The organism is Bradyrhizobium sp. Kon10 (assembly GCF_055807395.1).
This window is the reverse complement of the sequence record NZ_JBVVOZ010000006.1, coordinates 221,746-278,495: the sequence shown is the minus strand read 5'-3', so window position 1 is coordinate 278,495 and position 56,750 is coordinate 221,746. Positions and strand designations below refer to the sequence as shown.

Genomic DNA, 56,750 nt, shown 5'->3' with positions numbered 1-56,750 from the left:
AGCTCGCGCCCGAGTACTGGGCCGCCGGTGTCGGGTCGGAAAAGCCGCAGCCCCAGGCCGGTCCCCGCCGCAACGCCCGAGAGGCAAAGCGATGAATGAAGACGACCGCCGCCGAGGCGGAAATCGTGATGAACAGCATCACGAGCAATCCGTTGTATGAACTGCGGCTCTCGGCAATCGGCGCGATCGAAAGCCAGGATTCGTTGGACTGAATCGGCATGTGGCCACCGAGAATCTGTACCGAGATCGGCGCCAGCGCATCGATCACTGGTCCCGGCAGAATTCCAGCCAGCAAGCAGAGTGCGGCGAGGATGACCATCGCTGAAAGCGAGTAGCGGTCGACTTCCCCGGAGGTTTCCGCGGCCACGCTGCGCGGGCGCCCGAGAAAGGTCACGCCGTATGCCTTGACGAAGCACGCCGCGGCCAAGGCGGCAGCGAGGGCCAACAGCGCGCCGACCGCAGGCACCGTGATCTTCAGCCCCCATTGCGGCAATTCCGGACTCTGCAGCACGGCCTGAAATATGAGCCATTCCGAGACGAAGCCATTGAACGGCGGAAGTGCCGAGATCGCGACACAGCCGACCAGAACGGCGAAGCTCGTAACGGGCATGCGGTGAATGAGGCCACCCAGCTTCTCCATGTTCCGTTCGCCCGTCGTTGTCAGAACGGCGCCGGCGCCGAAGAAAAGCAGGCTCTTGAAGAAGGAATGATTGAGGACGTGGAACAACGCTGCGGTGAAGGCGAGCGCTGCCAGCAGCTTCAGCCCATTGGCCTGGAAGGCCAATGCAAGGCCGAGGCTCGCGAATATGACGCCGATATTTTCGATCGTGCTGTAGGCGAGCAAGCGCTTGAGATCGTTCTCCATCATGGCGTACAAAATCCCCATGACAGCGGTGATGCCGCCAAGAATGAGGACGATCACGCTTGCGGACCACGACGGCTCTCCCAACAGATCGAACACGACGCGGATGAAGCCATAGATCGCAACCTTGGTCATGACCCCGCTCATCAATGCCGAAATGTGGCTCGGAGCGGCCGGATGGGCGAGCGGAAGCCAGACGTGCAACGGCACCAGGCCGGCCTTTGAGCCCGCTCCGAGCAGCATCAGGATCAACACCAACATAGCGTACGGCGTATGGTGGGCCGCGCGGATGGCTGCAAACCCGTAATCGCCCGCCGGTCCCGCGAGCAGGCCAAAGGCCAGCAGAAGTGATAGCGTACCGAAGCTCGCCATCACGAGATAGACATAGCCGGCCTTTGTGTTACCCGCCTCACGATGGTGTGCCATCACCAGCGCCCAGGACGCCAGCGACATGAATTCCCAGCACAGGAGATAGGAAAACGCATCATCCGCCAGCACCACGAGATTCATGCCGGCCAGAAAAGCGGGGAAGAAGGGGAGCACGCGGGTCGGCACCGGCTCATGGTGGCCGTAGCCGAGACCATAGAGGCTTGCCGCGGCTCCCCCGAGATTGATGACAACAAGGAAAAACGAGGCGAGCGGGTCGAGGCAGAAATGGGCACCAAGCCACGGCAATCCGATCGGCAGCACCAGACTGGCGGCGGTTGTCGTGTCACCAAGTAGCCACCGGAGCGATCCGATCAATGCGACCGTGGAGACGGCCAACGTCGTGCCGTAAATGACGGCCGTATTGAACTTCGAGCGGCTCATACATATGGCCAGCACCGCCAGTCCAAGCAATCCGGCAGCACACGCCATTTGCAAACTGACGCCGGACATCATGTGCGCGCCCTTGTTCTGCCTGATGCCTTGTTTTCCGATCGGACGCCGGGGGCGAACCTGACCGAACCCGCATCCGATTTCAGTCGAACGCCACGGCCCTGTGAATTGCTGACCGCGCCTTCGTCGATCAACTCGATGCCGGCGGCGTCAAGCGCTGCGATCAGCTTCACCAGCGAATCGACATTGCCGCGAATCATCGCCTCACTCGCTTCCATACGCTGGATCGTCGGCACCGAAAGGCCGGCCAGTTCTGCGAGCCGGCGCTGATCGATGCCGAGGAGCACCCTGGCCGCCCGCAATTGAGCCGCTGTGATCATTGAATGGCCCCACTCCCCGGACCGCACGAACACCAAACATCACCATTCCATCCTAACTTGTCATGTTAAAATGTCAATTAGTGATATATAAAACATCTAATCTAAATATTCCCATTTCTCCCGCGAACGACCGGCATCCGATCTTCATGCGTCCAGAGCCAATTTGTTCTCCAGCTGGCAGCTGGCAGCTGGCAGCTGGCCGCCGGAGCCGGGAGCTACGACAAGCGCGCTTTCAGCCGGTACCGCAAGGAAATGGCCCGCCTCGAGCGGGCCACTGTTGTCTCGGAAAGGCGTGCCGCTCAGAATCTGCGCAATCGACTTCCGTTCCGCCCGACCAGGGTCGACGGCGCGTCGCTGAACCCCAGCCCGTCCGGCCGAAAGTTGATCGTTGTTCCGCCCTCGACGAACTCGGCGAACATTGCGCGGGATCGCCGAGTGCAGGCCGTTGGCCAGCCAGCGCATTGCTGCGAGTCCAAACCGACTAGTCATGCTCATACCGTTCCGAGAGAAACTGGTTGATCGCGTCGAATGCCTGCCACCGGTTCTTCTCCAGCAGAACCATGTGCGTGCCTTCGCCGATTTCGACCCATCGCCGATATGGCGCGTGTTTCAACGAGAGGAACAAATCCTGCGCCGAGCTGATGGGCACGTCCCGGTCCCATTCGGCGTGGACCAGGAGCACCGGCGTGCGAATCTCGCCGGCATCGTAAAGGGCTTTGCCGGCCGCCCAATATTCGCGGATGTCGAGGATCGGGCCGTTCACCGCACGCATGAGCGGAGGGGTTCCGGCGCTGGCTTTCGGATCCGTTGCGAGCGAGATGTTCGCCCATAGTTCGAATCCGCCTGCTGGAATCAGACTTGGCCGCGCTGCTTCCGGCGCTGCCGAAAGCCAACGCTCTCTAAAGTCCAGAACAGGGACGTTTCGATACGCCCCGAGGCGGCCGCCTGTATCGATCGGAGCTGGGGCCTTCAGCAACCACAATGGCGCGAGCAGCGCGAGCTTCGCGACCTTGTCGTTATTGCTTGCGGTGTAAGCACCGGCCACAGAGCCGCCCCAGGACATGGCAACCAGATTGAGCCGCGTGATGTCGCGGGACTTCAGGATGTATTGGACTGCGCTGCCGAGGTCACGCACACCGACCTCGGTGCGCACAAGCGGTTCAGAATCTTCCGGCGGCGCGTCCATCTGCGGCGGGCGGGTCGATCCGCCGTAGCCGCGCACGTCGAGTGCAAAGACATCGTAGCCATGCCCGGCGAGATAATCCATGAAGGAGACGCCGCCGAGCGGCGCGTCGAAAAGGCTTCCCGACGAATAGGTCGCGCCATGCATCATCAGGATGGTTTGCTCGGCGGAGAAGGTCTTGAGCGTAGCTTTTCGCTTGTTGCGCAAGTGAAGGGAAATTCCGGCCGTGTCGCTCGGGATCATGAGGTCTTCGACCACAAGCCCTTGTCTGTCTGCGCGTGCGTAGGCGTGCTGGTTCATGATCGGTTTCCCCTTTCGTCAGAGGAAATGCCAGGCGAAGCCATCGCCGCGACGGTCGATGCGTCCGACGGACGATTGTGCGAAATGGGTGGTAAAGACCGTTGCGCCACGCTCGGCTGCGTCCTCCAGGACGAACGCGCGAGAGCGCAAGGCTGCATCAGGGAATTCGCAGAAGCAGGAATTGAGCGAAGGCTCATACACCTGCAGCGGATGGTGCATCACGTCGCCGGCAAAAAGCGCCTGCTCGCCCCGTGATACGAAGCGGATGGACGCGTGATCGACGCTGTGGCCGGGCGTCGGAACAAAGGAGATGCCCTCGAGGACCTCGTCCCCATTCACGGCGATGAGCTTGGCAAGACCGGCCTCGATCACCGGCCTCACACTGTCGTCGTAGACGCGGTCGGCCGGCTTGCGCACGGCCGCGCCGAGGGCCGGGTCCGGCCGGGCTGCTCCGATCGGCTCCGTGCCCACTGCAAGGCTCGCGCCATAGGCGTGCTCGATCCGGGAGAAGACGTAGGTCGCATTCGGGAAGGTCGGAATCCAGCGGCCGTCGACGAGGCGCGTGTTCCAGCCGACGTGATCGGCATGGACGTGGGTGAGCAGCACATAGTCCACCTGTTCCGGGATAACGCCGGCCGCCGCCAGCCGTGCCAGGAAGGGCTCGTTCAGACGATGGAGCGGCGGGATGTCGGGCCGGTTCTTGTCGTTTCCGGTCGCCGTGTCGATCAGGATGGTGTGGTGCGGGGTTTTGACCAACCAGCTGTGAATGCTTTGAATGAAAGTCCCGGTCGCAGGATCGAAAGAGCCGGCGTCGAGCCGGTCGCGATGGTGCTCCAGCGCCTGCGGGTCGGCTCCCGGATAGAGTGCGTCGAGCTGAAATGCTGCAAGCCTCAGCTCGTCGATCCGTATGATGGATGCATCGCCGATGCGATAGGTTTTCGTCGCTTGCGTCACCATGATGTCCTCCGCTCCAGGCACTGGCTGAGCCGGCCTCATTGCCGGCGCCGCCCTGACCGTGACGTACGAAGCGCGACAGGCCGCCGGGAGGGCCGTGGGCTCGATAGGTCCCATCGACGCCATCGATGTCGAAGGGCTGTCAGCCTGGCTTTTCAGACCGCCATTTTGGCTTTACCTCTCTCATCGCGGCTCGTCCGGCCGCGATCATGTGCCTTGAACGGAGGAGGACCGATGCTGGATGCGGAACACGGTCCAGGTCGGCTGGCCGATGACACCGATCTCGCGGACATCGACCTTGGCCTATTGCTCGCCCTGGAGGCCCTGCTGCGCGAGCGGAATGTTACACGCGCGGCGTTGCGCCTCAGTATCGGCCAGCCAGCGCTATCGGCACGGCTGAACCGATTGCGACAGGTCTTTGCCGACCCGCTTTTCGTACCTGCGGCGGCCGGGCGCGGGGTGGTGCCGACGACGAGGGCGGTGGAGCTGCAGGCCGAACTGGTGGACGTGCTCGGCAAGCTACGTCGCATGGTCGAGGGACCGGCCGTATTCGACCCCGCCCGGAGCCAGCGCACCTTCGTCATTGCCATCCATGAGAATCCAGCCGTGACGCTGGCGCCGGGTTTTGTCGCGCGATTGACCGCCACCGCCGCGCGGGCGAGGCTCGCCTTGGTCCATCCCACGCGCGACGTCGTCGATCGGCTCGAACGGGGTGAGATCGACATCCTTGTGACGGGGGCTGATGGGGCACACGGTGACCTGATGCAGCGCCCGCTGTTCGACGACAGCTTTCTCTCCGCACAGCGCAAGGGTCATCCGCGCGGCAACGGGGCGCTTGACCTCGATCGCTTTTGCGCGCTCGACCATCTGCTGATCTCCGCTGACGGCGGCGGCTTCTCAGGCCTCGTCGACGACGCCCTGGCCGCGCTCGGCCGCTCGCGGCGCGTCGCCGTCTCGATTCAAACCTATGCGCTGGCACCGGTCATCCTTGCGCACAGTGATTGCATCTGCACCCTCCCGCGACGCTTTCTGATGCGATTTTCCCACGAGCTCGATCTCACGCCGCCGCCGCTCGATCTGCCGCCGGCGCGCATCGTCGCGCTGTGGCATCCGCGCAATCAGGAGGACGGAGGTCATGCTTGGCTACGCGAGTGTTTATACCAGGCGGCAGCCGCGTGATCTCGATTTGCACTCAAACCGGTTGACAACCGCCTCGTTCTTGGCGGGGAACGGAACGCTTGCCGGCGCGACACGATCTTCCGAAAATCGGTTGTCACAGGCGTACGACGTCGCCGCTGCGAATGCTGGCGTCGGCGGCAAAGACGATGCCCAGCGAGTTGATGGCGGCGTCGTGATGCTCGGACAGGTCGATCTCGCCACGGATGGCGCTGAGAAATAGCCGCTGCTCGCGCTCGCAGAGCTCCTGGTGGCTCGGTTCGTCCTCGGTCGAGAGGAGTTCGTCCGGCCTTGCGAAGCGGCCCTCCACGTCGCGGGCTGCGTGATGGATCCGCAGTGCGTTGGTTCGCGTATGCGTGTCATGGTCCGCAGAGCTCGCAGTCGCATCGCTGCTTTCCCTCGCAACCATCGATACGCTGCCGTTCGGCCCGATCATGTCCTTCACGAAATGAGCAGTCTCGCTCATCATCGGTCCCCAACCAACCTCGTACCAGCCAATTGATCCGTCCTCGAACACGATGTGAAGATGGCCGTAATTGTACATGCCAGGCGCGATCTCGTCCGTGAGCCTCGCCCCGACGGCGTGCACAGCGATCGGACGCGAGCGCGTCACCTGGCACATGATATCGACATAGTGCACGCCGCAGTCGACGATCGGTGAGGTCGACACCATGAGCTTCTTGTGAACCTCCCAGAACGAGCCGGCCGATTGCTGGTTGAGATTCATGCGCATCACGAGCGGCTTGCCGAGCGTGCGGCCGATCTCGACGAAGCGCGACCATGACGGATGGACACGAAGGATATAGCCGATCAGCAGCGCCTTTCGGCTCAAGCGCGCTGCGTCGACAATGTGCCGGGCTGCCTCCAGCGTCTCGGCCAGGGGCTTTTCGCAGAACACGTGCGCACCTGCCGCGAAAGCCTGCAGGGCCATGGCGGCATGATGTTCGGTATAGGTGCAAATCGCGACGGCATCGGGACGCAGTGTCGCGAGTGCCTCGTCGTATCGCTCGAAGCGCGGCAGACCGGGAAACTCCGCGTCGAGGTCATGGCGAGCGGCCGCGCGAGAGGTGCAGAGGCCAACGAGCTTGAACCCTTCGATCGCGCCGTAGGCGCGGGCGTGGCTGGTTCCCATGGTGCCGAGCCCAACCACGAGAACGCGGATGGGCTGCGTCGTCGACGATGATGAGGAAGACATGCCCAATCGCGTCCTTCAATCCAAACAACACCCGCCAACCTCGTGCATCAGGAGCCGCTAGACGAGCGGCCCTCGATCCAGGTTTCGAGCACGTGCAAATCGTCGTCAAGATGCACCAGGCTCGCCAGATATCCTGGCGCAATGCGGCCAAGCTCGGTCTCGCGTCGCAGAAACGTTGCCGGAACGCGCGAAGCCATCGCGAGTGCGTGGCCGAGCTCGATCTCCGTCACCTCGACGGCAAACCGTACGGCTTCGTCCATGGTCAGAACCGAGCCCGCGAGCGTTCCGTCCTCGAGCCGCAGGCTGCCTTCTGCGCGGGTCACCCGGCGGCCCTGTAGATCGAACTGATCGGGACCGCCGGCGGCTGGCGGCATCGCGTCGGTGATCAGCATGAAGCGGTCATGCCGCTTGGCGGCGAAGGCGATACGAAGGTTCGCCTCGTGCACATGATGACCATCCGCGATGATTCCGACGAAAGCCTCGTCGAGATCGAGCGCTGCGCCGACCATGCCTGGCTCGCGCCCGGCGGGCGCGCTCATCGCATTGAACAGATGGGTGAATGCGTGTGCGCCGGCTTTGACGGCCGCGCGTGCCTCCGCGTAGCTTGCATTGGAGTGGCCGAGCGAAATGAGCACGCCATGCCGCGCGAGTTCGGCAATGCTCGCCCCATCGACCCGATTGGGCGCGAGCGTCAGCATGACGGCGCCGCAATTCGCCTCGGCGATCGTCGCAATGTCGTCCGGCTTGAGGTCGCGGATGTATCGGAGCTCATGCGCGCCCTTGCGAGCCGGATCCAGGAAGGGTCCTTCCAGATGGACGCCGAGCGTTGCCGGGTTCAGTTGCCGTGCTTCGCGTGTCCCGGCGATTGCTGCCGCCATCACTTGCGGGGCATCGGTGACCAGCGTCGGCAGCAGTCCGACGGTGCCGTGCTTGCGATGCGCTGCGGCGATGCGGGCGATGCCTTCGGGCGTCGGATCCTCGTTGAACAAGACGCCGCCACCGCCATTGACCTGCACATCAATGTAGCCGGGCGCAAGCAAACCGCCACCGAGATCGCGTGTCGCGTCATGCGGCCTCCCGGAGTAAGGAAGGACCGCGGCGACGCGGTCGCCTTCGACGACGACTATGTGGTCGTCAAGGAAACGCTCGCCATCGAAAATCCGTGCGCCGGTCAAAACGATCATCAAAGGGTCTCCGTCACCTTGCGCAGGTTGCGCGGGCGGTCGGGATCTCGCCCGAGCTGGAGCGCAAGTGCCTCGGCAAGGCGATAGAACCGGTGGATCATGACGATGGGCTCCAGCAGCGTCGCCTCGACTTTTGCCGTGGCGAGACGATCCGTCTCGTCGGCGCCTCCGGCCTCGATTGTAATCACCCTCGCGCCGGCAGTGGCCAGCGCCGCAAGTGTCGTCATCATGCCTTCGCGTGCTGCGTCGGATGGCAGGAAGGCGATGACGGGAAAGCCCGAGGTCACGAGTTCGGCCGGGCCATGCAGGACCTCGGCTGCGGAATAGGCTTCGGCGTGAATGGCGCAGGTTTCCTTGAGCTTCAGTGCCGCCTCCGCGGCGATCGCAAGCGTGACACCGCGACCAAGAACGAAAGCGCTGCGGGCATTCGCAAGCTGCCCGAGCAACGCCGCGGGCGGCGGCGCCGTTTGTCCCCGCAGGATCTCGGGCAGGCCGGTGAGGGCGTCCGCTAGCTGCCGATCTTCGCACCAGGCCGCGACGAAGCTCGCGCCCGCGACGAGACCTGCGACCATCGATTTGGTCGCCGCGACTGAGCGTTCAGCGCCGGCGCACAATGGCAGCAGCACTTCGGCCTCCTGCGCGAGCGGTGAGGCCACATCGTTGACAAGCGCGATGGCCAGCGCACCGCCGCGTCGTGCGGCGCGCTGCATTTCGACGATGTCCGGGCTGCGTCCCGATTGCGAGATCGCGACGGAAACACCGCCTTCGAGCCGCATCGGCGTGCGATAGAGCGTCGCGATGGAGGGACCGATGGAGGCACAGGGCACCCCCGAAACAATCTCGACAAGGTATTTCAGATAGAGCGCGCAGCAATCCGACGAGCCGCGGGCGATGGTCGCGACGAGCGGCGGATCGAGGCCGCGCAGGCGTGTGCCAAGTTCAGCGAGCCGCTCCGCGTTGTGGCCAAGCTGGCGCGCGGCCACTTCGGCAGATTCGCCAATCTCCTGAAGCATGCAGGTCGTCATCGGTGCGCCTTTCGGGCCGGTGGCGACAGCGTGAGTTCGGAGACGAAGTCATAGGCGTCCGCCCGGTACCAGGACTTCGTGAATTCGACGCAGGATCCGTCGGCAAGATAGGCGATGCGCTGGATATAGAGCGCCGGGCTGTCCGGTGCGACGCCGAGCAGTTCCGCATCCGCATGATCGACGAGGGTCGCACGCAGGCGCTGCAAGCCCCGGGCAGGCCTAAAGCCTCGCGCGGAGAGCGCTTCGTAAAGCGAGCCGGCGACCGAATCCTGTTCAGGAAGAAAGCGTATAGGCACGGCGGCGCGCTCGATCGCCATGGGCGAACCGTCGGCCAGGCGCAGGCGGCCGAGCCGGAACACGCGTTCGTTCGGCCGCACGCCAAGCATCATGGACTCTTCCGGCGTCGGCAGGAATACGCCGCGCTCGAGTTCGCGCGAGCTCGCCTCCAATCCGCGGAGCCGCATATCTTCCGTGAAGCTCGTCAGGCGCGACGAGGGCTGTTCGACGCGCGGCGTTGCGCGATGAATGAAGGTACCGGCGCCATGGCGGTGAAACAGCACTCCCTCGGCGATCAGATCGGCAATCGCCTTGCGCAGCGTGGTGCGCGATACCTCGAGCAGCTCGCACAAGACCCGCTCGGCCGGAAGCAATTGCGTCTCCGCGAAGCGACCGGTTTCGATCTCGCGCCGAAGCGCGTCGACCACGGCACGATAGAGCTTCTGGCCGGGCGCGGTTTCGACCGTCAGGGACATGCAGCGTCCTCCGCGAGCGTTCCGCCGGCGAGCAGGATTGCGCCGTCGACTGCGTCGCGCTGTGGCAGGGCGAGGCGCTTGGCCACATCAGGGGGCAAAAATGGGCGCAAGGGCTCACCGAAGCCGCCGGCAAGTGCAATGCGCTCGGCGCCGAGTGCATTCAGCGCGTTCGCAAGTGCCGCTATCGCCCCGGCTGCTTCGCCGACAATTTCGCGCGCGCGCATATCTCCGGACCTGGCGACGTCCAGGATCTGGGGTGCGAAGGCGCCGTAGTCGCTGGGCCTCGCGTCCGCTGCCCAGCGGCTCATCCGCAAGGGATCGCCATCGAAATGTCGCCCGAGCGCTTGCGCCAGGCCGCTCATCGGCTCGAGGCCATCGATCGCACGCAGCGTCGCGCGCAACGCCGACTCGCCAAGGCGTGCAGCAGATCCGTCGTCGCCAAGCCAGAACCCGCGTCCGCCGATGATAGTCGTTCGAGCTCCCACGCGAGCGATGCCCGCCGAGCCGGTGCCCGCGATGATCAGGCCGCCGTCGCCGAGGCCATTGGCACCGACGCAGGCGGCGACGGCATCATTGACGGCGACGATGCGCGCAAAGCCGGGCAGGGCGGCGGAGACGCGCGCTGCTTCTTCGTCGTCCGAAAGCCCGGCAAGGCTGAGGCCGACTGCGATCTCCTGCCGTGCTGCGCCGGCCGCGATGGCGGACTCGATCGTTTCACGGACGACCCGCATGGCTTCGTCGAAATCGAGATAGATGTTGGAAGCCGGCCCGACGCCGCGCCCGAGCTCGCGGCCTGAGGAATCCCGCAGTCTCGCGCGACACCGGGTCGCGCCGCCGTCCACACCGAGGAAGAATTGGGCCGTCGCCAAGGAGCCTCCTAAAAAATTCCTTAACGCATCTAGACAAGTGGTATGTCACGCGGCTAAAACAAATACAAGAGGTCTGTACCATTGGTATTCACGATGTCAGGACTGCCGAACTCGGGGACGGACGGAGAGAGGTGGCGTGGCACCGGCGTCGGAATGGGCGGCGAGGCGATGTTCGTGAAGGCATTGCTCGCGTCCTACGGCCGAGCGATCGCGTCGGTCGCGGCTGCCTCCGGAGACATCCGCGCCGCCGCGCTTCGCCTCGCTGTGATTTGGCGAGCAGGCGGACGGCTGATCTATGCGGGCGCGGGCTCTTCCGGTCTTACAGCGGCTGAAGATGCAGCCGAGCTTCCCGGCACGTTCGGCCTTGATGAGAACCGCATCGCGATTGTTCTGCCCGGCGGGACCACCGAGCCGTTCCGCATCGATGGTGCCGCGGAGGACGATGCCGCAGCCGGCGAGCACGCGATAACCGGGCTCGGTGATCTCTCTCGTGATGCCGTGATCGCCGTATCGGCGAGCGGCTCGACGCCGTTCACGGTGGCCGCGGCCGCAGAGGCGCGCCGCCGCGGCGCCTACGTGATCGGCATCGCGCACCGTCCGGGCTCGCCCTTGCTCGTCGGTGCCGACGCCTCGATCTTGCTCGAGAGCGGAGAGGAGGCGTTGCGCGGTTCGACACGGCTCGCGGCCGGAGCTGCGCAAAAGGCCGCGCTAGGCATGCTCTCGTCATTGATGGGGTTCGAGCTTGGTCACATCCATCAGGGCCTGATGGTCAATCTGAAGTCCGACAATGCGAAATTGCGCGAGCGGGCGCGCGGGATCGTCGCAACAATCGCCGGCATCAGCGATGCCGAAGCGGAAGCGGCGCTGCGCGAAGCCCACGGCGAGGTCAAGCCGGCCATCCTGATTGCCTGCGGTATCGGCAGCATGAGCGAAGCCGTCGCGTGGCTCGCTGCTGCAGAAGGCCGGATAGACGACGCGTTGAGCCGCGCACGCGCAACAGCCAACGGGATCAAGGGCGAAGGCCCGAACAAGGGAGCGTAGCATGAGACGGACATTCAAGGCTGCAACGGGAGCTGAGCTTGCCGCGTTGGCGTTGCTTGCGGGGCTTGCGTCGGCCCAGGCAGGCTCGTTGAAGATCGAGAGCTGGCGCAATGACGATGCTGACATCTGGAACTCGAAGATCATCCCCGCCTTCAACAAGCATTATCCCGACATCAAGATCGAATTCGCGCCTTCGGCGCCCAAGGAATACAACGCCGCCCTGAACGCGCGACTTGACGGCGGTACCGCCGGCGACCTCATTACGTGCCGTCCGTTCGACGCCTCGCTCGCGCTCTATCAAAAGCATCAGCTCGACGCAGTCGACGGCCTCAAGGGTATGGACAATTTCTCTGATGTCGCGAAGGCGGCGTGGCAAACCGACGACGGCAAGACCACCTTCTGTGTTCCGATGGCTTCGGTCATCGCTGGATTTATCTACAACAAGGAAGCGTTCGCCAAACTCGGCGTGTCCGAGCCAAAGACGCTCGATGAATTCCACGCCGTGCTTGAGAAATTCAAGAAGGACGGGACCTATGTCCCGCTGGTGATGGGCACGGCTGACCAGTGGGAGGCCGCAACCATGGGATTCCAGAACGTCGGCCCCGACTATTGGAAGGGCGAAGTCGGCCGCGCCAATCTGATTGCGGGCAAGGAAAAACTCACTGATCCGCAATATGTCGCGGCGTTCAAGGAGATCGCAAGCTGGGCGCCGTATCTCGGGTCAGGCTTTCAGGCGCAGACCTACGCCGATAGCCAGAACCTGTTTTCTCTCGGCAAGGGCGCGATCTATGCGGCTGGCTCGTGGGATATCTCGACCTTCCGCGGCCAGGCGAAATTCGCCATGGGTGCATTCCCGCCGCCGCAGCCGGCCGGCACGACGGAGTGCTACATTTCCGATCACACCGACATCGCGATGGGCGTCAACGCAGCGTCGAAGAACAAGGAAGACGCAAAGAAGTTCCTGGAATGGCTGACGACGCCGGAATTCGCAACGATCTATGCCAACGCGCTTCCCGGCTTCTTCCCGCTCGCCAAGACTGCGGTGAAGGTCGACGACGACGTCGCCGCAACGATGGTCGGATGGCGCCAGACCTGCAAGTCCACGATCCGCAACTCGTATCAAATCCTGTCGCGCGGTACGCCGAATCTGGAAAACGAGCTCTGGAACGTGTCCGCGCAGGTCGTCAACGGCAAGCTGACGCCCGATGCTGCCGGCAAGCAGCTCCAGGACGGCCTCGACAAGTGGTACAAGCCCGCCAAGTGACGTCGCTCCCTCTTCCCGCTTTCGCGGGGAGAGGGACTGTCCTTGTTTCATTCGACAGTCGCTGCACACTCCGCTAACAAGACGGCAGCAGCCGCAAGCGCGGAGAGGGACGACAACGCACGGCAGGTTTAACCTCTTTCCGTCATGGCTGAATCGGTCTCGAACATCACGGCCCAGATGCCTCGCGCCAAACTGGCGGGCCTTCTGCTGTTCTTTCTCGGGCCGGCGGTCGTGATCTACACCCTGTTCTCGATCTATCCTCTCGTCGCGACGATGGCGCTCTCCACCTACACGAGCGACCCGTCTGGAGCCCGGTTTTTCGTCGGGCTTGCCAATTTCGAGACGCTGCTCGGTGATGCGCTCTGGTCGAAGCCGTTCTGGAATGCCCTCGGCAACAATCTGATATTCTTTGCCGTGCATATGTGTATGCAGAATCCGATCGGTATCGCGCTCGCGGGATTACTCAGCCTGCCGGGCTTGAGGCTCAAGGGCCTTTATCGCACCGTCATGTTCTTGCCGACGATGCTCTCGGTTGTCATCGTCGGCTTCTCCTGGAACCTGATCCTGTCTCCGCTCTGGGGCGTGGCTGCCGGCGCCTTGAAGTCCGTGGGGTTGGGCTCACTGTTCGCGCCCTGGCTGGGGCTCGAATCGAGCGCGCTCGTAACCCTGTCGCTCATTTCGGTCTGGCAATTCGTCGGCATTCCGATGATGTTGATCTATGCCGCGCTGCTCAACATCCCCGAAGAGCTGATCGACGCGGCACGCGTCGACGGGCTCGGACAATTCCGCATCTTCTTTCACATCAAGCTTCCGCTCGTCCTGCCGACGATCAGCCTGGTCTCGGTCTTGACCTTCGTTGCCAACTTCAACGCTTTCGATCTGATCTATTCGGTCAAGGGCGCGCTTGCGGGGCCGAATTTCGCAACCGACATTCTCGGCACGTTTTTCTACCGGACCTTCTTCGGTAACCAGCTCCAGCTCGGCAATCCGACGATGGGCTCCGCGGTCGCGACCGTCATGTTCTTCATCATCCTGGTCGGCCTCTGCCTCTATCTCTTCCTCGTGCAGCGGCGCATCCGCCGTTACGTTTGAGGGGGAGCGGTATGACGGCGGAGCAGCGCGCAAGGAGCCTCGGTGTCCATCTCGTCCTGATCGCCTACAGCCTGCTGGCGGTCGGTCCAATCCTGCTGGTCGTGATGAATTCGTTCAAGGTGCGCAGCGCCATCTTCGGCAGCCCGCTCGCGCCGCCCGACGCTTCGACCTTCAGCCTTGTCGGTTATGAGAAAGTTTTTCGCTCCTCTCATATCCTGACCTACTATTCGAATTCGCTGATCGTGACCATCGTCAGCATGGCGCTCGTGCTGCTGTTTGGCGCGATGGCAGCCTGGGCCCTGACCGAATACCGCTTTCGCGGTTCGACGGCGCTCGCACTGTTCCTGTCCATCGGCATCATGGTGCCGATCCGGCTTGGCTCTGTCGCGATCCTCAACATGATGCGGTCTGCGGGCCTGAACGACACGCTGACCGCCTTGATCCTTGTCTACGTTGCGCAAGGCCTGCCGATGTCGATTTTCATATTGAGCGAGTTTATCCAGCAGATCCCCAGGGACTTGCGCGACGCCGCGCGTTGCGACGGCGTGCCGGAAACCCGCATCTTCTTCGAAGTGGTCGCGCCTCTGCTGCGCCCCGCGATCGCGACCGTCGCCGTCTTCACCATCGTGCCGATCTGGAACGATCTCTGGTTTCCGCTGATCCTGACCTCGAGCGACTCGACGCATACGGTCACGCTTGGCGTGCAGCAGTTTCTTGGCCAATACATCACCGACTGGAATTCCGTGCTGGCGGCGCTGTCAATGGCGATCCTGCCGGTCGTCATCATCTACGTGATCCTCTCGCGCCAACTCATCGCAGGCCTCACCTCAGGTGCAGTCAAATAGGTTTTTGAATGGCCAATCTGCGCATCGAGCATCTCAACAAGCGCTATGGCGCGGCGACGGTGCTCAACGACATCAACCTGGGCATCGAGGACGGTGAGTTCGTCGTGCTCGTCGGCCCATCGGGCTGTGGCAAGTCGACGCTTCTGCGCATGATCGCCGGGCTGGATGGAGTCTCGAGCGGCGACATCTATATCGCAGAGAGGCCCGTCAATACGCTCGCACCTGCGGCGCGCGGCATCGCGATGGTGTTCCAGTCCTACGCACTCTATCCGCACATGAACGTGCGCAAGAACATGACGTTCGGTCTGAAATTTACCGGCGTGGCGCCGGCCGAACGCGAGCGGCGCGTCACGGAAGCCGCCCGCATGCTGCGGCTCGTAGACCTGCTCGATCGCTATCCGCGCGATCTCTCTGGCGGCCAGCGTCAGCGCGTCGCGATCGGACGCGCGATCGTCCGCGAACCCGCCGTCTTCCTGTTCGACGAACCGCTCTCCAATCTGGATGCGGCGCTGCGCGTCTCCACCCGCGTCGAGATTGCCAACCTGCACAGAGTGTTGAAAGCCACCATCGTCTATGTGACGCACGATCAGGTCGAGGCGATGACGCTCGCCGACCGTATCGTCGTGATGAACAAGGGTCGCATCGAGCAGGTAGGCAAGCCGCTCGACCTCTACTATGAACCCGCTAACCTGTTCGTCGCCGGCTTTATCGGCTCGCCCGCAATGAATTTCTTCGATGCAAAGGTCGAAAGCATCGAGGACGGACGCGCGCGTGTCGCCGGTGCCGGGTTTGCCGACCTCGAACTGCCGGCGGCATCGCTGAAGGCCGGCGATGCGCTGACGCTCGGAGTTCGTCCGGAGCATCTTGTCCGAGGCGTGGACGGCCCCTTCGCCGCGGAAGGCATCGTCGAGCTCGTCGAACGGCTTGGCGAGGCGTCGTTCGCCTATTTGCGCCGCGCCGACGGCAGGATGTTCGTTGCAGAGGTCCGCGGCCGACTGACGCCGTCGCGAGGCGAGACGGTGACGCTGGTTGCGGCGGCTCCCGACATACACGTCTTCGACGCCTCCGGCATGCGGGTTGCGGCGCAAACCGTTGATGGGAGCGATACAATGCCGATTGCAAGTTGCTCTGACGGTGTCATCATTCAATCATGACGAATGTCGTACGCTATCTGACCCATCCTCAGGTGAGTATCGATCCCTCGATTCCCGTTCCGTGCTGGGGACTTAGCGAGGTCGGGAAAGCGCGTACGAAAGCCCTCACGGTCGCGGGAGGGCTGTCAGGTACCACGCAGGTCGTCTCCAGCGCAGAGCGAAAGGCGATCGAGACCGCTGAGATCATTGCCGCAAAGCTGGGCGTCGAGGTAGAAGTGCGCGAGGCGATGCACGAGAACGACCGATCGGCCACAGGCTTCCTCGTCCCTGACCAGTTCGAGGCGATGGCCAATCAGTTCTTCGCGCAACCCCACATCAGCGTTCGTGGCTGGGAACGAGCGGTTGACGCCCAGTTGCGTATTGTCGGCGAGGTCGAGCACGTGTTGGCGCGTAACACGCCCGGCGACGTGCTCTTTGTCGGCCACGGTGGCGTTGGGACTCTCTTATACTGCCATTATTCCGGTTTGGCGATTGATCGCGCGCATGACCAGCCCGCTGGCGGCGGTTGCTTCTTCGCGTTCGGCTCGCATGGCCGTCGCGTGCTGCATGCGTGGCGTCGCCTCGAAGAACTGTGACTTTGGCGAAGATCAATCCCGCTTGCACGATCTTAAGCCAATACCACTTCTCGAGTAATCCGCCGCGTGGTCGGTGCTTCGATCCCACTCTGCAGCTTGACAAGCGTGACGAATGTTCTCGATGCTGCACCTCGCGGTGACGTATCCTTCGCACGGCTGGTGCGAACGCAAGGGCTTGTTCGGTGAGGATTCTGATTGTCGAGGACGATGCCGCCATGGCGCGGGGTCTTGCCGAGCGGCTCAAGCTGTCCGGCTTCGCAGTCGATATCGAGTCTGACGGGGCTTCGGCGGCGCAGACTGCGTTGCTGGAGCCCTATAGCCTCGTCATCCTGGACATCAACTTACCGAACGTGTCGGGATTCGGAGTCCTGCACGAGATACGGCAAGCCGGCTCAACCGTTCCGGTCATGCTCCTGACTGCCCGTTATGCGGTCGGCGACAAGGTCAGCGGCCTCGATCTCGGCGCCGACGATTATCTCTCCAAGCCGTTTGATATCGCCGAATTCGATGCCCGCGTCCGTGCGCTCGTGAGAAGGGGGCAGGGACTTCCTAATCCGACCTTGATCTGTGGCCCGCTGGCGTTCGACCGCGCCGCGGGCACGATTACGTTGAGCGGCCGGCCGCTTGAATTGCGACGGCGCGAGTTTGCCGTGCTGGAAGTGCTGATGACCCGGGCCGGCAAAGTCGTATCCAAGGAGCGCCTGATCGCGGAGGTGTTTGGCTTCGACGAGGCGGTAGCGCCGAACGCGGCGGAACTCTATGTTGGTCGCGTTCGCCAGAAACTCGGTCCCGCCGGGCCGCGGATCCGAACCGTCCGCGGGCTGGGCTATCTGCTGGAGGTATAGTGATCGCCACCTGGCGGCCGTCGTTGAGGCGAACGCTCCTCACCAATCTCGTGGCGCCCGCCATCGTGCTGGCGATGGTGCTTGGAATCGGCGGCATGTTGCTGATCCAGCGGGTTGTCCAGACAGTCCATGACCGGTTGCTCGATGGGTCGGTTCTCGCGATCGCCGAGCGCGTCGGCGTGGAAGATGGCGAACTGACCGTCGATTTGCCGCAGGTTGCGCTCGGCATGCTGGAAAGCCAGTCGCATGACAGCATCTATTATAGCGTGACTTACCTTGGCGAATTGATCACTGGCTATAAGGATCTTCCGCTGTCCGGCTTCGATCGATTGAAGGCCGGCGAAACCGGCCATCACGACGGCGCGTACCGCGGCAAGACGGTTCGTATCGGTGCGCAGGCGCGGCAGGTTTACGGCAGGCCAGGGCTTGTCCTCGTCGCAGTCGCCGAAACGCTGCAGGCGCGCCGCGTCGTGGAACGTGAAATGCTGATCGGACTGGCGGTGCTCGAGATCGGATTGATTGGACTGATCGGTTGCCTCGGCTGGTATGCGGTCGATCGAGGCCTGAGGCCGCTTGGCGAACTCAAGCAACAAATCGACGCGCGCGGTATTCAGGGCGGTCCAAACCTCAGTCCGCTCGACCTTTCCCGGGTGCCGCAGGAAGCTTTTGCACCGGCGTCCGCGGTAAATTCGCTGCTGCAGCGGCTGGATCTGGCGATTGAGCTGGTGCGCCGATTTACCGCCGATGCTTCGCATCAGATGCGCACGCCATTGGCGATATTGAGGACGCATCTCGATCTGGTGCGACGCCTTGGGTCGGAGACGCCGGCGGGCCAATCTGCCCTTAACGAGGTCGATAGCGCGATCAACCGCCTTGAACGGCTGCTCAGGCAACTGGTGACACTGGCTCGGGCCGACGAGCAGAACATTGCGCAACCGGCCCCGGAGGACGTTGACCTGAACGAGGTCGCCTTCAATGTCCTGTCGGAGCGTACGCCACAAGCTTTCGCACGCGATATCGACGTCCAGTTCGATCGATTTGACGGTCCCGCGGTCATCGCCGGCAATAGCGTCCTGATCGGCGAATTGCTGGCGAACCTGATCGACAATGCCATCCGCTACAACCGCCCGGGGGGGATGATCCTCGTTCGCGTGGTTGTTGATGCTGCTGCCGCGCGAATTGAAGTCGAGGATACCGGTCCGGGAATACCGGAGGCCCATCTGGCCCGCGTCTTCGAGCGCTTTTATCGGATTCCCACGGCGAACGGCCCCGAGGGCAGCGGCCTTGGACTGGCTATCGTGAAAGCGTTGTCGGATCGTCTCGGGGCTCAAATCGTGCTTGCGCCCGGCCCGGAAGGTCGGGGCCTGCGGGTCTCCGTCAGCTTTCCTCTTGCCAACCGCGATAGTGAAAGCCCAAGCTGAGGCCGGATTTCGCACCGCCGTAGCAGAGGGTTGCAATCCTGACAAACTGAAGCCGTACCGCGGCGCCTGGATGAGGAAACGTGTCGATGAAGGCTACGAAAGCCTTGGTCCTGTGCGTTGGAATCTTGCTGGCGTGGCCTGCCATGTCGGAACAGGCGCAGGTAAGCCCTCCCGACGGGCAAGCGTCCACTAGCGCCGGAGCCCGAGAGCAACTCAACATCGTATCGACCACCCAGGACGCGGACGTCGCCGACTTGCTTGCCGATTTCCGGGCACGTCATCCGGACATCGAGATCGTCCATACGAAGATCAATTCGAACGACATCTACAACCAGATCGTGGATCCCTCGAGCTCCAGCGCAGCGCCCGGAGACATTATCTGGAGCTCCGCGATGGATCTGCAGATCAAGCTCGTCAACGACGGCTATGCTCAAACCTATGTGTCGAAGGAGATTGCCCATATCCCCGATTGGGCAATCTGGAAGAACGAAGCCTATGCGATCACGGCAGAGCCGATTGTCATAGTTTACAACAAGAAGCTCGTTGCGGAGTCCGATGTCCCCCGAACCCGCGCGGATCTGAAGAGCCTTCTAAGCCGAAAGCCTGACACATATCGAGGCAAGATCGCATCCTATGATCCGGAGCAGAGCGGGACCGGATTCCTGTTCATCACGCGCGATGCCCAGATCACCAGGACCACGTGGGACATGATCCGCGCGTTTGGCGGCGCCGGTATCAAGCTCTATTCGACCACCGGGACGGTGCTTGATCGGATTTCGTCTGGCGAGCATCTGATCGCCTACAATATGATAGGGTCCTACGCGATCGAACGGGCCAAGGAAGATGCCTCTATCGGAATAGTGTTTCCTGCCGACTACATCACTTTGATGTCGCGCATCGCGTTCATACCCGTCACAGCGCGGCATCCGGAATCTGCAAAACTGTTTCTTGATTACTTGCTTTCGGAACGCGGCCAGAAATTTCTCCTGGGCCGGTCAGTCGGTCCCGTACGCCTCGGTCTCGGCGCAGACGGCGTGATACCGGCCGATCGCATCGATGCTGTCAAGCCAATCCATATTGGTCCGGAATTGCTCACCTATCTCGATCAATCGAAGCGAGCTAGCTTTCTAAAAGAGTGGCGCCGCGCATTGCAGGATCGATAGAAATCCAGGGGTTGGGATTTCAAACGAAATAGCATCCACGAGAAGCCCTCGATCTATGCCGCCTGACGTACCGCTCGATCGCTGAGTGGGGCGGTTGTGCATCCGCATGATATCAGGTCGACCGTTAGCCGCCGTGCCGAACCCCGGCTTCGACCGGATTTGGTCGCAACGTGCGGAAGTGACAGGTTGGTGACAGCCAGCTGATATACGGTGAGCGACCATCGCAGCTTGAACGACAGCGCCTCGCGCATCGGTCAACCCGGCCGCGGTCAAGTTCGCAACACCTGCCAGACGGGTGGACAAGACAAAAAATTATAAACAAAGGGAGGACGGCATGACGGCTACCACCGGACAATCCAAGCTCGGCATGGTGCTGCGCGTCACCAGCGGCAACTTTCTCGAGATGTTCGACTTCTTTCTGTCGGGCGTCTACGCATCGTACATCGCCAAGGCATTCTTCCCGCTGGAAAACGAATACGCGTCATTGCTGCTGACCTTTGTGGCGTTTGGCGCGGGATTTCTGATGCGTCCGCTCGGCGCCATCATCCTCGGCGCCTACGTTGATCGCATCGGCCGTCGCCAAGGCCTGATCGTTACATTATCCATCATGGCTGCTGGGACAGTGCTCATCGCATTCGTGCCAAGTTACGCGACCATTGGCATATTGGCACCAATCCTCGTTTTGATTGGACGGCTGCTGCAAGGCTTCTCGGCTGGCGTCGAGCTTGGTGGCGTTTCTGTCTATCTCTCGGAAATGGCCACACCGGGAAAGAAGGGTTTTTACGCGAGCTGGCAATCGGCTAGTCAACAGGTTGCGATCATCGTCTCGGCCTCGCTGGGTTTCGCTCTCAATGCATGGCTTGCGCCGGCACAACTTGACGGCTGGGGCTGGCGTATTCCGTTCTTCATCGGCTGCCTGATCGTTCCTTTCGTATTTTTCATTCGACGCTCGCTGCAGGAAACCGATGAATTCCTGGCGCGGAAGCATCATCCGACACCCCGCGAGATCTATCGCTCAATCCTCGCAAACTGGGGCATTGTGCTTGCCGGAATGATGATGGTGATCATGACCACGGTGTCGTTCTACCTCATCACCGTCTACACACCGACGTTCGGCAAATCGGTCCTCAAGCTGTCGGCGGCCGATGGCCTGATCGTCACGATTTGCGTGGGAATTTCGAATTTCATCTGGCTTCCCATCATGGGCGCGTTGTCCGATCGGATCGGTCGTCGGCCGATCCTCATCGCCTTTTCGACCTTGGCATTTCTGACGGCCTATCCCGCGCTTTCCTGGCTCGCCGCAAGCCCGAGCTTCCCGAAGATGCTGACGGTCTTGCTTTGGTTGTCTTTCATCTACGCCAGCTACAACGGCGCGATGATCGTCGCACTGACCGAAGTCATGCCGGTTGGGGTTCGAACGTCGGGATTCTCCCTCGCATATAGCTTGGCGACGACGTTCGGCGGGTTTACCGCGGCGATTTGCACGTGGCTGATTGCTGTGACTGGTGACAATGCTTCGCCGGGATACTGGATGAGTGCGGCAGCGCTTTGTGGTCTGGCCGGCACGTACTTGGTTTATCGGCCGCAAGAACAACGCTCGCTGTCCGGTGCCAATTCGGCGGAGACGGTGATAGGCGCGTGAAGACCAATTGCTCGATGGCGTCGATCGCCATCGAGCCACGACAGTCCCTGAATCTATGCATTGAAGGAAGTTGCCGATGAGCGTGACGATCGTCGTGCGCAGGCTAATTGCGCTGAGCTTGCTGATTGTCTTGGCGGCTGCGGCGGGAACCGCTGAGGCGTCCGAGGTCAGGGTCATGATCTCTGGAGGTTTGGCGGCACCTTATAAGGTACTCGTAACGCAATTCGAACGCGAGACGGGAAACACGGTCATCACGGCCTACGGCCCCTCGATGGGCACGACGGAGAACGCCATCCCGGTGCGACTGGCGCGCGGGGAAACCGCGGACGTGCTCATCATGGTCGGCGATGCGCTTGCCGAGATGATCGAGCAAGGCAAGGCAGTCAAAAGCAGCCGTGTCGACCTGGTACGCTCGCCGATCGGGATCGCGGTACGCGCCGGGGCGTCGAAGCCTGACATCCGAACGCCTGACGCACTGAAACAGGCACTGTTGAACGCGAAGTCAGTTGCATACTCAGATAGCGCCAGCGGTGTCTATGTGGGCACTGAGCTGTTCAAGCGCCTCGGGATTGCTGCCGAGATGAAGGACAAAGCCAAGATGATTCCGGCTGAGCCGGTCGCGAATGTTGTTGCGCGCGGTGATGCCGAACTCGGCCTTCAGCAGATCAGTGAACTGTTGCCGATCGCTGGAGCCGACCTAGTCGGGCCGCTCCCGCCGGAAGTCCAAAAAATCACGATCTTTTCTGCAGGCATAGCCTCCAGTGCCAGTCAGCCGGAAGCCGGAAGGGCTCTCATTGCCTTCCTCGCTTCAGCGGCAGCTGCTCCGGCACTGAAAAAAGCGGGTCTCGATCCCTTCGCAACATCGGAGAAATAGACCGGCTTCAGATCGGTGAGACGCGCACGATTCCAGCGAAGGGGAAATTGAATGAAGCAGTATCTCAACAGCTTCGACGCCCGCCACCAGCGCAATGGAGAGCGATATCGCTTCCTGAAATGGGGGCAGGGCGCATTCTCGAATTTCCGGGTGGTCCCTCCAGGGACCGGTATCTGCCATCAGGTCAATCCGGAATTCCTGGCTCAGACGATCTGGACCGGCCCGGCGGAAGACGTCGGGAATGAACTGGCCTATCCCGATACGCTGGTCGGCACGGATTCGCACACCACGATGGTCAACGGCCTGGCCGTACTCGGATGGGGCGTCGGCGGTATCGAGGCCGTCATGCTGGGCCAACAAATTTCGATGCTGCTGCCGCAAGTCGTCGGGTTCGGGCTCACCGGCCGGCTCAAGGAGGGCGTCACGGCAACCGATCTCGTGCTGACGATGACGCAGCTGCTGCGCAAGCGCTGGGTGATCGGCAAATTCGTCGAGTTCTACGGCCCGGGGCTCGACGACATGACCGTGGCGGACCATGCCACGGTCGGCAGTATGGCGCCGGAATATGGCGCGACCTGCGGCTTTTTCTCGATCGACCAGCGAACGATCGACTATCTCACCACCACCGGCCGCGATCCCGCCCGCGTCGCGTTGGTCAAGGCCTATGCCGAAGCCCAGGGCATGTGGCGCACCGCCGATACCCCGGATCCCGTGCTCACGGAGTCCCTGCACCTCGACATGACTGCCGTCGTGCCGTCCCTGCGCGGTATCGAGAGCGGGCTGGTGCCGCGCCAGAAGCTCGCGGTCGAGATCCGCGGGTCCGATGGCGCCAGCAAGGCCGTCGTTCCCTTGACCTGCCGCATCGATACGCTGGACGAGCTGGAGTATTTCCGCAACGGCGGAATTCTCCAATACGTCCTGCGCCAACTCGCGGCCTCACTGCCAAGCGATCGGAGCGCGCTATGACTTCAATTGCCACACTGCCATCGCAGATGGAAAAGGAAACGATGCGGAAGGTGACGTTCCGCATCATTCCCTTCCTGATGCTCTGTTACTTCATTGCGTTCGTCGATCGCGTCAACGCCGGTTTCGCCGCGCTGCAGATGAACCAGGATATCGGGCTGTCCTCGGCCGCGTTCGGGCTTGGTGGAGGGCTGTTCTACATCACCTATGTCCTTTGCGAGGTGCCGAGCAATCTGGCGATGGAGAAGGTGGGAGCCCGGCTCTGGATCGCGCGGATCATGATTACGTGGGGCATCGTCGCAGCAAGCATGGCGCTGGTGGTCGGGCCCAACTCGTTCTATCTCGTGAGGATGTTGCTGGGCGCGGCCGAGGCCGGCTTCTTTCCCGGCGTCATTCTGTACCTGACCTATTGGTTCCCAGCCGAATACCGCGGCCGGATCGTCGCAATCTTCATGGTTGCCATTCCGATTTCAAGTTTCCTCGGCTCCCCGATCTCCGCCTCGTTGCTGCAGCTTGAGGGGTATCTCGGCTATCACGGCTGGCAGTGGATGTTCGTGCTGGAGGCGGTACCTGCGATATTTCTCGGCATTGCCTCGTTCTTCGTGTTGCCCAACGGTCCTGCCCATGCGCGATGGCTTACCGATGCGCAGCGGGACTGGCTGGCCAGTCGGTTGGCCAAGGACACCTCTGCGCCGAAAAAAGCGGCGGGGCATCTGTCGCTTGGGCAGGTCATATCCAACAAATACGTGCTTGCCGCCTCGCTGATCTACGCTGGCGCGTCGGGTTCGAGCCAGGTTCTGTCGTTGTGGCAGCCGCAGATCATCAAGTCATTTGGCCTGAGCAACATGGAAACCGGATTGGTCAATTCCATCCCGTTCGGAATCGCATCGGTGCTGATGGTGCTCTGGGGCCGCAATTCGGATCGCACGCGCGAGCGAACCTGGCACACCGCGATTCCGCTGCTGCTGTTGGCGGTCAGCCTTTCGGTGGCTCCATTCACCAGCGCGCTGCTTCCGGTCGTCCTGTTGCTGTGTGTCTCAGTCACGGCCACCTACATCGTCAAGGGGCCGTTCTGGGCGCTTGCGACGGAATGGATGTCGGCTGGTGTTGCCGCCGCCGCGATCGCGCAGGTCAACGCGATCGGAAATATCGGCGGATTTCTGGGGAGCTATCTTCTGGGCGTGATCAAGGACGCGACCGGCAGCTACTCATTGGGGCTGCTGCCGCTTGCCGCGCTGTCCGGCGCGGGGTGCATCATGGTGCTGGTGCTCAGCCGAAATCCGCAGCAAGGCGTCGCGGCGGTTCAGGAGCCGGTCCATTGAACGCCGGGCCAACGCTTCGATAGACGCCGGCTGAAAACGGCGCTTCACTCAAGGGGGAATTGCGATGACCACAGCCAAACCACTGCAGAGGCTTCCCGCCACGCTGATTCCAGGCGATGGTATCGGACCCGAGATCGTGAAATCGGCCGTCGACATTCTCGACGCGCTCGGCTCCCCGTTCGACTGGGACATCCGGCAGGGTGGCCTGGCCGCGATCGAGGAAAGCCGTGATCCGCTGCCGCAGGCGACGCTGGACAGCATCCGGCGGACGCGGCTCGCTCTGAAAGGCCCGCTAACGACTCCGGTCGGGGGAGGATTCCGTTCGATCAATGTTCGTCTGCGCGAGGAGTTCGGCCTTTACGCCAACGTGCGGCCGGTTCGAAGCATGGTGCCCGGGGGACGATTCGACGACATCGATATCGTGCTGGTGCGAGAGAACCTCGGCGGGCTCTATGTGGCTTTCGAACACTACATCCCGATCGGGGACGATCCGCACGCGGTCGCGATTTCGACCGGGGTCAACACGCGCGAAGGATCGCGCAAGATCATCGAATTCGCATTCGACTACGCGCTCAAGAACGGACGCAAGAAGGTGACCGTCGTGCACAAGGCCAACGTGCTGAAGGCACTGACCGGCATCTTTCTCGAGGTCGGTCACGAGGTTGCAAAGACATACGAGGGCAGGGTGAAGATGGACGATCGCATCGTCGATGCCACGGCCATGCAGCTCGTCATGAATCCCTGGCAGTTCGACGTCATCGTCACCACCAACCTGTTCGGCGACATCCTGTCCGATCAGCTCGCCGGGCTCGTGGGCGGCCTTGGCATGGCACCCGGCGCCAACATCGGCCCGGACGCCGCGATATTTGAAGCCGTGCACGGTTCGGCGCCTGATATCGCCGGCAAGGGCATCGCTAATCCACTGGCTTTGCTGTTGGCGGTCGGGCTGATGCTGGAGCACGTCGACCAGCCTGATCTCGCGAACCGTCTCAGAACGGCTATCGATCAGGTCTTGCGGAAGGACGGAGTTCGCACCCCCGATCTCGGCGGTAAAGCATCCACCACCGATTTCACCCAAAGCATCATCCGTCGGTTAGGATAACGACGACCGCGAGAGCCGTCCGCAGGACGGAAACGATTGGTGCCACCTCGTTACGTTGAACTGCAAGATCAGGAGAACAACATGCCGAAGGGATCAGATCTATTGGTTGCCGCACTCGAGAACGAGGGCGTTGACCGAATTTTCGGCGTTCCCGGCGAGGAGAACCTCGATGTCGTGGAAAGCCTGCGCAACTCGTCGATCAAGCTGATCCTGACACGCCACGAGCAGGGTGCGGCCTTTATGGCCGCGACATACGGTCGGCTGACTGGCAAGCCCGGCGTGTGCATCACCACGCTCGGCCCGGGCGCATTGAACCTGACGACCGGCGCCGCCTACGCCCTGCTCGGCGCCATGCCCATGATCATGCTCACGGGCCAGAAGGGCATCATGAGCAGCCGGCAGGCCAAGTTCCAGATCGTCGACGTGGTGAGTGCTTTCAAGCCCTTGACCAAGCTGTCGCTCCAGATCGTCAGCACAAGCAGCATTCCGACGATCGTTCGTGATGCCTTCCGGATCGCCATGGAAGAGCGCCCGGGCCCGGTTCTCCTGGAACTGCCGGAGGATATCGCTGGCGAGGAAGCCGAAGACGTCGCGATGGTGCTGCGGCATCCGATCGAAATTCCGGTCGCCCATCGCGCCTCGCTGGATCGCGCCGCCGACATGATTCTCAAGGCCACGCGGCCTTTGATCATGCTCGGAGCTGCCGCGTCCCGGCCGCGCAGCACGGCTGGCATCGGCGGCTTCGTCCGCCGCACGAAAATCCCGTTCTTCACCACACAAATGGGTAAGGGAACGGTGCCGGGCGGCAGCAATCTCTACATGGGGACGGCTGCGCTGAGCGAGCGCGACTACGTTCACGAGGCAGTCGACCGGGCCGATCTGATCATCGCCATCGGTCACGACACCATCGAAAAGCCGCCATTCATCATGGGCCCGAAGGGTCCTCAGGTCATCCACGTCAGCTACACGCCAGCCAACGTAGAGCGGGTCTACTTTCCGCAGTGCGAAGTGGTCGGCGATGTCGGGCCGAGCCTGGAGCTGCTGGCCGATCGCATCGAGGGGCGCCTGCACAATGCCGGCGCGCTGTTAAGTCTTCGCGAAGGCATCCTGGCCCGGATAACCGATCGGGCGACCGAGGAGCGCTGGCCGCCTACGCCGCAACGCATCGTGCACGATGTGCGAAAGGTCATTCCCGAAGACGGCGTCGTCGCGCTGGATAACGGGATGTACAAGATCTGGTTCGCCCGCAACTACCGAACCTATGTGGCGAACACGCTGCTGTTGGACAACGCGCTCGCGACAATGGGCGCCGGGCTGCCATCCGCCATGATGGCGGCGATGCTGCATCCGGAACGCCGTGTGCTCGCGGTCTGCGGTGACGGCGGCTTCATGATGAATTCGCAGGAAATGGAAACCGCGGTTCGCCTCAAACTGAATCTTGTCGTGCTGATCCTGGAGGATTCGGCTTATGGCATGATCCGTTGGAAGCAGGCTGTCGACAGTTTTCCCGACTTTGGCCTGACGTTCGGCAATCCGGATTTCGTCAGATATGCGGAGAGTTACGGCGCGAAAGGCTCGCGCGTCGAAAGCACGGAGTCATTGATCCCGACGCTCGAAAACGCGTTCAAGGGCGGCGGCGTGCACCTCGTCGTGGTGCCGATCGATTACAGCGAAAATACACGCGTGCTCGTGGATGAACTTCGCGAGAAGCTGAAACAGGTCGTCGACCCGACCGCGTGAGACATCGGCAAGGGTCAACTGATTGGCTGAACAGAATTGGCGTGGTCGCAAACGCCGGCGATGGAGAGTGCAAATGAGTGAGCAGATCAACGAGCAAGCCGAGAAGATGCGGGAAATGGCGCAGACCACGCTCGACAAGGCGAAAGAGGCCGTGTCGAAGTACATGACCGAATCTCAGAAATTGAGAGAAAAGGCCGATTCCAGCGTTCGCTCGACCTATTCGGCGGCGAAGGAGATGAACGAACGGGCCGTCGCGTTCGCGGAGGAAAATGTGGTGGCGGGCTTCGAGCTTGCGCAACGGCTGTTGCATGCAAAGGACCCGCAGGAAATGGGCGCGGTTTATCAAAGCCATCTCAAGGAACAGATGGAAAAAATGAACGCGCAACTTCGCGAGCTTGCAAGCACAATGAGCCAGCCGTCGACCGTTGACCTGAATAAATAGGGCCAGTCATGACGAGGGCGGCGGTGATGAGAAGATCATCGCCGTGCCGATGCCGAAACTAACGATGCGCTACGCCCATGTCAGCGGGATCGCCGACATGCCGCAAATCACGATCGAGCAGATCCAGCACTTCTTCGAGCACTACAAGGATCTAGAGCCGGGGGGAGTGGGTCAAGGTAATCGGCTGGGGTGACAGCGCGGAAGCGCGCCGGCTGATCGTTGAGGCGATCGTGCGGGCACATAACTGAGATGTCGGATGGGGAATGAGGCATGAGACTGGTTCTGTTGGGGCCGCCGGGCGCCGGGAAAGGCACGCAAGCGACGCGAATTGTCGACCGCTTTGCGATCCCGCAATTATCGACCGGTGACATGCTGCGCGAAGCGGTCGCGGAAGGCACGGCGGCGGGATTGCGCGTCAAGCACATCATGGATCGCGGCGAACTCGTGCCCGACGACGTCGTGGTGTCGGTGATCGCCAACCGTATTGACCATTCCGACGCGGCAAGCGGCTTTATCCTTGACGGTTTTCCGCGCACGGTCGCGCAGGCCGAAGCGCTCGATCAGGAACTCGCCACCAGGGGCATCAAGCTCGATGCGGTGCTCGAGCTCGAGGTCGACGAAGATGCGCTGCTCGACCGCATCAAGGGCCGCGCCGAGGAGGCGGTCAACAAAGGCGAGCCGGTGCGCCGCGACGATAATCCGGAAGTGTTCAAGACCCGGCTCCACGTTTATCGCGAGCAAACCGCACCCGTCACCGAATACTACCGGTCGCAGGGACTGCTCAATGTCGTCGACGGTTTGCAGCCGATCGATGCCGTGACCGAACAACTCACCGCGGCGCTTGCGGCGTTAACGCCCGATCAGATCAGGAGTGATGTCAGATGAAAGCTTTTACCTTCCAGGCGCCGCCGAACATTCTGTTCGAGGCAGGCGCATCGAAAAAGCTGGCGGAGCTGGTCGCGGGATACGCGGCAAAGCGTGTCCTGCTGGTGACCGACAAGGGCGTCCGCAATGCAGGGCTGACGAAAAACGCCGAGGCGGGGCTGCTAGCTGGCGGTTGTGAACTGACAATATTCGAAGACGTGGAGGCGGATCCGCCGTCGCATATCATCGAGCGGGCGGTCGCGCTTTGCCGTGACAAGGGAATCGAACTGGTTGCCTCGATCGGCGGTGGCAGCGCGCTCGATACCGCGAAGCTGGTGGCCTATCTGGCCAAGACACCCGACCGGCTCGACGATATCTACGGTGTCGGCCTCGCCAGGGGCGAACGCCTGCCGCTGCTGCTGGTGCCGACAACGGCCGGGACCGGCTCCGAGGTGACCCCGATTGCGATCGTCACCACGCCGACGACCGAAAAAAAGGGCGTCGTTGCGCCCCGCCTGCTCCCCGACTGGGCCATCCTCGATCCGGAGCTGACGCTCGGCCTGCCGGCGCATGTCACCGCCGCGACCGGCATCGACGCCATGGTCCATGCGATCGAAGCCTATACCAGCAAGCACCGGAAGAATCCGATGTCGGACCAGTTGGCGCGGCAGGCTCTCGCCCTGCTGTCGGCGAATGTCCGCACGGTCTGCGCCGACGGATCCAACCTGGAGGCGCGGTCGCAAATGCTGCTGGGTTCGATGCTGGCCGGCATGGCCTTCGCCAATTCGCCGGTCGCCGCCGTTCATGCGCTGGCTTATCCGATCGGCGCGCTGTTCCACGTGCCGCATGGCCTGTCGAACGCCTTGGTGCTGACCCAGGTGTTGCGGTTCAATTTGCCGGAGGCCGAAGGGCTCTATGCCGAACTGGCGCCGATCGTCGATCCCAAGTCGGAAGGAATGACTGTCAGCCAGCGGGCACGGCTGTTCGTCGATGCAATTGCGGCGATCTGCCGGGATTGCAACGTGCCGGCCTCACTGGCCGATGTCGGCATCGCGAGGGGCGACCTGAAGAAGCTTGCGGAGGACGCGATGAAGCAGACGCGGCTTCTCGTCAACAATCCGCGGGAATTAAGCTTTGACGATGCGCTGGCGATTTACACCGAAGCGTTCGGCAACCGCGCCGCGGCCTGAGCAGGGACAAGAGTGAGCATCATGAGTGAAAAGGAGAAATCGGCTGTCGCTAACTCCGACCCCGGCCTTGAATGGGCAAAGCTGTGGCAGACGATGGCCGAATCCTCGAACCGCATGGTCGAGGCGTGGTCGGGGTCAATGGCACCGTTCATGCTGGCGCGTCTGTCGGAAAAGCCGGGCGGTTTTGGCGACGCTAACGAATTGTCGGCGGCCATCGAGCGCATGGCACAGGGGCCGCGGCTTGCCGACGTCTGGGACATCGACCGGAAAATGGCGCTGGCCTTTGGCGCCTGGATCGAGATGCGCCAGCGGCTTGCGAGCTACAATGCGGTCGCTGCCGCGCCGTGGCCCGAAGCGTCGAAGCGGTTCGTCGAGACGATGTCCGCGAACAGTACCGGTGGCTTCCCGCATCCGGATTGGCGCGAGGCGTTCGCCAAATGGAGCGAAATCTCGAACGAGGAACTGATCCGCAATCAGCGCACCGACGGCTTTTTACAAGCCCAGAAGGAGCTGTTGCAGGCTGGATTGGAATTGCGGCGCCGGCAGGATGACGTCGCCGAAGCGGCCTCGGCCATGTTGGGCCTGCCGACCCGCAAGGATTTCGACGACGTGACGCGGCAGTTGACGGAACTGCGCCGTGAAGTCCGTACGCTCACGCGCCAGATGCGCGACCAGAAGAGCGAAGGCGCACGATGAGCGATCAGGAGAATCAGGCGTCGCGCTTCGCCCGCGAGATGGCGGCCAACACCGAGAAAATGTTCAAGGCGACACAGCTGATCGCCAATACGCGGGATGAAGACGTCGCCATCGGCACGACCCCGAAGCATCTCGTCATGCGCCGCGACAAGGTCGAGCTGTTCCACTACGAACCGATGGGGAAGGCGACCGCGAAGACGCCCGTCCTTTTGGCCTACGGCCTGATCGGGCGATACACCATGGCCGACCTACAGCCCGATCGGTCGCTGGTGCGCAGCCTGCTCTCCAAAGGGCTCGATCTCTGGCTGATCGACTGGGGTCAGCCGGGCCGAACCGAGCGATGGTTGACCATTGATGACTACGTCGATGACTACATCGATGCCGCAGTCGACCGCATCGCGCAGGAGACCGGCCATGACAAGATCACGCTGCTCGGCATCTGCGAAGGCGGCGTCTTCACGACGTGTTACGCCGCTCTGCATCCGGAGAAGGTGAAAAATCTCGTCATCACCATCACCCCGATCGACTTCCACGCCGACGTCAAGGACGAGGCCGCCCATCACGGCTTCCTCAATATCTGGACCCGCAGTCTCGATCCGGAAGACATCGACAGATTGGTCGATACCTATGGCGTGCTGCCCGGCGAGTTCATGAGCTCGGTGTTCTCGATGATGACGCCGATGCGCTCACTGACGAAATACAATGTCGATCTCATCGACGTCGTGGATGACGAGGCCAAGTTCATGAACTTCCTGCGCATGGAGAAATGGCTCGCGGACCGTCCGCATCATCCCGGCGAAGCGGCGAAGCAGTGGCTAAAGGATCTCTACCAGGAGAACCGCCTGGTCGATGGCAGCTTTGAGCTGTCCGGCCGTCGGGTCGATCTGAAGTCGATCACAGCCCCCGTGCTGAATGTTTTTGCGCTGGACGACCATATCATTCCGCCGGACTGCTCGCGTGCGCTCGGAGCCAAGATCGGCAGCACGGACTACACCGAAATCCCGCTGCCCGGCGGCCATGTCGGCCTGTTCGTCTCGAGCAAATCGCAGGGCAAGCTCAGCCAGAGTATTGCCGACTGGCTGGTCGCCCGCGACGCCAATTCCGGAAGTGAATCCTGATGCGCAACAAGATCGTCGACGCCGCCGAGGCGGTTGCTATCATCCGTTCCGGCGACACCGTCGCCTCCTCCGGCTTCGTCGGCGTTGGAACGCCCGATGAAATCATCAAGGCGCTGGAGCGACGCTTCGTCCAGACCGGAGAGCCGCGGGACCTTTCGCTGGTGTTCGCGGCGGCGCCGGGGGACGGCGCCGATCGCGGCCTTAACCGCCTGGCGCATCCCGGCCTGATCAAGCGCCTGGTCGGCGGACATTTCGGCCTGGTGCCGAAGCTCGCCCGGATGGCGGTCGATAATCATGTCGAGGCCTACAATTTGCCGCTCGGATGCGTATCGCATCTGTTTCGCGAAATTGCGGGGCGCAAGGCCGGGCTTCTCTCCAAGGTCGGGCTCGGCACCTTCGTCGATCCGGCCAATGGTGGCGGAAAGCTGAACGCGCGCACCACCGAAGAGCTGGTGCGGTTGATCGAAATCGATGGCGAACAATGGCTGTTCTACAAGGCATTTCCGATCAACGTTGCGATCATCAGAGGGACCACCGCCGATCACAACGGCAACATCTCGATGGAAAAAGAGGCTTTGACCCTCGACAATCTGGCGCTGGCCACGGCTGCCAAGAACTGCAAGGGATTCGTCATCGCCCAGGTGGAGCGCATCGCCGCCTCCGGTTCGCTCAATCCGCGTCACGTCAAAATTCCGAGCGTGCTGATCGATTGCGTCGTCGTTGCCCAGCCCGAAAACCATGTCCAGACCTATGCCACCGGTTACAACGGAGCATTCTCGGGCGAATTGCGTGCGCCGGCCGATCGCAACGTTCCGATGGCGCTGGATAACCGCAAGATCATTGCGCGCCGCTGCGCGCTGGAATTGCCGATGGGCGGCGTGGTCAATCTCGGCATCGGCATGCCCGAAGGGGTCGCGTCGGTTGCCGCCGAGGAAAAGCTGTTCGACTTTGTGACGCTGACGGCCGAGCCCGGCATCATCGGTGGCATTCCGCAAGGAGGCCTCGATTTCGGTGCTTCGATCAATGCAGAATCGATCATCGACCAGAACCAGATGTTCGACTTCTACGACGGCGGGGGGCTCGATCTGGCTTGTCTTGGCATGGCCCAGGTCAATGGCCATGGCGACGTCAACGTCAGCCTGTTCAATGGCCGCCTCGCCGGCGCCGGCGGCTTCATCAACATCTCGCAGAATGCGCGCCGCCTGATCTTCGCTGGCACCTTCACTACCGGCGGCCTCAAGACATCGGTCGTGGATGGCGAGCTCAAGATTCTCAGCGAAGGCAAATCATCGAAATTCATCGACAAGGTCGATCAGATCACATTCTCGGGCAAGCTGGCCGCAACCAACAGGCAGCCGGTTCTCTATGTGACCGAGCGATGCGTGTTCAGGCTTACCCCTGAAGGTCTCGAACTGATCGAAATCGCGCCGGGTGTCGATATCGAGCGCGACATTCTCGCGCTCATGGGCTTTCGACCCATCATCCGTGCGCCGAAATCCATGGACGTTTCGCTGTTCGGCGAAGCGCTGATGCAGCTCGACGACAGGCTGCTGAATCGGCCGCTGGCGGAGCGGCTGTCGTACGATGCCGATCGCAACACGCTATTTCTCGGGCTCGACGGTTATCGGGTCCATAACGACGCCGATGTCGAGGCGATCCGTGCCGCCATCCTCGAAGTCTTTCATCGGGTCGGACGCCGGTTTTCCGCCGTGATCAACTACGATTCATCCGATATCGCCTCACACATGGCGGACAAGTGGTTTTCGATGGCCGCCGAAATCGAACGGACCTGCTACGATCATGCCTCGCGCTATACCACCAGCGCATTCATGCGCCTGAAGCTAGGCGACGCCCTGTCTCGCCGTGACGTTGCTCCGCATATCTTCGAAACGTCGTCCGAGGCCCACCGATTTGTCGAATGACCCGATGGAGTTGAAATCCCCTGAATTGCATGGAGCCTCAAAGCTATCCGCAGCGTGGCCTGAAGGGCGGCAGGTGGCGCCGGACCGCACGGGATCGGTGCGGGGGCTGACCCGGCGCAGCTTCCATCGCATCGCATTCACGGATTGGGGGGCAGCGTCCGCAGTGCGGCCGGTGCTCTGTGTCCATGGATTGACCAGAAACGGCCGGGACTTCGATCATCTCGCCGCAGTTCTCGCCCGCGCAGGGCGGCGTGTCATTTGCCCGGATTTGCCGGGCCGGGGACAAAGCGAGCGGCTGCACGACAGCAGCGACTATGCCTTGCCGCAATATTGCAGCGACATGACCGTGCTGCTGGCGGCGCTCGGTTCAACGGAGGTCGACTGGGTCGGCACGTCATTGGGGGGCCTGATCGGGATGGTGCTGGCCGCCCTTCCGGGCAGTCCGATCCGCCGCGTCGTCGTCAACGATATCGGCCCGTATCTGCCCTGGGCCGGATTGCTTCGTCTCGGTGCCAATCTCAACGAGGCGCCAAAATCCTTTGAGTCGATCGAACAGGCCGAAGGCTACTACCGGCGGGTTCTGGCGCCTTTCGGGCGATTGGAGGATGCGCACTGGCGGCATCTGACGACGCATAGCGTGGCCTGGAACGTGGAGGGGCGCTGCTTCAAGCCGCTGTGCGACCCAAATATCGCTCATGCGTTTCGAAACCCCTGGCACTACAGCGTCGATCTCTGGAAATACTGGGACGCGATCGACGTCCCCATTCTGGTAATCCGTGGGCAACAATCGGATTTGCTCTCGGAAAGCCTCCTCAAGGACATGATGCGGCGCAATCGCAATGTCCGCGTCCACACCGTCGCGGACTGCGGCCATGCGCCGGCCCTGATCGCTGACGACCAGATCGAGGTCTTGACGCAATTTCTGAGCGGCAAGGAGCTCAGTTGACGTTGAGCGCTTCATGCCGACCTACATCATAACGGTATCAACCCCAACGTAGCGGTACTCACGATGATTTCGAAACTCACGCTCAAAGATCCGACCCTTTTGCGTAGCGCTTGCCTGGTCGCGGGCGAGTGGGTAGCCGCCGATAGCGGCGGCACCATTGCGGTCGATAATCCCGCGACCGGCGCCGTGATCGGGCATGTCCCCAATATGGGGGCGGCCGAGACCAGGCGCGCCATCGAGTTTGCCAATGCGGCGCTGCCGGCGTGGCGTGCCCGGACCGCGAAAGAGCGCGCCGTGATCCTGCGACGCTGGTTCGATCTGATGATGACGAACCAGGACGATCTCGGCGCCATCATGACAGTAGAGCAGGGCAAGCCGCTTGCTGAAGCGAAGGGCGAGATCGCCTATGCCGCAAGCTTCATCGAGTGGTTCGGCGAAGAAGCAAAGCGCGTTTATGGCGATACAATTCCGGGCTTCACCGCCGACCGCCGCATCATCGTCCTGAAGCAGCCGATCGGCGTTTGTGCCGCAATCACGCCGTGGAATTTTCCGGCCGCGATGATCACGCGCAAGGCCGGCCCGGCGCTGGCGGCGGGTTGCACCATGGTCGTCAAGCCGGCCAGCCAGACACCGCTATCGGCGCTGGCGCTTGCGGTGCTGGCCGAACGGGCGGGCGTCCCCAAGGGCGTGTTGTCCGTCGTCACGGGTTCGGCGTCGGCGATCGGCGGAGAAATGACCTCCAATCCGATTGTGCGCAAGGTGACGTTCACGGGTTCGACCGAAATCGGCAAGAAGCTGATGGTACAAAGCGCGTCGACCGTGAAGCGCACGTCCATGGAGCTCGGCGGCAATGCGCCCTTCATCGTCTTCGACGATGCGGACATCGATGCCGCAGTCAAGGGCGCGATAGCGTCGAAATACCGCAATGCCGGCCAAACCTGTGTTTGCGTCGATCGTATTCTTGCGCAGGACAAGATCTACGACATGTTCGTCTCGCGTCTGGCTGAGGCGGTTGGTGCGTTCAAGATCGGTGACGGGTTCGAGCCAGGCGTGACGATTGGCCCGCTGATCGACATGCGCGCCATCGAGAAAGTGGAAGAGCATGTTTCCGACGCCGTTTCCAAGGGCGCCCGCGTCGTGCTCGGTGGCAAGCGCCATGCGGTTGGGCGTACGTTCTTCGAGCCGACGGTGTTGGCGGATGCCGCGCCGGACATGTTGATCTTCCGCGAGGAAACTTTCGGCCCGGTCGCGCCGGTATTCCGCTTCAAGACTGAAGAGGAGGCGATCCGGCTTGCGAACGATACCGAATTCGGCTTGGCCGCCTATTTCTACGGCCGCGATATCGGGCGGGTCTGGCGCGTTGCCGAGGCGCTTGAATACGGTATCGTCGGCATCAATGAAGGCCTGATCTCGACCGAGGTTGCACCGTTCGGCGGGGTCAAGGAGAGCGGCAACGGCCGTGAGGGCTCGAAATACGGCATCGAGGACTATCTCGAGATCAAATACCTCTGCCTGGGCGGAATCCAGATTTCTGCTGCTTGAGCGGTTGCCGGCATCGGGATCAAAGCACCGGCGGCTCAGACGCAAGCCAAAGGCCCCCGCTTCTTCGATCAAAAGCAACAGACATCGAACGCCGTGATTAACTTGCCGAGCACTGCACCACGGCAGTGAACGACCTCATTGGCTGTCACGCCCCGCCCAGCGGAAGCTCAAACTCCGTCCGGAACAGCCTGCTTGCAATGTTTAGTAACTCGTGGTTCACTAAACAAATCGAGCTTGGCTGATCCTTAAGAATCCAGGCAGGCACGAGGAAACGTCCGTTTAGTCGTTCAGCCCGTGAAGGACTGTATCGCTCTGCTCGAAGCATTCGAGCGGGTTGGAGAGTCGCGCCATGTCGATGGCCGGCCCCACTGGGAGGGAAAGCGTTATGAGACAGACAGTAAAGGCGCTTCTTACTAGTTTCGGAGTTCTCGCATCCGCGCTCGGTGCGGGAGTGGGGACGACACCTGCGCACGCGCAGGCCAAGACTATCACGCTCTGCTGGGCCGCGTGGGACCCGGCGAACGCGCTGGTCGAACTGTCGAAGGACTTCACCGCCAAGACCGGCATCGGTATGAAGTTCGAATTCGTGCCGTGGACCAATTATGCCGATCGTTTCCTGAACGAGCTCAATTCGCACGGCTCGCTGTGCGATCTCATCATCGGCGATTCGCAGTGGATCGGCGGCGCCGCCGAGAACGGCCAGTACGTCAAGCTCAACGATTTCTTCAAGAAGGAAGGGATCAGCATGGACGACTACATGCCGGCCACCGTGGTCGGCTATTCGGAGTGGCCGAAGAATACGCCAAACTACTGGGCGCTGCCCGCCATGGGTGACGCGGTGGGCTGGACCTATCGCAAGGACTGGTTCGCGCGGCCAGAGATCCAGGCGGATTTCAAGGCCAAATTCGGCCGCGACCTCGCCGTGCCGAAGACGCTTGACGAACTGCGCGACATCTCGAAGTTCTTCCAGGGCCGCGAGATTGACGGCAAGAAGGTCTATGGTGCTTCGATCTATACTGAGCGGGGCTCGGAAGGCATCACCATGGGAGTGTCAAACTATCTCTATGACTATGGCTTCAAATATCAGGATCCGAAGAAGCCATATTCGATGGACGGGTTCGTCAATTCGCCCGGGGCCGTGAAGGGGCTTGAGGCCTACAAGGAGCTCTACAAGTGCTGCACGCCCCCTGGCGCCTCCAACTCCTACATGTCCGAAGGCCTCGATGCGTTCAAGTCCGGCCAGGTCGCGCTGCAGATGAACTTCTTCGCCTTCTTCCCGGGCCTCTACAAGGACCCGAACGTTGGTGGCGACAAGATCGGTTTCTTCAGCAATCCGGCCGGCCCCGCGGGGCAGGCGACGCAGCTCGGCGGACAGGGTATCTCGGTCGTTTCCTATTCGAAGAACCAGGGCGAAGCGCTGCAATACATCAAATGGTTCTCCGGCGGCGATGTGCAGAAGAAGTGGTGGGCGCTGGGCGGTTATTCCTGCGCCAAGTCCGTGTTGAACGATCCGAGCTTCCCGAAGAGCGCGCCGTTCGCCGGGGAGTTTCTGAAGTCGATGGGAATGGTCGTCGACTTCTGGGCCGAGCCATCGTATGCGCAACTCCTGCAAGCCGAACAGAAGCGCGTGCATGACTACGTCGTGGCGGACAAGGGCACTGCGCAGGAAGCGCTCGACGGTCTGGTGAAGGACTGGAAGGCCATCTTCAAGGAAGAAGGCAAGAAGTTCTAAGGCAACCGCCTGGAGCGCACGCGAGCGCGCTCCAGGCTCTCTTCGGGATTATGGGCAGCTGTGGTCAGCTGACGCTCCCGGCGCGAGGATTGACCAAAGCCATGAACGATTTGAGTGCCTCATCGCAGATCACCTACGGGGCCGTCCCGGTCCGGCCAGCCTTGGCGCGTCGGATCCGGGGCCTGTCGGACCAGGCGCTCGCTTGGCTCTTCATCACGCCGACGATCGTGCTCCTGCTGGCGATCAATATCTTCCCGCTGGTGTGGACGATCTATCTCTCGTTCACCAACTACCGCGCCAACCGGGCGAACGCGCCGACGATATGGCTGGGCACCGACTGGTACCAGTCGATCCTGACTGATCCGGATATCTGGGCAGCGATGCAGGTAACGGCGCATTTCGTGATCTGGACCGTGCTCATCGAGACCGTGCTCGGATTTGGTCTTGCCCTCCTCATCGACAAGAAATTCCGTGGCCATGGCATGTGGACCACGATCATTCTGCTGCCGATGATGCTTTCGCCGGCGGTCGTCGGCAATTTCTGGACCTTCCTTTATCAGCCGCAGATCGGATTGTTCAATTACGTGGTCGCTTTCTTCACGGGGCGCGACGCTTCGTCGTTCCAGATGCTGGGCGACGTGACACTCAGTCCCTGGGCCATCGTCATCGTCGACGCCTGGATGTGGACGCCCTACGTGATGCTGATTTGCCTGGCGGGACTGCGCTCGATTCCGGATTACATCTATGAGGCGGCGGAGGTCGACCGCGCGTCGAATTGGCGGCAGTTCTGGTCGATCACGCTGCCGATGGCGCTGCCGTTCATCATGCTCGCGGTGCTCTTTCGTGGCATCGAGAACTTCAAGATGTTCGACATGGTCAACCTTCTGACCGGGGGCGGGCCGGGCTCGACCACGGAAGTCGCTTCCATCACGCTGAAGCGGGCAGCGTTTGAAAGTTGGCGAACCGGCTATTCCTCGGCCTTCGCAATCATTCTGTTCGTGACGGTGTTCGGCCTCGCCAACATCTACGTCAAGGCGTTGAACCGGGTGAAAAACCGATGAGTGCCGCAAATACAGCCCATTCAGTCGTCGAACCGTCGGCCGAGGTACGCCGCTTCGCCGGCCTGTTCGTCATACTCTATGCCATCATCACGATGATTCCGCTGCTATGGATTGTGCTCACCTCGTTCAAGTCGCCAGACGATGCGATCTCCTATCCTCCGAAGATACTGTTCAAGCCGTCGCTCGAAGGCTACTGCAATCTATTCACGACCCGCTCGCGCCAGACGCCGGAATTCATCCAGACGCTGGGTCCGCCGCAGGGGCTTTGCGATCGCATTGCGCGTAGCCGCAACATGGTTGTGGCCGGTCCGTCGAACTATGTGCCGCGTTTCGTCAATTCGCTGATCATCGCGTTCGGTTCGACGATGCTCGCCGTCACGCTCGGCACATTGTCGGCTTATGGGTTCTCGCGGTTCCGCGTGCCGCTGAAGGACGACCTGCTCTTTTTCATTCTGTCGACGAGGATGATGCCGCCGATCGCGGTCGCGATCCCGATCTACCTGATGTACCGCACTGTCGGGCTCTCGGACACCCGGCTTGGGATGATCCTGCTCTACACATCGGTCAACGTTTCGCTCGCCGTCTGGCTTCTCAAGGGTTTCATCGACGAAATCCCGCGGGAGTACGAGGAGGCGGCGATGATCGACGGCTACACCCGTTTCCAGGCATTCGTGAAAGTCGTGCTGCCGCAGGCGACGACAGGAATCGCGGCGACGGCCATCTTCTGCCTGATTTTTGCGTGGAACGAATACGCCTTTGCGGTGCTACTGACCTCCGGGAACGCGCAGACGGCGCCGCCGTTCATACCGATCATCATCGGCGAGGGCGGTCAGGACTGGCCAGCAGTCGCGGCCGGTACGACTTTCTTCCTGGTGCCGATCGTCGTGTTCACGGTGCTTTTGCGCAAGCATCTCCTGCGCGGCATCACCTTTGGAGCCGTGCGCAAATGAGTCTCGATGCGAACACATCCACGCTCCGACGCGGCTTCGCTGACAGGATTCTGCGACGCGGTCCGCTGGAGGCCATTGCGACGACGATCATCGCCGCGGGCGTCGTCATGCTGATGCAGCCATTTTTCCTCACCCTCTATTCGTGGTCGTTCGCGACCACGCTGTTCGGGACGGTGATGTTCACCATCGTCTCGAAGGTCAGGGAGTAAGGCGCGATGGCACAGATCAGGGTCGAGGCGCTCGACAAATCCTTCGGGACGTTCCATGCGGTCAAGGCCGCCAGCTTCACGGTGGAAGACGGCCAGTTCCTCTGCCTGCTCGGGCCTTCCGGCTGCGGCAAGACCACAACACTGCGCATGATCGCAGGGCTGGAATTGCCGACGGCCGGCACCATCAGGCTCGACGGCGAGGACGTTACAATGAATCGCGCCTCGGCGCGCGATATCGCCTTCGTGTTCCAGCTGTTTGCGCTCTATCCGCACATGAACGTCCGACGCAATATCGGCTTTCCGCTGAAATGCGAGCGAATCGGAGCGGCGGAGCGCGACCGGCGGGTAGTGGAGGCTGCGCGAATCCTGCGGATTTCCCATCTCCTCGACCGGTCGGTGTCGGGCCTCGCGGGCGGCGACCGGCAGCGCGTCGCACTTGGGCGAGCCATCGTCCGCAAACCAAAATGCTTCCTGATGGACGAGCCGCTGGGCGCGCTCGACACCGAAATGCGGGAGGCGATGATCCATGAATTGCGCGGGCTGCATGACCGGCTCGGCGCGACTACGGTGTATGTCACGCACGACCAGCTCGAGGCCATGGCGATGGCCGACATGATCGCGGTGATGAACAACGGCGTCGTCGAGCAGGTCGCGAGCCCCCGCGACATCTACGACCGGCCTGCTTCGCTCTTCGTCGCAGACTTCATCGGTTCACCACCTATGAATTTCCTGCCGTTCCACGGTCGACTGCAAGTCGGCGCGCAGGCGGTCTGGCTCGGCGAGCGCGAAGTCGCAATTCCCGCGGCACGCGAGGAGCTGGCGGAAAGCGATCTCGTCCTCGGGGTCCGGCCGGAGCATGTTCGGTTCACCGATCGCGGCATGGTACGGGGCGAGGTTTATGGGTCGGAATATCTCGGCACGACCCAGATCGTGACCGTGACGACGCACTACGGCGCACTCAAGGCCCGTTCGCCCAGCAGCATGCGCTTTCGGACCGGAGAGAGTGTCGGGCTCGACTTCCGGCCCGACACTCTCTCGATCTTCGACAAGGCGTCGGGTCGGGCCATCCGCACCGCGCTGCATGAAGGATATGCGCATGGCTGAAGTCGAGATCAAGGCGGTCTCCAAGTCGTTCGGCCACACGCAGGCGGTCGTCGACCTGTCTCTTACCGTGGGAGACGGCGAATTCGTTGCGTTGCTCGGACCCACGGGCGCCGGCAAGACGACTGCGCTGCGTCTTGTCGCCGGGTTGGAGACACCCGACAGCGGTTCGATCCGCATCGGCGGACGCGATGTGACCGGCGATGCGCCGGCCGATCGCGACGTCGCCTTCGTCTTCCAGCAATATTCCTTGTATCCGCATCTCAGCGTGTTCGAGAACATGGCTTTTGCGTTACGTGCGCCGATCCGCCGCGTCCCCGAAGCCGAGATTCGCGCAAAAGTGCAGGAGGTCGCCCGTCTTCTCCACATCGAAACAAAGCTGCAGAACAAGGCGACGCAATTGTCGGGCGGGCAGATGCAGCGTGTCGCGATCGGCCGGGCCTTGGTGCGCTCGCCCTCGATCTATCTGATGGACGAGCCGCTCTCCTCGCTGGATGCCAAGCTGCGCGGCGAAATGCGCCTCGAACTCAAGCGCATCCAGACCGACCTCGGCGCCACCATCCTCTATGTCACCCATGATCAGACGGAGGCGATGACCATGGCTTCGCGCATCGGCGTGATCGAGGCCGGCCGGCTGATGCAGATCGGTACGCCGCGCGAGATTTACGAGAACCCGGTCAACGCCCATGTCGCCGCGCGGCTTGGCCAGCCGATGATCAACCTGCTGCCGGCGGCACTATTTGCCGGCATTTCGCCCGGCGCCAAGACCATCGGCGCGCGTACCGAGCACCTGACGATCGCCCGCAGCGGCGGAGACGTGTCGGCGACCGTCACGCGAGTCGAACATCTCGGCGACCAGAGCCATCTCCACCTCGACCTCGGCGGCCAGCCGGTCGTGACGCTGGCCGACCCCGAGGCGAGGTTGGGCCCGGGGGACATCGTTTCGCTCCGACTCAACAAGCCGCTGTTATTCGATGCGGCCGGCGGGAGGGTCGCGGCATGAGTCTGGATCAGGTTGCCAGGGAAAAGCTGGTGCGGGCGTTGGCGGAATCCGTGATCCAGCACGCCGACGAATTAACGAGCCTCGATCAGGCGATCGGCGACGGTGATCACGGGCTGAACATGAAGCGTGGCTTCGAGGCCGTGCTCGCGACACTGCCCGGCCTTGCCGACAAATCGTTGCCGGAAATGCTGAAGGCGATCGGAATGACGCTGGTGATGAAGGTCGGCGGCGCTTCCGGGCCGCTGGTTGGCACGTTCTTCATGGAGCTTGGCAAGGCGCTTCCGGAGCAGCCGATCCGAGCGGATCTCGTCACGGCGACGGAGAAGGCGATTGATGCCGTCAAAGCACGCGGGCGCTCGGAGGCGGGGCAGAAAACCTTGCTGGATGTCCTGGTGCCGGTGCAACTCGTGTTGGCGCAGGGCGGCGATGCCAAGGCGATAGCGGCGGAAGCGGCGCAAGCGGCCGATCGCACCACACCCATGCTTGCCATCCGCGGCCGTGCGTCCTTTCTCGGCGAACGTTCCATCGGTCATATGGATCCTGGTTCGCGTTCGGCGTCCCTTTTGATCGGCGCGGCAGTCAAGATCCTGGAGTTCGAGGCAAGTTCATGAGCAGTTCAAATTCCGGCAATGTCGGGATCGTTATCGTTTCACATTCCCCGAAGATCGCGGAAGGCGCGGCGGATATGGTGCGCCAGATGGTGGGCAGCGCCGTGCCGCTCGCCTGGACAGGCGGCGACATCGATGGGGGGCTCGGCACCAATGTCGCCGGAATTCTCGAAGCGATCGAGGCGGCCTGGTCGCCGGCAGGCGTGGCGGTGCTGGTTGATCTTGGCGGGGCGGAGACAAATTCCGAGATGGCGGTGGAAATGCTGCCTGAAGATCGACGGGCGCGCGTTGTCGTCTGCAATGCCCCGGTGGTCGAGGGAGCTGTGATCGCGGCAACCGAGTCTTCGGGCGGCTCGCCGCTTGCCGCGGTCAAACGTAGCGCGGAGGAATTCTATGCATGATGCTCACGCCAGCCGGCCGGGCGAAACGCCGGTGCCGCTGACAGCCTCGGCGGTTCTCGTCAACAAAGTCGGTCTTCATGCGCGACCGTCGGTCAAGCTCACGCAATGCGCCAAGGGTTTTACCGCAAAGATCGAGCTCGCCCTCGCGGCTGACGGGCCCTGGACGGATGCCAAGAGCCCGGTCAAGGTGATGCGCGTGAAGGCGCCGCAGGGCGCAACGCTGCATTTCCGCGTGACCGGGCCCGATGGCAGCGCAGCGCTTGCTGCTCTACTGGCACTTGTGCATGACGGTTTCGGTGAGGCCTGATCGCGGTGGCAGAGATCCATCTCATCGGCCGTGCTGCCTCGCCGGGTCTTGCGATCGGACCGGTCGCCATGCTGACCACGGCTGTGGCCAGGCGGACAGCGAGCGACGATCCTGCGCAGGAGGCGACGGCGCTGCGGGCGGCGATTGAAGGCGCGAGGGCGGAGATCGCCGAGCAGATCAAGACGAACCAGGGCGACGTGGCCGACATTCTGGAATTCCAGGTCGCCATGCTAGAGGATGATGCGCTGGCGGATCCGGCCTATGGGGTCATCTCGGAGGGGGTCACTGCCGACCACGCCTGGCGCTTGGCACTCGACGTGGAGATAGCCGGCTATCGCGCTGCTGAAGATGAATATTTCCGTGCCCGTGCGGCCGATCTCGTCGACATCCGCGACCGGGTGCTCGCGCATCTGAGCGGTGTGGACACGGTCGCCAGGATTGCCAATGGCTCGATCGTCGCGGCTGACGACATCACGCCTTCCGCTTTTCTTGCGGCTGACTGGTCGCACGGCGGCGGCATCGCCCTGGCCGCGGGCTCACCGTCCTCGCATGTTGCGATGTTGGCGCGGGCGCGCGGGGCGCCCATGGTGGTTGGGCTCGGCCCGCTGTCGTGGAACGGACAGTCACCGGCATTGGCGCTCGTCGACGGCGATGCCGGCACCGTGATCTTCGATCCAGAGCCGGAAACGCGCCGCGTGTTCGAACAGCGCATGGCGGTTGCGAATGCCGCGCAAGCCGCAGCCGATGACGGCCGGCTCGAGTCGGCACGCACAGCCGACGGCCGGCCGATCGCGGTCCTTCTCAATATCGCTGCGCCCGAGGACCTCGCTGGCCTCGATCCCGCAATCTGCGACGGCATCGGCCTCGTGCGTACGGAATTTCTGTTCGAAGCGTCCCGGGGCCTGCCGGACGAGGACGCGCAATATGCAGTCTATCGGCGCATTCTCGACTGGGCCGAGGGAATGCCGGTCACGATCCGCACCCTCGATGCCGGCGGCGACAAGCCAATCGCAGGCTTGACCATCGATAACGAGCGCAATCCCTTCCTCGGCCTCCGCGGCATCCGTCTCTCGCTCGCGCGGCCGGACGTGTTTCGGCTGCAACTGCGGGCACTGTGCCGTGCGGCCGTACACGGGACGTTGAAGGTGATGCTGCCGATGATCGCGGTCCCTTCGGAACTCGACCGTGCGAATGCCCTGCTGGATGAAGAGTTCACGGCACTCAGGGCGGAGGGGATCGCCTGCGCCCGACCGCCGCTCGGCATCATGGTCGAGGTCCCGGCGGCGGCGCTCCGCGCCGAGGAATTCGGCGCGGCGTTCTATTCCATCGGCTCGAACGACCTGACCCAGTACACGATGGCGGCGGCGCGCGACATCGGTGCCGTCGCGGACCTCAACGATACCAGCAATCCGGCGGTGCTGGCGCTGATCTCGCGGACTGTCGAGGCCGGACGAAAACGCGGCGTGGAGGTCTCGCTCTGCGGTGATGCCGCGGCCGATACGCGCCTGACCACGGCGCTGATCGCCACCGGGTTGACAACTCTCTCGGTCTCGCCGATTGCGGTCGCTCGGCTCAAGGCGGCAATCGCAAAGGTACGTTCATGACGGATGAAGCAGGCGAGGATACCCGGGCGCCTGGTGACAGCAATGTGGCGGATTACAAGGCCATCCTGCGACGGGTGCTCGACAATCGGCCCTCGGGAACGCGGCTGAAGCTGGCGGCGGCGCTGGGCAAGAATCGCTCCTTCGTCACCCAGATCACCAATCCGGCGTATCTGGTGCCGATTCCGGCAAAGCATGTCGCGATCATCTTCGAAGTCTGCCATCTGTCCGGCACTGAGCGCGCGGCATTCCTCAAAGCTTATGGACGCGCGCATCCCGGCCGGCTGCGCGCACCGCACCGCGAGGCGCGCACCCGCATTGTCTCGGTGACCGTACCCGACCTCGGCGACGACAAGAAGAACCGTGCGCTCGAACAACTGATCGTGGATTTCGCCGCGCAACTCGCGCGCTATGCCGAAAGCGTGGGTTGAGCCGTTGATTTGAACAATAGACCAGACGGGAGGACGTTCATGAAAAAGCTGATCAACAGCACCGATACGATACTCGAAGAAAGTCTGGACGGTTTCGCGGCAGCTCATGCGGATATCCTGCTTCTGGGCGCCGAGCGCAAATTCGTCCGCCGCCGCACGTTGAAGCCGGGCAAGGTCGCCCTGATTTCGGGCGGCGGCTCGGGACATGAGCCGCTGCATGCGGGCTTTGTCGGCCTTGGTATGCTCGATGCCGCTTGCCCCGGCCAGGTCTTCACCTCGCCGACGCCGGACCAGATGGTCGAGGCCGCGGAGGCGGTCGACACGGGTGCTGGCGTGCTCTTCATCGTCAAGAACTACGAGGGCGATGTGATGAATTTCAGCATGGCTGCCGAAATGGCCGGGCGGGAAGTTGCGAGCGTTGTGACCAACGACGACGTGGCGGTGGAGAAATCGACCTATACGACCGGTCGTCGCGGCGTCGCGGGGACATTGATCGTGGAGAAAATCGTCGGCGCTGCGGCTGAGACCGGAATGCCGCTTGCCGCTCTGAGGACGCTCGGCGAAGATGTCAACCGGCGCACGCGCTCGATGGGTGTGGCGCTGTTGCCATGCACCGTGCCGGCGGCTGGGCGGCCGAATTTCACATTGGCCGATAATGAAATGGAAATGGGCGTCGGCATTCATGGCGAGCCCGGCCGGCGCAGGGTGCCGTTGGCTTCCGCCGATGCGATCGCCGCAGAGCTGCTCGACGCGATCCTGAAGGATCTTGGGCCCGGCAAGGGCAGCGAAGTGCTGCTTCTTGTCAACGGGTTTGGCGCGACGCCTCTGATCGAACTGTATCTGATGGTCAATGCTGCAAAGCGGATTCTGGACAGTGCGGGCGTCACAGCGGTCCGTTTCCTGACCGGCTCCTACGTCACATCCCTCGACATGGCCGGTGTCTCGATCACCGCATCCGTGCTCGATAGCAAGTCGACGAAACTGTGGGATGCCCCGGTGCAGACCGCAGCTCTGCGTTGGGGTGTCTGATCTCAGGTCGCCACATTGTGACATGCGACTGCTCGATCGCCATGGCCGACCAAACGCAGTTCTGGAACATCGACCAGGCAGCGATCGCTGGCCATTGGACAGCGGGGCGCATATGCGCAGCCGCGCGGCCGCGTGAACAGGCTTGGCGGTTCACCCATTTCGATCGCGCCTAGAATCCGCTTCGAAGGGTCCGGCTTCGGAATTGCTGCCACCAGCGCCCGCGTATAGGGATGGAGCGGATGATCCAGGACCGTCCGTGTCCCGGCCTGCTCCACGATCCGGCCCATATACATCACAGCAACGCGGCTGCTGATCTGCCCTATCACGCCGAGGTCGTGCGAGATGAAGAGCATCGACAGTCTCAACTGGTCACGCAGGTCCATCATCAGATTGAGCACCTGGGCCTGCACGGATACGTCGAGCGCCGAGACCGGCTCGTCGGCGATGATGATGGACGGCGTGGGAAGAATGGCGCGGGCGATTCCGACCCGTTGCCGTTGTCCGCCACTCAGTTCATAGGGATAGCGAGCGGCGAAAGACGGATTCAAGCCGACGGCCGTCAACGTGGCAGCTATCGCCGCGCTGCGCTCGGCGCGGCTCTTGAAGAAGCCGCTGATATCGCCCGCCTCTGCCACCGAATCTCCAATTGCGCGCCGCGGGTTGAGCGATGCATTGGGATCCTGGAAAACCATCCGGACCTTCAGGCGCATCTCGCGGAGACTGAAGCCGCTGGCTCCCATCATTTCGGCTTCATTAAACCTGATGGTGCCGCTGTCGGGCTGGACCAGCCCGACGATGGTTCGGCCCACGGTTGTCTTGCCGCAGCCCGATTCTCCGACGATCCCAAGGACCTCGCCTTCCGCCAGCGACAGCGACACACCATCCACTGCCTGCACCCGGTATTTCCGACCGGCTCGCCTGGCCCGGAACGAGACCATCATGTCCCGGACGTCGAGGATGACATCGCTGCTCATCTCAGCTCACCGCCGGCCAGCGGGAATGCGCAGAGCACCTCGTGCCCTTGGGAGACCTCCAGGCGAGGCGGGAGTGCCACGCGGCACGCATCGTGCACTGCCGAGCAGCGCAAGGCAAACACGCAGCCAGCAGTGACCGTACCTGGCACCGGCGGCTGACCTGAAATGGTTGGCAGCCGCCGCGCGCCGGAATTTCGCGACGGCATGCAGTCCATCAGTCCGCGGGTGTAATGGTGACGCGGTTTCCCGAACAGCGCATCGACCGCTGCGGTTTCCACGATCCGGCCGGCGTACATGACAGCCACGCGATCGGCGAGTTGCGCAACGACTCCCATGTCGTGGGTGATGAACAATATCGCCATATCGAGGCGATTGCACAGCTCGCGCAAAAGCCCGAGAATTTGGACCTGTATGGTGACATCCAGCGCTGTGGTCGGTTCATCGGCGACCAGCACCTGTGGCCTGCAGGCCAGCGCAATCGCGATCATGACCCGCTGGCGTTGACCTCCCGACAACTGATGCGGATACGCCGACAACTGCATCCTGGCGTCGGGCATACGCACCAGTTCGAGCAGTTCGCGCGCACGGGAGAGAGCCGCCGCGCCCGAAATTCGCTCATGTACGTGCACGGCTTCGGCGATCTGATCGCCGATCCGACGAACCGGGTTGAGCGAGGTCATCGGCTCCTGAAAGATCATTGCCATGCGGCCATGGCCCGCCTCGACACGTTGCCAGGGCTGCAACTGCGTTACGTCGCAGCCCTCCAGCACCACCCGCCCGGTGCGGACCCGTGGACCTGGTTGCGGCAGCAATCCCATGACCGCGAGCGAGGTCATGCTCTTTCCGCAGCCGGACTCACCGACAAGACCGAGGATCTCGCCCTTGGCCAAGCCGAAGGACACGCCCGCGACGATGTCGACCGGGGCGGTTTCCGATCCTACTGATACTGTAAGGTCGCGAACGCTCAGCACGGCCTAACCCTTCTCACCAAAGACTTGACGGAACCGCGGATCGAGACGATCGCGCAATGCGTCGCCGACCAGGTTCAGGGAAAATGCCGTCGCCACGATCATCATGCCCGGGAAGAAGAGCAGCCACGGGGCGCGGGTGATGAAGGTACGCGATTCCGCCAGCATATTGCCCCAGCTCGGAATCTCAGGCGGCGCGCCGAGACCCAGGAAGTCGAGTGAAGCTGCGCCAAGCTGCGCGAACGCAAAGACGAAGCTCGCCTGCACCAGAAGCGGTGAGACCAGGTTCGGCAAGATGTGGCGACTGATGAGCCATGCCGTTCCAGCGCCCATGCTGCGGGAGGCCTCGACATAGGTCTCCGCGCGCAAGCGCAGCGTCAGACCGTAGACGATGCGGGTCGTCGTCGTCATGTAGCCGAGCCCGATGGCCAGAATGACGTTGGCCACGCTCGGGCCCAGGATGACAATCAGGCCAAGCGCGAGAAGCAGGGTCGGGAAAGCCATCAGCACGTCGACCATGCGCATCAGCAGGTGACCCAGCCGCGGGAATAGAGCGGAAAGTACGCCGGCCGGAACGCCGGTCGCGAGGGCGAAGACGACCACACCCGACCCGATCAGGAGTGCCATGCGTGCTGACTGAATGGTGCGCGACAGAGTATCCCGGCCGAACTGGTCGGTGCCGAACCAATGGATCGCGTTCGGGGGCGTCAGACGGATCATCGGATCGATGGCGTACGGATCATAGGGCGACAGCCAGGGCGCGAAGGCGGCGGCGAGCACGGTCGCCAGAAGGACCCCGAGCCCGGCCAGCGCGATCGGCCGGGCGATGAAAGGCTTGAGCCACATGGTCGCGCTGTTGCTGCTCATTGAAGTTCGACCCGCGGATCGAGCAGACGGTAGCTCAGGTCGACGATCAGATTGACCAGAAGATAAACCACGACGATAACCAGGATGACGCCCTGGATCACCGGGTAGTCCCGGCGAAGGATCGACTGAACGACGAGGCGGCCGATGCCGGGCAGGGCAAAGACGGTTTCGGTCACCACCGCTTCGGACAGCAGCGCGGCGAAAGTGAAGCCGAATGCCGAGACGACCGCCAGGAGTGCATTGCGCCAGATGTGGCGGCGCACGACCTGCCATGGCCGGATTCCCTTTGCGCGCGCCGTGCGCACGTAGTCCTCACGGGAGACGTCGAGCATGCTGGCGCGCGTCAGCCGCAGGATCAAAGCGGCATTCGGAGCCGCAAGCGCGAGGCTGGGGAGGAGGAGGTAGCGGAGATTGGCGAGCCCGCCTTCGAATATCGACGGATATCCGGAGCTCGGGAACCAGCCGAGCCAGGCGGCGAAGATCAGGATCAGATAGAGCCCGACCCAAAACGTCGGTACCGACGCCATCAGCATCGCCGCGCCGGACAGCCCCTGGTCGAGCCACGTGCCGTGCCGGACCGCCGCAATCATGCCGATCGGCACACCGATCATCACAACCCAGATCATGGTCATGCTGGCGAGCAAGGTGCTGGTCTCGGCACCATCGGCAATCACCGAAAGCACGGGCGCCTGGAAGAAGATCGACCGCCCGAGGTCGCCCTCGAGCACATGGCCGGCCCAATTCAGGTATTGCAGGATGATCGGTTGGTCGAGGCCGAGTTGGTGTCGCAAGGCGTCGATCTGGTCCGGAGTCGCGGTGTCACCGAGCAGGACATAGATGGGGTCTCCCGGCACGACATGTATAAATGCGAAGATGATGACGGATGCCGCCAGAAGCGTCACCGCCGTCATTCCTGCGCGCTTGAATGCGTAAGACCACATATGATTGTGCAGCTGATCAGCGGCAACGATGCGCGCCGGCGCCGGCGCTCGACAATCCCCGCGGCCTCATTGCCCGTCCTTATTTGGTGGAGACATTCCAGAAGGCGGGACCGTTCGGGTTCAGTCCCCTGAGCTTTGGAGAAGCAATGTCATAGGTGTACGCATCGCCCACTTTCATGACCGGTACCTGTTCATAGATCAGCGATTGGATCTTGTCCCATGTCGCCTTCCGAGCGGTTGGATCGGTCGACTTGATCAACTCGGCCCGAAGTGTGCCGATCTCAGGGCTATCCCACCAGCCGGGATAGGTGGCATTCAGGAACGTGAGCAGCAGCGGGTCGGGCGAGAACGAATGGTGGGTGACGAAGATGTCCCACTGTTCCGGCTGGCCACGCATCTTCAAAAGGGTCGCCCAATCGACCACGATCATCTGAACATTGATCCCGGCATCGGCGAGCTGTCGGGTGAAGACGGAGGCTTCGTCGTAATGCGCCTGATAGTTCGTCGAGACCAGCAGGCGGATCGGCGTCCCGGTGTAGTCCGCCTCCTTTGCGAGCTCCTTGGCCTTCTTCGGATCGTGCGCACTGTAACCGGAGGTGCCTTCCGTCGAGTACCAGGGTGTGCCGTTGGGAAAGATCGATCCCTCGGCATTCCACAGATCCTTGGGGCCGAAGGCGACGCGCAGCGCCTGCGACTTGTCCAGCGCGGTCTGGATGGCGCGGCGGAGCTTGTAATTGTCCTTCAGGATTCCCTGCTTCGAGTTCATGAAGAAAAGGCCGAAGATCGGCGCGTTCGTACGCTGCACCTGAACCGATGGGTCTTTGCTCAGGGACTCGTATAGATCGCCGGAGATCATTTCTGCATAGTCGTAGTCGCCGGCCTGCACGCCGCTTACGCGCGTGCTGACGTCAGGCACCGGAATGAACCGAATCTTGTCGAAGACGGCGACCCGGGAGCCGGCGAAGCCGTCGGCCTTTTCCTTCACCGGCTTGTAGCCATCGAATCTCTCCACTTCGACATAGCGGTTCGGCCGCCACTCCACGAACTTGTAGGGTCCGGTGCCGATATAGTCCTTCTGCTCGATGGGCCGGTTTCCCGCATTGGCGGCTATCTCTTCCGGATAAATCGCAAGCCCGCCATTGACGTCCGAAATCAGAGCCTTCCAGGCGCCATTCGGCGATGACAATTTCAGCGTGACTTCATATTTTCCGCTCGCCTCCACCGAAACGGCCGCGGCCATCAAGAGCTTGCCGCGAGCGCCGAAATTGCCCCATCGCGTCATCGAGGCCACCACATCCTTCGCGGTCATCTCCTTGCCGTTATGGAAGAGGACGCCTTCGCGGAGCTTGATGATGATGGTTCGGCCGCCGTCTTCCGCGCGATCGCTTTCGGCCAGCATCGGACGCGGCGTGTAGGTCGAGTCCAGCGCATACAGAGTCTCGAAGATGTGGCGGCCGATGACCGACGCGACGTCGGCCGTCGTCAGCATGACATCGAGCGGCGGCGGTTCTCCGATGGTGGCTTCGCGCAGCAGGGTGGCGGCATGGGCCTGCGCAATCAAGAACAACGCGGTTGCCATCCCTACGGCGCCACGCATCAAGACACTCGTACCGTATCTCATGATCGCCCCTCCCGCCCGTTGAGCCACCTGCCTCTTGGTGCAGGGGCCGTGACTTCAGCTGCAAGTCTGAGCCACGCTATTGTTTGTTCGAAAGTTACATACACAATTCGAATATTTTCAAGCGGAAAATGCTGGTCTTCCCGGATAAGGCCGATATACATCTGGTCCGTGCTGAAGGTTTCTTACGGCAGCCTCCTGCCAAGAGCGTAGGTTGAGCTGACCTGAGGAAGGGCGGTCAATGCCGCGTGCAAAGCGAAATGTCCCGGCAAGGGCCGCTGGTGCGGCGGTTTCGAAGCCGCCCAGTCACGACAATATCGTGGCCGGCGACATCATCTCCCTCATCAGACAGAGCGTTCCGAGTCTCAGCCCGTCGGAGCAGCGCGTCGCCACGGTGCTGCTGGCCGATATTGAGTTGGCCGTTCATGCCAGCAACTCCGAACTGGCCCGGCGGGCGCGCGTCAGCGAGCCCACCGTCACTCGGTTCAGCCGTTCCGTCGGCTGCCGCGGTGTCCGTGACCTCAAGATGAGGTTGGCTCAAGCCATGGCGGTTGGACGGATTTATGTTGAACTGCCCCCGCATGTCGGGACGGATCTGGCGCGCCCCGCGCTCTGGCGATCGGTGTTTCAGGAAATCCGTCGTGCGATTGCCGCCGCGGAGGAGGGGCTTCGGAAGGAGGACATCGAGAGGGCTGCCGAAGCTATCTCCCGTTGTTCGAAGCTTGCCGCGTTCGGCGTGGGGGGCGGTTCGACCCTTGCGGCGGCGGAAGTTCAGAACCGGTTCTTTCGTCTTGGGATCGCCGTTTCCCACGCCTCCGATCCGAGATTGATGCGCATGATCGCCGCGACTCTCGGTCGGGACGACGTCGTCGTTGCCATCTCGACCACCGGTGCCGCGAACGACGTGATCGAGGCAGCCGGTATCGCCAAGCAATATGGCGCTTTGGTCGTTGCAATTACCAGGCCGCAAAGCAGGCTGGCTTCAATCGCGGATATTGCGCTTGGCGTGCACGTGGCCGAAGCGGCCGACGCGCTCAAGCCGACGGCGTCGCGCTATATGCTTCTCGCCACGATCGATCTGCTTGCCGCGTCCACTGCCTATTGCAAGCCGCTTGAAGCCCAGGGTCGCATGCGGCGGATCAAATACGAGTTGCTGAAGGGCAGTGAAGGCGACGCCAAAGGGCCGCTGGGGGACTGATTTAGACCCAACCACCCATCTTCGCTACTATCGTCCCGCCGTTTGCGTGCTCGGCGCCGCCATTCTCGATTCACAGGGCCGGCCGGTTGGTGGCGGCGCGAGATCAGCATAGGTTGAGCTTGCGTCCCGTGCCCTTGCAGCAACACGCCTCTGAATTTGGGCGATAGCTTCCGAATTCTAAAATTCAGAGACCTTCCCGACCGCGAGTCCGGCAAAGCGGTCTGGCCGATAGGGCGTTGGATCGACGATTGGCGCGGCGCCCGTCACCAGGTCCGCGATCAGGTGCCCCGATCCGGGGCCAATACCAAAGCCGTGGCCACTGAAGCCTGCGGCCAATATCAATCCAGGCAGGCCGGAAGCCTCTCCGATGACCGGCACGCCATCGGGCGTCGAGTCGATATAGCCGGCCCACGTCGCGGTAATTTTCGTGCTCTTCAGTGCCGGCAACAGTTCAAGGGCGCGCTGATGCGTAAGTTCGATCGTGCTCGGATCAGGCACAGGATCCAGAATGCGCATGCGCTCCATCGGCGTCGGCTCGTCCACGCGCCAACGCTGGAGCGTTTCGTGTCCGGACCTGACGCCTTCAAGGCTGCCTGGGAGCAGACTGCGCCAGCGCCGCAAGAACATCGGCAGGAATTGCGGGGCGAAGCGGAGCTGCTGCGCGGTTGGATCGACGCGGCCTCGGCCGCTGATGGCGAGGGTATATCCGCCATCGCTCCGTTTCGTAATCGAAATCGCGGAGGTGTGGAGTGCGTCCGGCAGGCCTTCCGCGCCTTCCGAGACGGAGAGGATGGACGAGCGGATCGAAGCCAGCGGAAGGCGAATGCCGGCCTGATGGCAGAAGGACGAGGACCAGGCACCGCCCGCGAGTATGGCGACGCGCGTGCGAATCGTGCCGCGCTCAGTCACCACCGCGCTCACGCGACCGCCCTCGGTCTCGAATCCGCGAGCGGCACACATCTGATGCACGGTGCCCCCGGAGTTGAGGATCGCCCGCGCCACCGCCGGGGCGGCGTTGGCGGGATCTGCGGTGCCGTCGGTTGGCGAGAACACTCCGCCCTTCCAGCCTCGTCCCGTCGCCGCGCCGCGCTGCGTCGCCTCGGTCGCATCGAGCATGTGCGTGGTCACGCCGACGGTTCGCGCGAAGTCGCGCCAGCGCGCCCACCCCTCGATCTCTTGGTCATCATTGCTGAGATACAGCAGACCACGACGGGAGAAACCCGTGTTTTCGCCGCTCTCGGCGCCAAAGCTCTCCCACAAATCCAGACTCCTGGTCGCCATCGGCAACTCTCGGGCGTCGCGGTTTTGCTGGCGGCACCAGCCCCAGTTTCGGCTCGACTGCTCGGCTCCGATCCGCCCCTTTTCCACGAGGGCGACGCTCAGGCCTCTCAGGGTAAGATAATAGGCCGCAAACACCCCAATGATGCCGCCTCCGATGACGACCACGTCGGCGCCGCGGGGGAGATCCGGCGAGGTCTCGATATGGCTGAGTGGCGCGGGCATCCTGACTTCCTAGCTTTTGCTCGTCGCATCGTAAGTCAGGCGTTGGTGCGCGCGACGCTGGATTCGATGGCAGCTCAGCACTTTATGCTGCATCCGCTCAGCCCTGCAAAACTGTATTCTGGCCTAAAGATATGAGGTCATGATGGACAATAAATGCAGGATGAGTGAGTTTTGGCTACTAGTGCCAATTTTTATGCTGCGCCGCTTGGCGCGTGTTCGATGGAGGGTCGCCAATGAAGCTGGATCGAATCGACGTCAAGATCCTGCACGAACTCCAGAAGAACGGTCGCATCACCAACGTCGAGCTCGCCGAGTTGGTCAACCTGTCGCCCAGCCCTTGTCTCATGCGCGTGAAGAGACTGCAGAGCGAGGGCTATATCGAAGGCTATTCGGCTCGCATCAATCTACGCAGGCTGGGGCAGACGCTGACCGTCTTTACTGAGGTGACTTTGAAGAACCACAGGCAAATCGACTTTGCCCGCTTCCTGGCGGCGGTCGACAAGGTCGAGCAGCTGATCGAATGTCATCTCGTCTCGGGAGGTTACGACTACATGCTGAAGTTCGTCACCGCCAGCATTGGCGAGTACCAGACCATCATGGAACGTCTGACGGACATGGATATCGGCATCGACAAATATTTCAGCTTCGTCGTGTTGAAGTCGCCCATCGTGCGCTCGCAGATGCCGCTGACGAGCCTGTTTCCGGCTTGATTCGCCGACCCGGCGGCCGGTTCTACTGGCGAGAATAGGTCCGCACCGCTTCGGCATTCTGTTCCAAATTATCGAGCCAGGCGGGGTCGAGCTTGGGGACCGAAGAGAACAACAGCCTGCTATAAGGGTGCTGCGGTGCCGTCAACCGTGTCGGCGTGATCTCCTCGACCTTTTGACCGCGATACATCACGATGATCTCGTCGCAGATCGCCTCCACGACAGACAAGTCGTGGCTGATGAAAATGTAGGAGAGGCCGAGTTCGCGTTGCAACTCCTTCAGGAGCTCAACGACGGCGGCTGCCACGACAGTGTCGAGCGCCGACGTGATCTCGTCGCACAGGATGAGCGTCGGCTCGGCAGCGAGTGCTCGCGCGAAATTGACCCGCTGCTTCTGGCCGCCTGAAAGCTCTCCCGGCAATCGATGGCGCACCGATTTGGGGAGACGGACCAGATCGAGAAGTTCGCTCAGGCGCGCATCGCGCGCCTTGCCGCTCATGCCGTGGTAGAAGGTCAGGGGACGTCTCAAGATGTCTTGCACCGATTTTGCGGGATTGAGCGCGGTGTCGGCGTGCTGGAACACGATCTGAATTTGGCGGAGCTCGTCGCGGGTGCGGCTGCGGCCGACTTTTCCCAGCTCCCTGCCGTTGAAGATGATGTCGCCCGCATAGGCCGGAAGGATTCCGGCGATCGCCCGGGCAAGGGTTGATTTGCCGCAGCCGGACTCGCCGATGATGCCGAGATTCCGCCCCCGGTCCAGCTTGAGGCTCACGGCCTCCACAGCACTGACCAATGGTCGTCCATCACGCAGACGAGGACCATAGCCGACCGTCAGATCGTCGACCTGAAGCAAGGGACGCTTCGTCGCAGCCTCGTATTCGGGCCCGTGCTGTCGCGCCTCCGGTCTGAACGCGGCCAAAAGCTCTCGGGTGTAGGGGTGGTGGGCGTCGCTGAGGATCTGGCTGGTCGTGCCCGTTTCCTGGACTGAGCCGTCCTTGAGCACGACGATCCGATCGGCGATCTGGGCGACGACTGCAAGATCGTGCGAGACGTAGACGCCGGCAATGTGGTGCTGCGCC

At 62.3% G+C, this 56,750-nt stretch carries 53 protein-coding genes and 2 pseudogenes (2 of these 55 only partly in view); 39 read left to right on the top strand and 16 right to left on the bottom strand.

Translation table 11 applies throughout. From position 1 onward, the window contains the following. From hyfB to AC0L2O_RS12265, 4 genes are all read right to left on the bottom strand, one after another. Nucleotides 1-1,741, bottom strand: the 5' portion of a protein-coding gene (gene hyfB / locus AC0L2O_RS12280; RefSeq protein WP_473369890.1) for a hydrogenase 4 subunit B. It extends 272 nt beyond the left edge of the window; the window shows 1,741 of its 2,013 coding nt (coding positions 1-1,741); the start codon lies at nucleotides 1,739-1,741; its stop codon lies beyond the left edge, outside the window. Beyond that, complete coding sequence (locus AC0L2O_RS12275) at nucleotides 1,741-2,061, bottom strand: helix-turn-helix domain-containing protein (RefSeq protein WP_473369889.1); 321 nt, start codon at nucleotides 2,059-2,061, stop codon at nucleotides 1,741-1,743. Before AC0L2O_RS12275 ends, hyfB begins: the two co-directional genes overlap by 1 nt. Nucleotides 2,062-2,542: 481 nt before the next feature. Further along, the gene (locus AC0L2O_RS12270) at nucleotides 2,543-3,544 is read right to left on the bottom strand and encodes an alpha/beta hydrolase (protein ID WP_473369888.1); all 1,002 of its coding nucleotides are present in this window, start codon (nucleotides 3,542-3,544) and stop codon (nucleotides 2,543-2,545) included. 18 nt (nucleotides 3,545-3,562) lie between these two features. Continuing rightward, a complete protein-coding gene (locus tag AC0L2O_RS12265; RefSeq protein WP_473369887.1) occupies nucleotides 3,563-4,501 on the bottom strand; it encodes an MBL fold metallo-hydrolase in 939 nt (312 codons plus the stop codon). Between the two features lie 231 nt (nucleotides 4,502-4,732). Between AC0L2O_RS12265 and AC0L2O_RS12260 the strand changes: the two genes are divergently transcribed. After that, nucleotides 4,733-5,677 carry a LysR family transcriptional regulator gene (locus AC0L2O_RS12260; RefSeq protein ID WP_369722157.1) on the top strand — a complete coding sequence of 315 codons (945 nt, stop codon included), beginning with the start codon at nucleotides 4,733-4,735 and terminating at the stop codon, nucleotides 5,675-5,677. A gap of 94 nt (nucleotides 5,678-5,771) precedes the next feature. Here AC0L2O_RS12260 and AC0L2O_RS12255 read toward each other — a convergent pair whose 3' ends face one another. From AC0L2O_RS12255 to AC0L2O_RS12235, 5 genes are read right to left on the bottom strand one after another with little or no spacing between them, the layout of a single operon-like run. Next, a complete protein-coding gene (locus tag AC0L2O_RS12255; RefSeq protein WP_473369886.1) occupies nucleotides 5,772-6,869 on the bottom strand; it encodes a Gfo/Idh/MocA family protein in 1,098 nt (365 codons plus the stop codon). A 47-nt stretch (nucleotides 6,870-6,916) separates the two neighbouring features. Next, nucleotides 6,917-8,053 (bottom strand): N-acetylglucosamine-6-phosphate deacetylase, encoded by a 1,137-nt coding sequence (gene nagA / locus AC0L2O_RS12250; RefSeq protein WP_473369885.1) that lies wholly within the window; start codon nucleotides 8,051-8,053, stop codon nucleotides 6,917-6,919. Then, nucleotides 8,053-9,066 (bottom strand): SIS domain-containing protein, encoded by a 1,014-nt coding sequence (locus AC0L2O_RS12245; protein ID WP_473369884.1) that lies wholly within the window; start codon nucleotides 9,064-9,066, stop codon nucleotides 8,053-8,055. The genes nagA and AC0L2O_RS12245 overlap by 1 nt, the downstream gene beginning before the upstream one ends. Nucleotides 9,067-9,074: 8 nt before the next feature. After that, a complete protein-coding gene (locus tag AC0L2O_RS12240; protein ID WP_369722161.1) occupies nucleotides 9,075-9,830 on the bottom strand; it encodes a GntR family transcriptional regulator in 756 nt (251 codons plus the stop codon). Then, a complete protein-coding gene (locus AC0L2O_RS12235; protein ID WP_409192656.1) occupies nucleotides 9,821-10,699 on the bottom strand; it encodes a glucosamine kinase nucleotide-binding domain-containing protein in 879 nt (292 codons plus the stop codon). Before AC0L2O_RS12235 ends, AC0L2O_RS12240 begins: the two co-directional genes overlap by 10 nt. A gap of 93 nt (nucleotides 10,700-10,792) precedes the next feature. Between AC0L2O_RS12235 and AC0L2O_RS12230 the strand changes: the two genes are divergently transcribed. The 36 genes and pseudogenes from AC0L2O_RS12230 to dhaK all read left to right on the top strand — a co-directional run bounded on the left by AC0L2O_RS12230 (nucleotide 10,793) and on the right by dhaK (nucleotide 46,895). After that, nucleotides 10,793-11,740 (top strand): N-acetylmuramic acid 6-phosphate etherase, encoded by a 948-nt coding sequence (locus AC0L2O_RS12230; RefSeq protein ID WP_409192657.1) that lies wholly within the window; start codon nucleotides 10,793-10,795, stop codon nucleotides 11,738-11,740. A 1-nt stretch (nucleotide 11,741) separates the two neighbouring features. After that, nucleotides 11,742-13,004, top strand: a complete 1,263-nt coding sequence (locus tag AC0L2O_RS12225; RefSeq protein WP_473369883.1) for an ABC transporter substrate-binding protein — start codon at nucleotides 11,742-11,744, stop codon at nucleotides 13,002-13,004. A 144-nt stretch (nucleotides 13,005-13,148) separates the two neighbouring features. Beyond that, a complete protein-coding gene (locus AC0L2O_RS12220; protein ID WP_473369882.1) occupies nucleotides 13,149-14,096 on the top strand; it encodes a carbohydrate ABC transporter permease in 948 nt (315 codons plus the stop codon). An 11-nt stretch (nucleotides 14,097-14,107) separates the two neighbouring features. Beyond that, the gene (locus AC0L2O_RS12215) at nucleotides 14,108-14,941 is read left to right on the top strand and encodes a carbohydrate ABC transporter permease (RefSeq protein WP_473369881.1); all 834 of its coding nucleotides are present in this window, start codon (nucleotides 14,108-14,110) and stop codon (nucleotides 14,939-14,941) included. 8 nt (nucleotides 14,942-14,949) lie between these two features. Continuing rightward, nucleotides 14,950-16,095, top strand: coding sequence for an ABC transporter ATP-binding protein (locus AC0L2O_RS12210; RefSeq protein ID WP_473369880.1), 1,146 nt, complete (start codon nucleotides 14,950-14,952; stop codon nucleotides 16,093-16,095). After that, entirely contained in the window at nucleotides 16,092-16,670 is a 579-nt protein-coding gene (locus AC0L2O_RS12205) for a histidine phosphatase family protein (protein ID WP_473369879.1), read from the top strand. The genes AC0L2O_RS12210 and AC0L2O_RS12205 overlap by 4 nt, the downstream gene beginning before the upstream one ends. A gap of 182 nt (nucleotides 16,671-16,852) precedes the next feature. Continuing rightward, nucleotides 16,853-17,515, top strand: coding sequence for a response regulator (locus AC0L2O_RS12200; RefSeq protein WP_409192663.1), 663 nt, complete (start codon nucleotides 16,853-16,855; stop codon nucleotides 17,513-17,515). Then, entirely contained in the window at nucleotides 17,515-18,936 is a 1,422-nt protein-coding gene (locus tag AC0L2O_RS12195) for a sensor histidine kinase (protein ID WP_473369878.1), read from the top strand. Before AC0L2O_RS12200 ends, AC0L2O_RS12195 begins: the two co-directional genes overlap by 1 nt. A gap of 86 nt (nucleotides 18,937-19,022) precedes the next feature. Then, nucleotides 19,023-20,099, top strand: coding sequence for an ABC transporter substrate-binding protein (locus tag AC0L2O_RS12190; protein WP_473369877.1), 1,077 nt, complete (start codon nucleotides 19,023-19,025; stop codon nucleotides 20,097-20,099). Between the two features lie 334 nt (nucleotides 20,100-20,433). Next, entirely contained in the window at nucleotides 20,434-21,741 is a 1,308-nt protein-coding gene (tcuC, locus tag AC0L2O_RS12185; protein WP_369722174.1) for an MFS transporter, read from the top strand. A 76-nt stretch (nucleotides 21,742-21,817) separates the two neighbouring features. Beyond that, complete coding sequence (locus AC0L2O_RS12180; protein WP_473369876.1) at nucleotides 21,818-22,615, top strand: substrate-binding domain-containing protein; 798 nt, start codon at nucleotides 21,818-21,820, stop codon at nucleotides 22,613-22,615. Between the two features lie 60 nt (nucleotides 22,616-22,675). After that, a pseudogene (locus AC0L2O_RS12175) lies at nucleotides 22,676-23,449 on the top strand (aconitase family protein); the annotation flags it as partial. A gap of 128 nt (nucleotides 23,450-23,577) precedes the next feature. Then, nucleotides 23,578-24,900 carry an MFS transporter gene (locus AC0L2O_RS12170; protein WP_473369875.1) on the top strand — a complete coding sequence of 441 codons (1,323 nt, stop codon included), beginning with the start codon at nucleotides 23,578-23,580 and terminating at the stop codon, nucleotides 24,898-24,900. Between the two features lie 64 nt (nucleotides 24,901-24,964). Beyond that, entirely contained in the window at nucleotides 24,965-26,002 is a 1,038-nt protein-coding gene (locus tag AC0L2O_RS12165) for an isocitrate/isopropylmalate dehydrogenase family protein (protein WP_409192670.1), read from the top strand. Nucleotides 26,003-26,083: 81 nt separating this feature from the next. Next, nucleotides 26,084-27,742 carry an acetolactate synthase large subunit gene (locus AC0L2O_RS12160; protein WP_473369874.1) on the top strand — a complete coding sequence of 553 codons (1,659 nt, stop codon included), beginning with the start codon at nucleotides 26,084-26,086 and terminating at the stop codon, nucleotides 27,740-27,742. A gap of 73 nt (nucleotides 27,743-27,815) precedes the next feature. Continuing rightward, complete coding sequence (locus AC0L2O_RS12155; RefSeq protein ID WP_409192672.1) at nucleotides 27,816-28,184, top strand: phasin family protein; 369 nt, start codon at nucleotides 27,816-27,818, stop codon at nucleotides 28,182-28,184. Between the two features lie 10 nt (nucleotides 28,185-28,194). Next, nucleotides 28,195-28,432 (top strand): annotated as a pseudogene (locus AC0L2O_RS12150) (inorganic diphosphatase); the annotation flags it as partial. A gap of 22 nt (nucleotides 28,433-28,454) precedes the next feature. Next, nucleotides 28,455-29,069: an adenylate kinase gene (locus tag AC0L2O_RS12145; protein ID WP_473369873.1), complete on the top strand. Its 615-nt coding sequence runs from the start codon at nucleotides 28,455-28,457 to the stop codon at nucleotides 29,067-29,069. Next, nucleotides 29,066-30,238: an iron-containing alcohol dehydrogenase gene (locus AC0L2O_RS12140; RefSeq protein ID WP_473369872.1), complete on the top strand. Its 1,173-nt coding sequence runs from the start codon at nucleotides 29,066-29,068 to the stop codon at nucleotides 30,236-30,238. The genes AC0L2O_RS12145 and AC0L2O_RS12140 overlap by 4 nt, the downstream gene beginning before the upstream one ends. Nucleotides 30,239-30,259: 21 nt before the next feature. Next, nucleotides 30,260-30,934 carry a poly(R)-hydroxyalkanoic acid synthase subunit PhaE gene (locus AC0L2O_RS12135; protein WP_473369871.1) on the top strand — a complete coding sequence of 225 codons (675 nt, stop codon included), beginning with the start codon at nucleotides 30,260-30,262 and terminating at the stop codon, nucleotides 30,932-30,934. Continuing rightward, nucleotides 30,931-32,052, top strand: coding sequence for a class III poly(R)-hydroxyalkanoic acid synthase subunit PhaC (gene phaC / locus AC0L2O_RS12130; protein WP_473369870.1), 1,122 nt, complete (start codon nucleotides 30,931-30,933; stop codon nucleotides 32,050-32,052). The genes AC0L2O_RS12135 and phaC overlap by 4 nt, the downstream gene beginning before the upstream one ends. After that, nucleotides 32,052-33,974, top strand: a complete 1,923-nt coding sequence (locus tag AC0L2O_RS12125; RefSeq protein ID WP_473369869.1) for an acyl CoA:acetate/3-ketoacid CoA transferase — start codon at nucleotides 32,052-32,054, stop codon at nucleotides 33,972-33,974. Before phaC ends, AC0L2O_RS12125 begins: the two co-directional genes overlap by 1 nt. 4 nt (nucleotides 33,975-33,978) lie before the next feature. Next, complete coding sequence (locus AC0L2O_RS12120) at nucleotides 33,979-34,920, top strand: alpha/beta fold hydrolase (RefSeq protein ID WP_473369868.1); 942 nt, start codon at nucleotides 33,979-33,981, stop codon at nucleotides 34,918-34,920. 63 nt (nucleotides 34,921-34,983) lie between these two features. After that, nucleotides 34,984-36,462, top strand: a complete 1,479-nt coding sequence (gene gabD / locus AC0L2O_RS12115; protein WP_473369867.1) for an NADP-dependent succinate-semialdehyde dehydrogenase — start codon at nucleotides 34,984-34,986, stop codon at nucleotides 36,460-36,462. 385 nt (nucleotides 36,463-36,847) lie between these two features. After that, complete coding sequence (locus tag AC0L2O_RS12110; protein ID WP_369722184.1) at nucleotides 36,848-38,194, top strand: ABC transporter substrate-binding protein; 1,347 nt, start codon at nucleotides 36,848-36,850, stop codon at nucleotides 38,192-38,194. Between the two features lie 101 nt (nucleotides 38,195-38,295). After that, nucleotides 38,296-39,255 (top strand): carbohydrate ABC transporter permease, encoded by a 960-nt coding sequence (locus AC0L2O_RS12105; RefSeq protein WP_369722185.1) that lies wholly within the window; start codon nucleotides 38,296-38,298, stop codon nucleotides 39,253-39,255. Beyond that, complete coding sequence (locus tag AC0L2O_RS12100; protein WP_369722186.1) at nucleotides 39,252-40,205, top strand: carbohydrate ABC transporter permease; 954 nt, start codon at nucleotides 39,252-39,254, stop codon at nucleotides 40,203-40,205. Before AC0L2O_RS12105 ends, AC0L2O_RS12100 begins: the two co-directional genes overlap by 4 nt. Continuing rightward, nucleotides 40,202-40,414 (top strand): hypothetical protein, encoded by a 213-nt coding sequence (locus AC0L2O_RS12095; RefSeq protein ID WP_409192680.1) that lies wholly within the window; start codon nucleotides 40,202-40,204, stop codon nucleotides 40,412-40,414. The genes AC0L2O_RS12100 and AC0L2O_RS12095 overlap by 4 nt, the downstream gene beginning before the upstream one ends. 6 nt (nucleotides 40,415-40,420) lie before the next feature. Continuing rightward, on the top strand, nucleotides 40,421-41,518 hold the full coding sequence (locus tag AC0L2O_RS12090) for an ABC transporter ATP-binding protein (protein WP_473369866.1): 1,098 nt from the start codon (nucleotides 40,421-40,423) through the stop codon (nucleotides 41,516-41,518). Continuing rightward, nucleotides 41,511-42,518, top strand: a complete 1,008-nt coding sequence (locus AC0L2O_RS12085; RefSeq protein ID WP_369722190.1) for an ABC transporter ATP-binding protein — start codon at nucleotides 41,511-41,513, stop codon at nucleotides 42,516-42,518. The genes AC0L2O_RS12090 and AC0L2O_RS12085 overlap by 8 nt, the downstream gene beginning before the upstream one ends. Continuing rightward, nucleotides 42,515-43,129 carry a dihydroxyacetone kinase subunit DhaL gene (gene dhaL / locus AC0L2O_RS12080; RefSeq protein ID WP_369722192.1) on the top strand — a complete coding sequence of 205 codons (615 nt, stop codon included), beginning with the start codon at nucleotides 42,515-42,517 and terminating at the stop codon, nucleotides 43,127-43,129. The genes AC0L2O_RS12085 and dhaL overlap by 4 nt, the downstream gene beginning before the upstream one ends. Further along, the gene (gene dhaM / locus AC0L2O_RS12075; protein WP_409192681.1) at nucleotides 43,126-43,527 is read left to right on the top strand and encodes a dihydroxyacetone kinase phosphoryl donor subunit DhaM; all 402 of its coding nucleotides are present in this window, start codon (nucleotides 43,126-43,128) and stop codon (nucleotides 43,525-43,527) included. Before dhaL ends, dhaM begins: the two co-directional genes overlap by 4 nt. Beyond that, nucleotides 43,520-43,834 (top strand): HPr family phosphocarrier protein, encoded by a 315-nt coding sequence (locus AC0L2O_RS12070; protein ID WP_369722194.1) that lies wholly within the window; start codon nucleotides 43,520-43,522, stop codon nucleotides 43,832-43,834. The genes dhaM and AC0L2O_RS12070 overlap by 8 nt, the downstream gene beginning before the upstream one ends. Before the next feature lie 5 nt (nucleotides 43,835-43,839). Then, nucleotides 43,840-45,438, top strand: coding sequence for a phosphoenolpyruvate--protein phosphotransferase (gene ptsP / locus AC0L2O_RS12065; RefSeq protein WP_369722195.1), 1,599 nt, complete (start codon nucleotides 43,840-43,842; stop codon nucleotides 45,436-45,438). Then, complete coding sequence (locus tag AC0L2O_RS12060; RefSeq protein WP_007592625.1) at nucleotides 45,435-45,866, top strand: hypothetical protein; 432 nt, start codon at nucleotides 45,435-45,437, stop codon at nucleotides 45,864-45,866. The genes ptsP and AC0L2O_RS12060 overlap by 4 nt, the downstream gene beginning before the upstream one ends. 39 nt (nucleotides 45,867-45,905) lie before the next feature. After that, complete coding sequence (dhaK, locus tag AC0L2O_RS12055) at nucleotides 45,906-46,895, top strand: dihydroxyacetone kinase subunit DhaK (protein WP_369722197.1); 990 nt, start codon at nucleotides 45,906-45,908, stop codon at nucleotides 46,893-46,895. Between the two features lie 2 nt (nucleotides 46,896-46,897). Here dhaK and AC0L2O_RS12050 read toward each other — a convergent pair whose 3' ends face one another. The 5 genes from AC0L2O_RS12050 to AC0L2O_RS12030 all read right to left on the bottom strand — a co-directional run bounded on the left by AC0L2O_RS12050 (nucleotide 46,898) and on the right by AC0L2O_RS12030 (nucleotide 52,266). Further along, nucleotides 46,898-47,869 carry an ABC transporter ATP-binding protein gene (locus tag AC0L2O_RS12050; RefSeq protein WP_473369865.1) on the bottom strand — a complete coding sequence of 324 codons (972 nt, stop codon included), beginning with the start codon at nucleotides 47,867-47,869 and terminating at the stop codon, nucleotides 46,898-46,900. Then, entirely contained in the window at nucleotides 47,866-48,840 is a 975-nt protein-coding gene (locus AC0L2O_RS12045; RefSeq protein ID WP_473369864.1) for an ABC transporter ATP-binding protein, read from the bottom strand. Before AC0L2O_RS12045 ends, AC0L2O_RS12050 begins: the two co-directional genes overlap by 4 nt. A gap of 3 nt (nucleotides 48,841-48,843) precedes the next feature. Continuing rightward, the gene (locus AC0L2O_RS12040) at nucleotides 48,844-49,704 is read right to left on the bottom strand and encodes an ABC transporter permease (protein WP_473369863.1); all 861 of its coding nucleotides are present in this window, start codon (nucleotides 49,702-49,704) and stop codon (nucleotides 48,844-48,846) included. After that, the gene (locus AC0L2O_RS12035; RefSeq protein ID WP_473369862.1) at nucleotides 49,701-50,645 is read right to left on the bottom strand and encodes an ABC transporter permease; all 945 of its coding nucleotides are present in this window, start codon (nucleotides 50,643-50,645) and stop codon (nucleotides 49,701-49,703) included. Before AC0L2O_RS12035 ends, AC0L2O_RS12040 begins: the two co-directional genes overlap by 4 nt. A 79-nt stretch (nucleotides 50,646-50,724) precedes the next feature. Next, entirely contained in the window at nucleotides 50,725-52,266 is a 1,542-nt protein-coding gene (locus tag AC0L2O_RS12030; RefSeq protein WP_473369861.1) for an ABC transporter substrate-binding protein, read from the bottom strand. Between the two features lie 316 nt (nucleotides 52,267-52,582). On the opposite strand from AC0L2O_RS12030, the gene AC0L2O_RS12025 reads away from it, so the two are divergent. Further along, nucleotides 52,583-53,461, top strand: coding sequence for a MurR/RpiR family transcriptional regulator (locus AC0L2O_RS12025; RefSeq protein ID WP_409192686.1), 879 nt, complete (start codon nucleotides 52,583-52,585; stop codon nucleotides 53,459-53,461). A 177-nt stretch (nucleotides 53,462-53,638) separates the two neighbouring features. On the opposite strand, the gene AC0L2O_RS12020 is transcribed toward AC0L2O_RS12025, so the two are convergent. Then, nucleotides 53,639-54,964, bottom strand: a complete 1,326-nt coding sequence (locus AC0L2O_RS12020; RefSeq protein ID WP_473369860.1) for an NAD(P)/FAD-dependent oxidoreductase — start codon at nucleotides 54,962-54,964, stop codon at nucleotides 53,639-53,641. Nucleotides 54,965-55,197: 233 nt separating this feature from the next. Between AC0L2O_RS12020 and AC0L2O_RS12015 the strand changes: the two genes are divergently transcribed. Then, nucleotides 55,198-55,674: an Lrp/AsnC family transcriptional regulator gene (locus AC0L2O_RS12015; protein ID WP_369722206.1), complete on the top strand. Its 477-nt coding sequence runs from the start codon at nucleotides 55,198-55,200 to the stop codon at nucleotides 55,672-55,674. 22 nt (nucleotides 55,675-55,696) lie between these two features. Here AC0L2O_RS12015 and AC0L2O_RS12010 read toward each other — a convergent pair whose 3' ends face one another. Continuing rightward, on the bottom strand, nucleotides 55,697-56,750 hold the 3' portion of the coding sequence (locus tag AC0L2O_RS12010; protein WP_473369859.1) for an ABC transporter ATP-binding protein. Its footprint extends 608 nt past the window's final position; only the last 1,054 of its 1,662 coding nucleotides appear in the window; the start codon falls outside the window, past its right edge — the gene reads right to left on this strand; the stop codon is at nucleotides 55,697-55,699.

Bases quoted from the DNA above. Each gene is read 5' to 3' on its own strand.
- AC0L2O_RS12140 (WP_473369872.1), top strand. From the start codon at position 29,066: ATGAAAGCTTTTACCTTCCAGGCGCCGCCGAACATTCTGTTCGAGGCA.
- AC0L2O_RS12230 (WP_409192657.1), top strand. From the start codon at position 10,793: ATGTCAGGACTGCCGAACTCGGGGACGGACGGAGAGAGGTGGCGTGGC.
- AC0L2O_RS12040 (WP_473369863.1), bottom strand. From the start codon at position 49,704: ATGAGCAGCAACAGCGCGACCATGTGGCTCAAGCCTTTCATCGCCCGG.
- gabD (WP_473369867.1), top strand. From the start codon at position 34,984: ATGATTTCGAAACTCACGCTCAAAGATCCGACCCTTTTGCGTAGCGCT.
- AC0L2O_RS12170 (WP_473369875.1), top strand. From the start codon at position 23,578: ATGACTTCAATTGCCACACTGCCATCGCAGATGGAAAAGGAAACGATG.
- AC0L2O_RS12275 (WP_473369889.1), bottom strand. From the start codon at position 2,061: ATGATCACAGCGGCTCAATTGCGGGCGGCCAGGGTGCTCCTCGGCATC.
- AC0L2O_RS12260 (WP_369722157.1), top strand. From the start codon at position 4,733: ATGCTGGATGCGGAACACGGTCCAGGTCGGCTGGCCGATGACACCGAT.
- AC0L2O_RS12145 (WP_473369873.1), top strand. From the start codon at position 28,455: ATGAGACTGGTTCTGTTGGGGCCGCCGGGCGCCGGGAAAGGCACGCAA.
- AC0L2O_RS12165 (WP_409192670.1), top strand. From the start codon at position 24,965: ATGACCACAGCCAAACCACTGCAGAGGCTTCCCGCCACGCTGATTCCA.
- AC0L2O_RS12095 (WP_409192680.1), top strand. From the start codon at position 40,202: ATGAGTCTCGATGCGAACACATCCACGCTCCGACGCGGCTTCGCTGAC.
- AC0L2O_RS12085 (WP_369722190.1), top strand. From the start codon at position 41,511: ATGGCTGAAGTCGAGATCAAGGCGGTCTCCAAGTCGTTCGGCCACACG.
- AC0L2O_RS12270 (WP_473369888.1), bottom strand. From the start codon at position 3,544: ATGAACCAGCACGCCTACGCACGCGCAGACAGACAAGGGCTTGTGGTC.
- AC0L2O_RS12180 (WP_473369876.1), top strand. From the start codon at position 21,818: ATGAGCGTGACGATCGTCGTGCGCAGGCTAATTGCGCTGAGCTTGCTG.
- AC0L2O_RS12205 (WP_473369879.1), top strand. From the start codon at position 16,092: ATGACGAATGTCGTACGCTATCTGACCCATCCTCAGGTGAGTATCGAT.
- AC0L2O_RS12090 (WP_473369866.1), top strand. From the start codon at position 40,421: ATGGCACAGATCAGGGTCGAGGCGCTCGACAAATCCTTCGGGACGTTC.
- AC0L2O_RS12240 (WP_369722161.1), bottom strand. From the start codon at position 9,830: ATGTCCCTGACGGTCGAAACCGCGCCCGGCCAGAAGCTCTATCGTGCC.
- AC0L2O_RS12035 (WP_473369862.1), bottom strand. From the start codon at position 50,645: ATGTGGTCTTACGCATTCAAGCGCGCAGGAATGACGGCGGTGACGCTT.
- dhaK (WP_369722197.1), top strand. From the start codon at position 45,906: ATGAAAAAGCTGATCAACAGCACCGATACGATACTCGAAGAAAGTCTG.
- nagA (WP_473369885.1), bottom strand. From the start codon at position 8,053: ATGATCGTTTTGACCGGCGCACGGATTTTCGATGGCGAGCGTTTCCTT.
- AC0L2O_RS12245 (WP_473369884.1), bottom strand. From the start codon at position 9,066: ATGCTTCAGGAGATTGGCGAATCTGCCGAAGTGGCCGCGCGCCAGCTT.
- AC0L2O_RS12030 (WP_473369861.1), bottom strand. From the start codon at position 52,266: ATGAGATACGGTACGAGTGTCTTGATGCGTGGCGCCGTAGGGATGGCA.
- phaC (WP_473369870.1), top strand. From the start codon at position 30,931: ATGAGCGATCAGGAGAATCAGGCGTCGCGCTTCGCCCGCGAGATGGCG.
- AC0L2O_RS12160 (WP_473369874.1), top strand. From the start codon at position 26,084: ATGCCGAAGGGATCAGATCTATTGGTTGCCGCACTCGAGAACGAGGGC.
- AC0L2O_RS12120 (WP_473369868.1), top strand. From the start codon at position 33,979: ATGGAGTTGAAATCCCCTGAATTGCATGGAGCCTCAAAGCTATCCGCA.
- AC0L2O_RS12190 (WP_473369877.1), top strand. From the start codon at position 19,023: ATGAAGGCTACGAAAGCCTTGGTCCTGTGCGTTGGAATCTTGCTGGCG.
- AC0L2O_RS12215 (WP_473369881.1), top strand. From the start codon at position 14,108: ATGACGGCGGAGCAGCGCGCAAGGAGCCTCGGTGTCCATCTCGTCCTG.
- AC0L2O_RS12210 (WP_473369880.1), top strand. From the start codon at position 14,950: ATGGCCAATCTGCGCATCGAGCATCTCAACAAGCGCTATGGCGCGGCG.
- dhaM (WP_409192681.1), top strand. From the start codon at position 43,126: ATGAGCAGTTCAAATTCCGGCAATGTCGGGATCGTTATCGTTTCACAT.
- AC0L2O_RS12220 (WP_473369882.1), top strand. From the start codon at position 13,149: ATGGCTGAATCGGTCTCGAACATCACGGCCCAGATGCCTCGCGCCAAA.
- AC0L2O_RS12155 (WP_409192672.1), top strand. From the start codon at position 27,816: ATGAGTGAGCAGATCAACGAGCAAGCCGAGAAGATGCGGGAAATGGCG.
- AC0L2O_RS12135 (WP_473369871.1), top strand. From the start codon at position 30,260: ATGAGTGAAAAGGAGAAATCGGCTGTCGCTAACTCCGACCCCGGCCTT.
- AC0L2O_RS12105 (WP_369722185.1), top strand. From the start codon at position 38,296: ATGAACGATTTGAGTGCCTCATCGCAGATCACCTACGGGGCCGTCCCG.
- dhaL (WP_369722192.1), top strand. From the start codon at position 42,515: ATGAGTCTGGATCAGGTTGCCAGGGAAAAGCTGGTGCGGGCGTTGGCG.
- tcuC (WP_369722174.1), top strand. From the start codon at position 20,434: ATGACGGCTACCACCGGACAATCCAAGCTCGGCATGGTGCTGCGCGTC.
- AC0L2O_RS12225 (WP_473369883.1), top strand. From the start codon at position 11,742: ATGAGACGGACATTCAAGGCTGCAACGGGAGCTGAGCTTGCCGCGTTG.
- AC0L2O_RS12020 (WP_473369860.1), bottom strand. From the start codon at position 54,964: ATGCCCGCGCCACTCAGCCATATCGAGACCTCGCCGGATCTCCCCCGC.
- AC0L2O_RS12100 (WP_369722186.1), top strand. From the start codon at position 39,252: ATGAGTGCCGCAAATACAGCCCATTCAGTCGTCGAACCGTCGGCCGAG.
- AC0L2O_RS12125 (WP_473369869.1), top strand. From the start codon at position 32,052: ATGCGCAACAAGATCGTCGACGCCGCCGAGGCGGTTGCTATCATCCGT.
- AC0L2O_RS12015 (WP_369722206.1), top strand. From the start codon at position 55,198: ATGAAGCTGGATCGAATCGACGTCAAGATCCTGCACGAACTCCAGAAG.
- AC0L2O_RS12255 (WP_473369886.1), bottom strand. From the start codon at position 6,869: ATGTCTTCCTCATCATCGTCGACGACGCAGCCCATCCGCGTTCTCGTG.
- AC0L2O_RS12265 (WP_473369887.1), bottom strand. From the start codon at position 4,501: ATGGTGACGCAAGCGACGAAAACCTATCGCATCGGCGATGCATCCATC.
- AC0L2O_RS12070 (WP_369722194.1), top strand. From the start codon at position 43,520: ATGCATGATGCTCACGCCAGCCGGCCGGGCGAAACGCCGGTGCCGCTG.
- AC0L2O_RS12060 (WP_007592625.1), top strand. From the start codon at position 45,435: ATGACGGATGAAGCAGGCGAGGATACCCGGGCGCCTGGTGACAGCAAT.
- AC0L2O_RS12110 (WP_369722184.1), top strand. From the start codon at position 36,848: ATGAGACAGACAGTAAAGGCGCTTCTTACTAGTTTCGGAGTTCTCGCA.
- AC0L2O_RS12050 (WP_473369865.1), bottom strand. From the start codon at position 47,869: ATGAGCAGCGATGTCATCCTCGACGTCCGGGACATGATGGTCTCGTTC.